General features: G+C 55.9%; 57 protein-coding genes. 27 read left to right on the forward strand and 30 right to left on the reverse strand.

Annotated elements, in window-relative coordinates:
* The 3 genes from ACRDD5_RS17245 to ACRDD5_RS17255 form a co-directional block, all read right to left on the reverse strand.
* Positions 1-503, reverse strand: a 503-nt coding sequence (locus ACRDD5_RS17245) for a carbohydrate porin (protein ID WP_438677467.1), incomplete at its 3' end; no start/stop codon positions are given.
* 171 nt (positions 504-674) lie between these two features.
* Positions 675-1,571 carry an aminoimidazole riboside kinase gene (locus ACRDD5_RS17250; RefSeq protein WP_438677468.1) on the reverse strand — a complete coding sequence of 299 codons (897 nt, stop codon included), beginning with the start codon at positions 1,569-1,571 and terminating at the stop codon, positions 675-677.
* Between the two features lie 133 nt (positions 1,572-1,704).
* Positions 1,705-2,766, reverse strand: coding sequence for a LacI family DNA-binding transcriptional regulator (locus ACRDD5_RS17255; RefSeq protein ID WP_438677469.1), 1,062 nt, complete (start codon positions 2,764-2,766; stop codon positions 1,705-1,707).
* 201 nt (positions 2,767-2,967) lie between these two features.
* Here ACRDD5_RS17255 and ACRDD5_RS17260 point away from each other — a divergent pair, with 201 nt between their 5' ends.
* From ACRDD5_RS17260 to ACRDD5_RS17280, 5 genes are all read left to right on the forward strand, one after another.
* A complete protein-coding gene (locus ACRDD5_RS17260; protein WP_438677470.1) occupies positions 2,968-4,122 on the forward strand; it encodes a Gfo/Idh/MocA family protein in 1,155 nt (384 codons plus the stop codon).
* A gap of 17 nt (positions 4,123-4,139) precedes the next feature.
* Positions 4,140-5,318, forward strand: a complete 1,179-nt coding sequence (locus ACRDD5_RS17265) for a Gfo/Idh/MocA family protein (protein WP_438677471.1) — start codon at positions 4,140-4,142, stop codon at positions 5,316-5,318.
* A gap of 2 nt (positions 5,319-5,320) precedes the next feature.
* Complete coding sequence (locus tag ACRDD5_RS17270) at positions 5,321-6,388, forward strand: Gfo/Idh/MocA family protein (RefSeq protein ID WP_438677472.1); 1,068 nt, start codon at positions 5,321-5,323, stop codon at positions 6,386-6,388.
* Between the two features lie 11 nt (positions 6,389-6,399).
* Positions 6,400-7,416 (forward strand): Gfo/Idh/MocA family protein, encoded by a 1,017-nt coding sequence (locus ACRDD5_RS17275; protein ID WP_438677473.1) that lies wholly within the window; start codon positions 6,400-6,402, stop codon positions 7,414-7,416.
* Positions 7,417-7,484: 68 nt separating this feature from the next.
* Positions 7,485-9,026: an MFS transporter gene (locus tag ACRDD5_RS17280; protein ID WP_438677474.1), complete on the forward strand. Its 1,542-nt coding sequence runs from the start codon at positions 7,485-7,487 to the stop codon at positions 9,024-9,026.
* A gap of 53 nt (positions 9,027-9,079) precedes the next feature.
* Here ACRDD5_RS17280 and ACRDD5_RS17285 read toward each other — a convergent pair whose 3' ends face one another.
* The gene (locus ACRDD5_RS17285) at positions 9,080-9,820 is read right to left on the reverse strand and encodes a nitroreductase family protein (RefSeq protein ID WP_271281113.1); all 741 of its coding nucleotides are present in this window, start codon (positions 9,818-9,820) and stop codon (positions 9,080-9,082) included.
* A 182-nt stretch (positions 9,821-10,002) separates the two neighbouring features.
* Here ACRDD5_RS17285 and ACRDD5_RS17290 point away from each other — a divergent pair, with 182 nt between their 5' ends.
* Positions 10,003-11,055, forward strand: coding sequence for an FUSC family protein (locus tag ACRDD5_RS17290; protein ID WP_438677475.1), 1,053 nt, complete (start codon positions 10,003-10,005; stop codon positions 11,053-11,055).
* Here ACRDD5_RS17290 and ACRDD5_RS17295 read toward each other — a convergent pair.
* Positions 11,038-11,991 (reverse strand): LysR substrate-binding domain-containing protein, encoded by a 954-nt coding sequence (locus ACRDD5_RS17295; RefSeq protein ID WP_438677476.1) that lies wholly within the window; start codon positions 11,989-11,991, stop codon positions 11,038-11,040. The genes ACRDD5_RS17290 and ACRDD5_RS17295 overlap by 18 nt on opposite strands.
* A gap of 99 nt (positions 11,992-12,090) precedes the next feature.
* Here ACRDD5_RS17295 and ACRDD5_RS17300 point away from each other — a divergent pair, with 99 nt between their 5' ends.
* From ACRDD5_RS17300 to ACRDD5_RS17320, 5 genes are all read left to right on the forward strand, one after another.
* Positions 12,091-12,525, forward strand: coding sequence for a DMT family transporter (locus ACRDD5_RS17300; protein ID WP_271281116.1), 435 nt, complete (start codon positions 12,091-12,093; stop codon positions 12,523-12,525).
* A gap of 9 nt (positions 12,526-12,534) precedes the next feature.
* Entirely contained in the window at positions 12,535-13,008 is a 474-nt protein-coding gene (locus tag ACRDD5_RS17305; RefSeq protein WP_438677477.1) for a DMT family transporter, read from the forward strand.
* A 159-nt stretch (positions 13,009-13,167) separates the two neighbouring features.
* A complete protein-coding gene (locus ACRDD5_RS17310; protein ID WP_438677478.1) occupies positions 13,168-14,223 on the forward strand; it encodes a YncE family protein in 1,056 nt (351 codons plus the stop codon).
* An 11-nt stretch (positions 14,224-14,234) separates the two neighbouring features.
* Positions 14,235-16,229: a TonB-dependent receptor domain-containing protein gene (locus tag ACRDD5_RS17315; RefSeq protein ID WP_271281119.1), complete on the forward strand. Its 1,995-nt coding sequence runs from the start codon at positions 14,235-14,237 to the stop codon at positions 16,227-16,229.
* Positions 16,230-16,305: 76 nt separating this feature from the next.
* Complete coding sequence (locus ACRDD5_RS17320; RefSeq protein ID WP_438677479.1) at positions 16,306-16,899, forward strand: hypothetical protein; 594 nt, start codon at positions 16,306-16,308, stop codon at positions 16,897-16,899.
* On the opposite strand, the gene ACRDD5_RS17325 is transcribed toward ACRDD5_RS17320, so the two are convergent.
* Positions 16,889-17,227, reverse strand: a complete 339-nt coding sequence (locus ACRDD5_RS17325) for a hypothetical protein (protein ID WP_438677480.1) — start codon at positions 17,225-17,227, stop codon at positions 16,889-16,891. The two genes, ACRDD5_RS17320 and ACRDD5_RS17325, sit on opposite strands and share 11 nt — an antisense overlap.
* Before the next feature lie 162 nt (positions 17,228-17,389).
* Here ACRDD5_RS17325 and tam point away from each other — a divergent pair, with 162 nt between their 5' ends.
* Entirely contained in the window at positions 17,390-18,148 is a 759-nt protein-coding gene (gene tam / locus ACRDD5_RS17330; RefSeq protein WP_271281124.1) for a trans-aconitate 2-methyltransferase, read from the forward strand.
* A gap of 3 nt (positions 18,149-18,151) precedes the next feature.
* Here the strand turns inward: tam and ACRDD5_RS17335 are convergent, their stop codons facing one another.
* The 10 genes from ACRDD5_RS17335 to sad all read right to left on the reverse strand — a co-directional run bounded on the left by ACRDD5_RS17335 (position 18,152) and on the right by sad (position 29,977).
* Positions 18,152-18,619 (reverse strand): GNAT family N-acetyltransferase, encoded by a 468-nt coding sequence (locus tag ACRDD5_RS17335; RefSeq protein WP_438677481.1) that lies wholly within the window; start codon positions 18,617-18,619, stop codon positions 18,152-18,154.
* Positions 18,620-18,750: 131 nt separating this feature from the next.
* A complete protein-coding gene (locus ACRDD5_RS17340) occupies positions 18,751-19,665 on the reverse strand; it encodes a bestrophin family protein (protein WP_271281126.1) in 915 nt (304 codons plus the stop codon).
* A 243-nt stretch (positions 19,666-19,908) separates the two neighbouring features.
* The gene (locus ACRDD5_RS17345) at positions 19,909-21,360 is read right to left on the reverse strand and encodes a tagaturonate reductase (RefSeq protein WP_438677482.1); all 1,452 of its coding nucleotides are present in this window, start codon (positions 21,358-21,360) and stop codon (positions 19,909-19,911) included.
* 117 nt (positions 21,361-21,477) lie between these two features.
* Positions 21,478-22,005 carry a GNAT family N-acetyltransferase gene (locus tag ACRDD5_RS17350; protein ID WP_271281128.1) on the reverse strand — a complete coding sequence of 176 codons (528 nt, stop codon included), beginning with the start codon at positions 22,003-22,005 and terminating at the stop codon, positions 21,478-21,480.
* 82 nt (positions 22,006-22,087) lie between these two features.
* Entirely contained in the window at positions 22,088-23,065 is a 978-nt protein-coding gene (locus ACRDD5_RS17355) for a sensor domain-containing diguanylate cyclase (RefSeq protein ID WP_271281129.1), read from the reverse strand.
* A gap of 53 nt (positions 23,066-23,118) precedes the next feature.
* Positions 23,119-24,111 (reverse strand): diguanylate cyclase, encoded by a 993-nt coding sequence (locus ACRDD5_RS17360; protein ID WP_438677518.1) that lies wholly within the window; start codon positions 24,109-24,111, stop codon positions 23,119-23,121.
* Positions 24,112-24,292: 181 nt separating this feature from the next.
* A complete protein-coding gene (locus tag ACRDD5_RS17365; protein ID WP_438677483.1) occupies positions 24,293-25,744 on the reverse strand; it encodes a diguanylate cyclase domain-containing protein in 1,452 nt (483 codons plus the stop codon).
* Positions 25,745-25,891: 147 nt separating this feature from the next.
* Entirely contained in the window at positions 25,892-26,818 is a 927-nt protein-coding gene (gene glsB, locus ACRDD5_RS17370; RefSeq protein WP_271281131.1) for a glutaminase B, read from the reverse strand.
* A gap of 63 nt (positions 26,819-26,881) precedes the next feature.
* Positions 26,882-28,459: a methyl-accepting chemotaxis protein gene (locus ACRDD5_RS17375; protein WP_438677484.1), complete on the reverse strand. Its 1,578-nt coding sequence runs from the start codon at positions 28,457-28,459 to the stop codon at positions 26,882-26,884.
* Positions 28,460-28,594: 135 nt separating this feature from the next.
* Positions 28,595-29,977 carry a succinate-semialdehyde dehydrogenase gene (gene sad / locus ACRDD5_RS17380; protein ID WP_438677485.1) on the reverse strand — a complete coding sequence of 461 codons (1,383 nt, stop codon included), beginning with the start codon at positions 29,975-29,977 and terminating at the stop codon, positions 28,595-28,597.
* Positions 29,978-30,076: 99 nt separating this feature from the next.
* Here sad and ptrR point away from each other — a divergent pair, with 99 nt between their 5' ends.
* Positions 30,077-30,955, forward strand: coding sequence for a putrescine utilization regulator PtrR (gene ptrR, locus ACRDD5_RS17385; RefSeq protein WP_271281133.1), 879 nt, complete (start codon positions 30,077-30,079; stop codon positions 30,953-30,955).
* On the opposite strand, the gene ACRDD5_RS17390 is transcribed toward ptrR, so the two are convergent.
* Positions 30,909-31,391: a GNAT family N-acetyltransferase gene (locus ACRDD5_RS17390; protein ID WP_438677486.1), complete on the reverse strand. Its 483-nt coding sequence runs from the start codon at positions 31,389-31,391 to the stop codon at positions 30,909-30,911. The genes ptrR and ACRDD5_RS17390 overlap by 47 nt on opposite strands.
* A gap of 149 nt (positions 31,392-31,540) precedes the next feature.
* On the opposite strand from ACRDD5_RS17390, the gene ACRDD5_RS17395 reads away from it, so the two are divergent.
* Positions 31,541-32,485 carry an L-lactate dehydrogenase gene (locus ACRDD5_RS17395; RefSeq protein WP_438677487.1) on the forward strand — a complete coding sequence of 315 codons (945 nt, stop codon included), beginning with the start codon at positions 31,541-31,543 and terminating at the stop codon, positions 32,483-32,485.
* A 4-nt stretch (positions 32,486-32,489) separates the two neighbouring features.
* Here the strand turns inward: ACRDD5_RS17395 and ACRDD5_RS17400 are convergent, their stop codons facing one another.
* The 3 genes from ACRDD5_RS17400 to dtnK are packed head-to-tail and all read right to left on the reverse strand — an operon-like array spanning position 32,490 to position 35,452.
* Positions 32,490-33,251: a DeoR/GlpR family DNA-binding transcription regulator gene (locus ACRDD5_RS17400; protein WP_271281136.1), complete on the reverse strand. Its 762-nt coding sequence runs from the start codon at positions 33,249-33,251 to the stop codon at positions 32,490-32,492.
* A gap of 1 nt (position 33,252) precedes the next feature.
* Complete coding sequence (locus ACRDD5_RS17405) at positions 33,253-34,239, reverse strand: D-threonate 4-phosphate dehydrogenase (protein ID WP_438677488.1); 987 nt, start codon at positions 34,237-34,239, stop codon at positions 33,253-33,255.
* Positions 34,232-35,452 (reverse strand): D-threonate kinase, encoded by a 1,221-nt coding sequence (dtnK, locus tag ACRDD5_RS17410; RefSeq protein ID WP_438677489.1) that lies wholly within the window; start codon positions 35,450-35,452, stop codon positions 34,232-34,234. The genes ACRDD5_RS17405 and dtnK overlap by 8 nt, the downstream gene beginning before the upstream one ends.
* 172 nt (positions 35,453-35,624) lie before the next feature.
* On the opposite strand from dtnK, the gene ACRDD5_RS17415 reads away from it, so the two are divergent.
* The 6 genes from ACRDD5_RS17415 (at position 35,625) to ACRDD5_RS17440 (ending at position 41,477) form a co-directional block, all read left to right on the forward strand.
* On the forward strand, positions 35,625-36,770 hold the full coding sequence (locus ACRDD5_RS17415) for an iron-containing alcohol dehydrogenase (protein WP_438677490.1): 1,146 nt from the start codon (positions 35,625-35,627) through the stop codon (positions 36,768-36,770).
* Between the two features lie 17 nt (positions 36,771-36,787).
* Positions 36,788-37,672 (forward strand): dihydrodipicolinate synthase family protein, encoded by an 885-nt coding sequence (locus ACRDD5_RS17420; RefSeq protein ID WP_438677491.1) that lies wholly within the window; start codon positions 36,788-36,790, stop codon positions 37,670-37,672.
* Between the two features lie 75 nt (positions 37,673-37,747).
* Positions 37,748-39,160 carry a sodium:solute symporter family protein gene (locus ACRDD5_RS17425; protein ID WP_271281141.1) on the forward strand — a complete coding sequence of 471 codons (1,413 nt, stop codon included), beginning with the start codon at positions 37,748-37,750 and terminating at the stop codon, positions 39,158-39,160.
* 1 nt (position 39,161) lies between these two features.
* Complete coding sequence (locus ACRDD5_RS17430) at positions 39,162-40,331, forward strand: sialidase family protein (protein ID WP_438677492.1); 1,170 nt, start codon at positions 39,162-39,164, stop codon at positions 40,329-40,331.
* On the forward strand, positions 40,328-40,798 hold the full coding sequence (locus ACRDD5_RS17435) for a YhcH/YjgK/YiaL family protein (protein ID WP_438677493.1): 471 nt from the start codon (positions 40,328-40,330) through the stop codon (positions 40,796-40,798). Before ACRDD5_RS17430 ends, ACRDD5_RS17435 begins: the two co-directional genes overlap by 4 nt.
* Position 40,799: 1 nt before the next feature.
* The gene (locus tag ACRDD5_RS17440; protein WP_438677494.1) at positions 40,800-41,477 is read left to right on the forward strand and encodes an SDR family NAD(P)-dependent oxidoreductase; all 678 of its coding nucleotides are present in this window, start codon (positions 40,800-40,802) and stop codon (positions 41,475-41,477) included.
* 160 nt (positions 41,478-41,637) lie between these two features.
* Here the strand turns inward: ACRDD5_RS17440 and ACRDD5_RS17445 are convergent, their stop codons facing one another.
* Positions 41,638-42,432 carry a PhzF family phenazine biosynthesis protein gene (locus tag ACRDD5_RS17445; RefSeq protein WP_438677495.1) on the reverse strand — a complete coding sequence of 265 codons (795 nt, stop codon included), beginning with the start codon at positions 42,430-42,432 and terminating at the stop codon, positions 41,638-41,640.
* A gap of 14 nt (positions 42,433-42,446) precedes the next feature.
* Positions 42,447-43,235: a PhzF family phenazine biosynthesis protein gene (locus ACRDD5_RS17450; RefSeq protein WP_438677496.1), complete on the reverse strand. Its 789-nt coding sequence runs from the start codon at positions 43,233-43,235 to the stop codon at positions 42,447-42,449.
* Positions 43,236-43,411: 176 nt separating this feature from the next.
* Here ACRDD5_RS17450 and ACRDD5_RS17455 point away from each other — a divergent pair, with 176 nt between their 5' ends.
* Positions 43,412-44,608, forward strand: coding sequence for a sugar transporter (locus ACRDD5_RS17455; RefSeq protein WP_438677497.1), 1,197 nt, complete (start codon positions 43,412-43,414; stop codon positions 44,606-44,608).
* A 39-nt stretch (positions 44,609-44,647) separates the two neighbouring features.
* On the opposite strand, the gene ACRDD5_RS17460 is transcribed toward ACRDD5_RS17455, so the two are convergent.
* Positions 44,648-45,310, reverse strand: a complete 663-nt coding sequence (locus ACRDD5_RS17460; RefSeq protein ID WP_438677498.1) for a MarC family NAAT transporter — start codon at positions 45,308-45,310, stop codon at positions 44,648-44,650.
* A 258-nt stretch (positions 45,311-45,568) separates the two neighbouring features.
* Between ACRDD5_RS17460 and marR the strand changes: the two genes are divergently transcribed.
* Genes marR through marB form a run of 3 tightly spaced genes read left to right on the forward strand, consistent with a single transcriptional unit; the run spans position 45,569 to position 46,651 of the window.
* On the forward strand, positions 45,569-46,003 hold the full coding sequence (gene marR, locus ACRDD5_RS17465; protein WP_271283588.1) for a multiple antibiotic resistance transcriptional regulator MarR: 435 nt from the start codon (positions 45,569-45,571) through the stop codon (positions 46,001-46,003).
* An 18-nt stretch (positions 46,004-46,021) separates the two neighbouring features.
* Positions 46,022-46,405 (forward strand): MDR efflux pump AcrAB transcriptional activator MarA, encoded by a 384-nt coding sequence (gene marA / locus ACRDD5_RS17470; protein WP_072250842.1) that lies wholly within the window; start codon positions 46,022-46,024, stop codon positions 46,403-46,405.
* A gap of 30 nt (positions 46,406-46,435) precedes the next feature.
* Positions 46,436-46,651: a multiple antibiotic resistance protein MarB gene (gene marB, locus ACRDD5_RS17475; protein WP_438677499.1), complete on the forward strand. Its 216-nt coding sequence runs from the start codon at positions 46,436-46,438 to the stop codon at positions 46,649-46,651.
* A gap of 31 nt (positions 46,652-46,682) precedes the next feature.
* Here marB and eamA read toward each other — a convergent pair whose 3' ends face one another.
* Entirely contained in the window at positions 46,683-47,582 is a 900-nt protein-coding gene (eamA, locus tag ACRDD5_RS17480) for an O-acetylserine/cysteine exporter (RefSeq protein WP_438677500.1), read from the reverse strand.
* Positions 47,583-47,772: 190 nt separating this feature from the next.
* On the opposite strand from eamA, the gene ydeE reads away from it, so the two are divergent.
* Positions 47,773-48,966, forward strand: coding sequence for an efflux MFS transporter YdeE (ydeE, locus tag ACRDD5_RS17485; RefSeq protein ID WP_438677501.1), 1,194 nt, complete (start codon positions 47,773-47,775; stop codon positions 48,964-48,966).
* A 63-nt stretch (positions 48,967-49,029) separates the two neighbouring features.
* Here the strand turns inward: ydeE and zinT are convergent, their stop codons facing one another.
* Together zinT and ACRDD5_RS17495 are read right to left on the reverse strand one after the other, a co-directional pair.
* The gene (gene zinT / locus ACRDD5_RS17490) at positions 49,030-49,671 is read right to left on the reverse strand and encodes a metal-binding protein ZinT (protein WP_438677502.1); all 642 of its coding nucleotides are present in this window, start codon (positions 49,669-49,671) and stop codon (positions 49,030-49,032) included.
* A 67-nt stretch (positions 49,672-49,738) separates the two neighbouring features.
* Complete coding sequence (locus ACRDD5_RS17495) at positions 49,739-50,842, reverse strand: cobalamin-independent methionine synthase II family protein (RefSeq protein ID WP_438677503.1); 1,104 nt, start codon at positions 50,840-50,842, stop codon at positions 49,739-49,741.
* Positions 50,843-51,531: 689 nt separating this feature from the next.
* Here ACRDD5_RS17495 and ACRDD5_RS17500 point away from each other — a divergent pair.
* The gene (locus tag ACRDD5_RS17500) at positions 51,532-51,852 is read left to right on the forward strand and encodes a PTS sugar transporter subunit IIB (RefSeq protein WP_438677504.1); all 321 of its coding nucleotides are present in this window, start codon (positions 51,532-51,534) and stop codon (positions 51,850-51,852) included.
* Positions 51,853-52,026: 174 nt separating this feature from the next.
* Here the strand turns inward: ACRDD5_RS17500 and ACRDD5_RS17505 are convergent, their stop codons facing one another.
* From ACRDD5_RS17505 to ACRDD5_RS17520, 4 genes are all read right to left on the reverse strand, one after another.
* The gene (locus ACRDD5_RS17505) at positions 52,027-52,365 is read right to left on the reverse strand and encodes a hypothetical protein (RefSeq protein ID WP_438677505.1); all 339 of its coding nucleotides are present in this window, start codon (positions 52,363-52,365) and stop codon (positions 52,027-52,029) included.
* Positions 52,366-52,483: 118 nt separating this feature from the next.
* Entirely contained in the window at positions 52,484-52,894 is a 411-nt protein-coding gene (locus ACRDD5_RS17510) for a DNA breaking-rejoining protein (protein ID WP_438677506.1), read from the reverse strand.
* A 380-nt stretch (positions 52,895-53,274) separates the two neighbouring features.
* Positions 53,275-53,475: a hypothetical protein gene (locus ACRDD5_RS17515; RefSeq protein WP_438677507.1), complete on the reverse strand. Its 201-nt coding sequence runs from the start codon at positions 53,473-53,475 to the stop codon at positions 53,275-53,277.
* Between the two features lie 338 nt (positions 53,476-53,813).
* The gene (locus ACRDD5_RS17520; protein ID WP_438677508.1) at positions 53,814-55,334 is read right to left on the reverse strand and encodes a sensor domain-containing diguanylate cyclase; all 1,521 of its coding nucleotides are present in this window, start codon (positions 55,332-55,334) and stop codon (positions 53,814-53,816) included.
* Between the two features lie 534 nt (positions 55,335-55,868).
* Between ACRDD5_RS17520 and ACRDD5_RS17525 the strand changes: the two genes are divergently transcribed.
* The gene (locus tag ACRDD5_RS17525; protein WP_271283595.1) at positions 55,869-56,069 is read left to right on the forward strand and encodes a glycogen synthesis protein GlgS; all 201 of its coding nucleotides are present in this window, start codon (positions 55,869-55,871) and stop codon (positions 56,067-56,069) included.
* The last annotated feature ends 303 nt before the right edge of the window (positions 56,070-56,372 follow it).

Genomic DNA, 56,372 nt, shown 5'->3' on the forward strand with positions numbered 1-56,372 from the left:
TTTTGACCATCGGCGAGCATCGCCTTAAAGCGTGTTGTCGCCCCATTTTCCAGCGTCTGTTTATGTTCCACGTTCAGCTCAACGTAGGTGTCTGCCTCATTGCCGAGACGCCCTACCGCGCCGCCCGTTTCACCTGCGGGTGTCAAATACGGGCCGCTTTTACTGCTGGATGCCGCGTCGTTCATTAACAGTCCTGAGCGAGCATAACCGTGAAATTCGAATCCGCTGGCCTGGTCTGATTTTTTCTCTAACGCTGCGGTGCGCTGTGCAACGTCCTGCGTGCGGGTTTGTGTTTGCAGCTGTTCGGCGACCAGCTGCTGCGTTTTTTGTTCTGCAGCGGTGGCGCGTTTTTCAGCAGCCGTTGCACGCCCTTCGGCCTCCTGCAGGCGTTGTTCAAGCGCGGCAAGACGCTGCTCGATACTGTTCATATCTGTCTGCGCATAGACAGAGGCACTTCCGGCCAGCATGCCAATCATTACGGCAAGTCTGCGTTTCTTATACATTTTGTCGCATCCCTAAAAGAGGTTATTGAAAGTTGCTAAATTGCTAAACCGGTTTAGTTCGCAGATACTAAACCGCTCAATTTTGCCAGGGCAACCTATTTTGCTAAACCGTTTTAGTAAATGTGACCCGGACGACAAATCAGACCCCGAGGCAGCGTCCGGAGTACCTGGTTAATCAAGATCGCGCCGATAAGGTAGTGCAGTCATCGCCCCTTTGGCGGTCGTCGCGAGTGCACCACAACGCTGCGCCATTGCGATGATGGCCGCAAAATCTGAGGCGCCACTCGCCAGGCCATACAGCATCCCGGCAACAAAGGCATCGCCCGCGCCGGTGGTATCCACACTCTTTACCACCGGTGCGCCGTAGGCAGTTAACTGCCCGTTTTGCCAGACAACAACGCCCTCTTTGCCTAATGTCACCAGCACCATTGGCAGCGCATAGTGATCCACTAAGTGCCTCAGACCTTGTTCGACAGCGTGGTGACCGGTGAGAAACGCTAGCTCCTCTCGCGACAGCTTGACCATGTCAGCTTTGCGTAGCCCCTGAGAGAGGCAATCCCGTAAAACAACGGCATCCTGCCAGAGATCGGCGCGGATATTGGGGTCGAAACTGACGGAACCACCCGCCTCTTTAACGGCATCCATTGCCTGAAAAGTGGTGGTTCGACTCGGTTCGGCGCTTAGCGCAATGGAGCAGGTGTGCAGCCACTCCCCCTGATGGAAAGCCGGTAAATCCTGCGGCTGCAGGAACAGGTCGGCACTGGGGCGGACCATAAAGGTGAACGCGCGTTCGCCGTCGGGTTGCAGCTCGACAACCACCGTCGAGGTGCGTTGCTGCGCATCGAAAGACAGAGACTGCACATCCACCTTCTCGTCGAGCAGCGTCTGGCGCATAAAGCGGCCAAAGGGATCGTCTCCTACCCGACCTATAAAGCCGCTCTCGCCGCCTAAACGCGCAACGCCGACCGCCACGTTGGCAGGTGCTCCGCCCGGGCATTGCAGTAAACGCCCTTTGCCATCAGGCAACAAATCGACAACGGCATCGCCCAGGACCCATATTTTGTTCATTTTTACCTCTAGCTAAATTAGTTAAACCGGTTTAGCTATTTAAGCACAACATCTGAAATCGGGGAATAGTGGCTGGACAGCGATGAGGACGCGTTATGGGGACGCGCCAGAAATGGCAGAGAAGTCTGTATCGTTACATGATCCCATGCTCGCTGCGCGCAGCGTGGCGTGTCGCGTGGCTCACCGTTCCCCGGTCAATAACCTTCCCCTGCAGCAGCACGTTATAAACCGGAGCCTGCGGGCGACTCAGTCGCATCTGCAGTAAATGCACCGCTTCAAAGCCCAGCTCCCGGCAGGGAACCGTGACGCCCGTTATCGGCTGCGTAGACTGATTCTGTAAATTCCACGCCACATCGGTGGTAATCATCGAGATGTCGCCCGGAACACTCAGCCCGTAACGCTGCAGGACGTTTATCACCCCCTCTGTCATCCCCACCCGGTTGGTGAAAATCACGTCGGGCCAGGCATCGCGATCGTGGCTGGAAAGCCATTCATCGAGTGACTGCTCGGCCTCTTCTGCCGTGAAGCCTTCGGTTACCAGTAAATCGCGCTGCGGTTCAAAAGGCACATGAAACAGACGATAAGCCTCTTTGATCCCCTCAAGACGCGTAACCAGCGTTTGCCGGCGTAGACAGGTGATCGTCAAAACACGGCGATGCCCGGTTTCAAAAATATGCCGCAGCGCGGTAAAACCAATCGCGTGGTGATCGGGCGAAACCGTGTCCAGCGCCATCTCGCGATCGACAGAATTGATTAACACGCAGGGTTTATTCAGCGTACTGGCGAGTTTCAGGATGGTAACGTCGTCAATGCCAATCAGAATCACCGCATCCGTCTCTTTATGTCCGGCTTTGCTCAGAAACAATTGCAGATCGGCACGTTGTTCTTCCAGTCCATGATAGCTAATACGGACGCTATGGGAGGCACAGGCTTCAGAAATACCCTTGGTCACTTCGAGGTAAAAAATATCTCCCCGTCCTTGAAAGGTTCTTTCCGGCGCAAACACCGCAATGCGGTTAATTAATAGCCGCCCGCTGACGATTGAATCGAGTACACCCAATTCCAGCGCCTGACGAACAATGGCCTCGCGGGCCTGATCGCTGACGTAAGATTTCCCACTTAACACCCGAGAAACGGTACTAATGGAATAACCGGTCAGGGACGCAATTTCCTTCATTTTAAGCCTGTCTGACATAATGTGACCTCATTCACATTCATTTTTTGCAAAAATTTGCAACGTAACCAGCTGATTTACAACTGTAAAAACAAACATCTCTGATTTTACGCGGAGTGCTGGGATTCTAATCATAAAATAATCTTGCCGCCGCGATGCACCCTCCATATTTTCAAGTCACCCCCTCTTTTATGGGCTTGAAATTTGAAAGTAAGGTGTGAGATGAAAAATGTACGCTTTGGCATTATTGGTGTAGGTAATATTGGAACCGTCCATGCGCGTTATCTTCTGTCGGGCATCGTAAAGGAAGCCACGCTGACGGCCGTTTGCGATAACGCGCCCGAAAAGCACCCGGCCATACGCCACCTGGTGGGTGAATCCATTCCCCTGTTTAGTGATGCGCAGGAGATGCTCCAGAGCGGGCTAATTGATGCGGTAATTGTCGCCACTCCCCATTACGATCACCCTCGCCTGTCTGTGCTGGCGATGCGTCATGGCATCCATACCCTGTGTGAAAAACCGGCGGGCGTATATACCGCTCAGGTCCGGGAGATGAACGTCTGCGCGCAGGAGTGCGAGGTGGTGTTCGGGATAATGTATAACCAGCGCCCCAACCCGCTGTACCGCAAGGTGAAAGATCTTATTGATAGCGGCGAACTGGGGGCCATTCGTCGCTCCAGCTGGATAATCACCAACTGGTATCGCTCCCAGAGCTACTACAACTCGGGCGGCTGGCGCGCCACCTGGAAAGGTGAAGGTGGCGGAGTGCTGCTCAATCAGGATCCGCATCAGCTCGATCTGTGGCAGTGGCTGGTCGGGATGCCGGTACGCCTGCGCGCGTTCTGCCAGTTTGGTAAGCATCGCGACATTGAAGTGGAAGACGAGGTCACCGCCTATGCGGAGTACGCCAACGGTGCCACCGGCGTGTTTATCACGACCGTAGCCGAAACGCCGGGCACCAACCGGCTGGAGATCATCGGCGATCGGGGCAAAGTGGTCGTCGAAGAGGGGAAACTGCGCTACTGGCGGCTGCGTGAGTCCGAAACGGCGTTTAATGCCCGCTGGCAGGATGGTTTTGGCGAGCCCGAATGCTGGGAGGTCACCCTCCCCGTAGCGCCGGAATGCAGCGAGCATCACGTCATTACCGCCAACTTCTGCGCCGCTATCCTGCGCGGTGAACCGCTGATTGCGCCAGGACAGGACGGTATTCACGGGCTGACGCTCTCCAATGCGATGCACCTTTCCAGCTGGACGGACGACTGGGTCGACTTGCCGCTCGATGAATCACTGTATTTATCCCTGCTGCAGCAACGTATTGCGACGTCAGCGGATAAAGCCGCTACCAGTCGTACCTTAGATGCGTCAGGCACCTGGTGACTCCCGGAGATCCAACGATGTTAACTATCGCGATTGTGGGAACAGGCAATATCTCGCATAACCATATTCAGGCTTACTTACAGTTTGGTCAGCGCTGCCGGATTGTTGCCCTGGTGGATATCTACCCGGAAAAGGCCCACGAGAAAAAAGCGCGCTACGGCCTGACCGATGCCCGCGTTTACGCCAGTCACCAGCAGATGCTGGCGAATGAACACGACATTGATATTGTCGATGTTTGTACTCCTCCATACGTGCACGCGGAGATCAGCATTGATGCCCTGCATGCCGGTTGTCATGTGTTATGCGAAAAGCCAATGTCAGCCTCGCTGGAAGAGTGCGATGCGATGATCGCCGCCCAGCAGGCGAGCGGAAAAACGCTGTCGATTATTGCGCAAAACCGCTTCACCGATGCCTTCTGGCGCTTGAAAGCGGCGCTGGACTCAGGGCTGGCGGGCAAGGTTTGCCATGCGCAGGTGGATTCCTTTTGGTGGCGGGGTCATAGCTACTACGACCTGTGGTGGCGCGGCACCTGGGAAAAAGAGGGCGGCGGCTGCACGCTTAACCACGCGGTACATCACATCGACGCTATCCAGTGGCTACTCGGATTCCCGAGTGAAGTGGTGGCGATGGTAAGCAACGTCGCGCACGACAACGCAGAAGTCGAAGATCTCAGCGCCGCTATTTTCAAATACGCCGACGGTGCCCTTACGCAACTCACCGCCTCAGTGGTGCATCATGGCGAAGATCAGAAAATCATTATTCAGGGCGACAAAGCGCGCATCTCCGCGCCGTGGCAGGCCTTTGCCAGCGTCAGCGCGGATAACGGCTTCCCACAGTCAACGAACGATACCCGGCGTGAAGCCGAGCTTAACGCCGTCTTTCAGCAGACGCCGACGCTCGAGTGGACGCTGCACGCCGGGCAAATCCACGACCTGCTGCAGAGCATTGACAACGCCCGCGCCCCGCTGGTCGACGGTGTGCAGGGCAAACGCGCCCTGGAGCTGATTACCGCCATTTATAAATCAGCCATAACCGGTGCTGTTGTTGCGCTGCCGATCCATCCTGACGATCCGTTTTACCGTACGGGCGGGACAAGCGCCCTCGCCCCCCGTTTTTATGAAAAATCCGCCAGCGTGGCGAACTTCAGCGAAGTGGGTGCCATCTCGCTGGGCAAAAATCTGGACCAGGGAATCTGAACATGAACAAACAAGACGGAATGAATTACGCCCCGGTGGGCAAACCCGAGCCGGTCGTTCAGGAGGGAGAATTCGTTTTTGCCGCCGTCGCGCTCGATCACGGCCATATCTACGGGATGTGTAACGGGCTGATTGAAGCGGGCGCAACGTTGAAATGGGTCTACGACCCGGATCCGGCAAAAGTTGATAACTTTAAGCGGCACTATCCGCAGGCCAGAATTGCCGATTCGCTGGAGACGATCCTCGCCGACGATACGGTGCGTCTGGTGGCAGGTGCGGCTATCCCATCCGAGCGCTGCGCGCTGGGGCTCAAATCGATGGCCGCCGGTAAGGACTATTTCACCGATAAAGCGCCACTCACCAGCCTTGAACAGCTGGCGGATGCCAAAGCGATGGTGGAAAAAACCGGTAAGAAATACGCAGTCTACTACAGCGAGCGCCTGCACGTTGAGAGCGCGGTCTTCGCCGGACAGCTGGTGCAGCAAGGGGCCATTGGCCAGGTGGTGCAGACGCTGGGCACCGGCCCGCACCGGGAGGGACAAGGCCGCCCGGCGTGGTTCTACGATCGTCGCTACTTTGGCGGGATCCTGTGCGATATCGGCAGCCATCAGATCGAGCAGTTCCTGTTTTATACCGGCAACAGCGAGGCCACCGTGGTAGCCAGCCAGGTACGCAACGTTAATCACCCACAATATCCGGCGTTTGAAGATTTTGGCGATGCGATGCTAAAAGGCGCAAACGGTGCCAGCGGCTATTTCCGCTGCGACTGGTTCACCCCTGACGGGCTGAGCAGCTGGGGAGATGGCCGTCTGACGCTGCTGGGCACCGAGGGCTACATTGAGATCCGCAAATACGTCGATATCACCCGTGGCGAACAGGATGTGGTCTATCTGGTTAATAAAGAGGGTGAATTCCGCTATCCGGTGGCCGGTCAGGTTGGGTTCCCCTACTTTGGTGCCCTGATCCTCGACTGCCTGCATCGTAGCGAAAACGCGATGACCCAGGCGCACGCCTTCAAAGCGGCAGAACTGTGCATCAAAGCGCAGATGCTGGCGAATGCGGCTGGCTAACGGGGGCCCATATGACAATCAATACCGCAATTATCGGGGCCGGAGCCATTCACGGCTGTCATGTGAACGCCCTGCGCCTGCTGCCCAATGTGACCCTGCGCGCCCTGGTGGACATCGACATTGCCAAAGGCCAGGCGCTGGCAGATAACTACCGGTGCCACCTTTATCAGGACTACCGGGAGATGCTGCGGGATGAGGCCATCGACGTAGTCCACATCTGCACTCCCCATTTTGAGCACAAGAACATGATCCTGGCAGCGCTGGCCGCCGGAAAGCACGTGTTCTGCGAAAAGCCGGTGGGCCTGAATGCCAGTGAACTTACCGATATTTGCCAGGCCGTCGAGCGGGCGCCGGGGATGCTGGGCGTGTGCTATCAAAACCGCTACAACCCCACCAGCCTGCGTATTCGTCAGGAGGTGGCCGACAGCGGGCTGGGCAAGATGCTCAGCATCCGGGCGGTACTGACCTGGTCCCGTTCTGGCGCGTACTACACGCAAAGCCCGTGGCGCGGGCGGCTGGCGACCGAGGGTGGCAGTCTGCTGATCAACCAGGCGATCCACACCCTCGATCTGATGCAGTGGTTTGCAGGAGGCGTCACGCGCCTGAAAGGCGTGGTGGATAGCGGCGAGCTGGCCGACGTGACCGAAGGCGAAGACAGTGCCATGGCCACCCTGCACTTCGCCAACGGCGCCCGCGGTCTGTTTTATGCCAGCAACTGCCACACCACGGACTCCCCGCTGTTGCTGGAGATCCACTGCGAACGTGGCACATTGCGGCTGAACGACAACCGGCTCTGGCGCATCACGGCGGACCAGCAAACCGAACTGGTCAGCGATGCCTCGCCCAACGGCAGCAGCAAAAGCTACTGGGGTCTGGGCCACCAGCAGGCAATCCACCATTTTTATCAGGCAGTGAGTACAGGCGCTAAATATGCCATCGATATTAATGAAGCCAGTAAGTCATTATCTATCATTGACGCTATTTATCATTCTTCCCAGACCAGACAATGGCTGAATATTATTCATTAAAGCACGTCTCTGTTACGACAACCGTTAAATAATCTATTTGACTATGGAATAGTCATTTTGGGGGTATTATGGTCAAGCCGACTGAGCGCCGGGTAAACTACGGCGTCGCACTGGGTTATGGTATTACCGATCTGTTTGGTGGCGGTGCCTTTGCCATTATTGGCACCTGGTTATTATTCTTTTACACCACCTATTGTGGTCTGACAATTCTGGAGGCCGGATCGATATTTGCTATTGCCCGCGTAATAGATGCATTACTCAGCCCTGTTATGGGTTATATTACCGATAATTTTGGCAATACCTGGTTAGGGAGAAAATTTGGTCGCCGTCGCTTCTTCTTATTACTCAGTTCGCCCTTAATGTTCCTGTATGCCCTGCTGTGGATAACAGATATGGGGTACTGGTATTATCTCGGCACGTACCTGTCTATCGAACTGCTGTCAGCAATGGTGCTGGTGCCGTGGGAGACGCTGGCGGCAGAGATGACTAATCGCTACGAAGAGCGCAGCCGCCTTTCGGGCGTGCGGATGATCTGCTCCCAGTTGGGTGGTTTCCTCGCCGTGTCGGTTCCCGGCGTTATTATGCAATTCACCGGCAAGGATAATTCCTTTACCTATACTCTGACGGGAATAATATTTTCCTGCGTGTTTTGCCTGGCCGTATTTATCACCTGGTACTGCACCTGGGAGGCCAAAGATGTTCCTCAGGAATCGGATTTCAAAGTCGACAGCCAACGCAGCGGCGGAATATTTAATCACCTGAAATACCTTATTCTGGATCTGTTATCTTCATTTCGCATCAGGGCATTTCGTTTACATATTATTATCTATATTTTCTCGTTTACCGCGATGGACGTATTTGGTTCTGTTTTTACCTATTACGTTGTTTATTGCCTGCAGGGCAACCCCGCGATGGTATCAGGTTGGTTAAGTATTGCCGCCTTTGCCTCGGTCCCAGGAACGTACGGTTTTATGTTGCTATTAAACCGTTTAAATATCACCCCTTCCGCGGCATTACGCCTCTCGTACGGCTGTATATTTTGCGTACTGGCGTTTCTGTTCACGGTCTACGTCACGCATATTCAGGTTCCCACCCTGCTGTTTTCTGCCGTGTTTATCCTGCTGGGTGCTGCGCGGTCTGGTCTGTATTACATCCCGTGGAATATCTACAGCTTTATTCCCGATATCGACGAGATGGTCACTCAGCAGCGCCGCGAGGGGATCTTTGCTGGGGTGATGGTGCTCACGCGTAAGAGCACGGTGGCGATTGCCATCATGATAATCGGGCTGGTGCTCGAAGAGGCTGGCTTTGTGAAAGGGAGCAGCGCGCAACCTGAACAGGCGATGCAGGCCATTATTGGGCTGATGATCTTTGCCACCGCTGTTCTGCTGGCCGTCAGTTTCTTTGCCACCTACAAATTCACCCTGACCCGGGAAACACACAAACTGCTGCTGAAAGAGATCGCCCGCCGCAAGCTCGGGGGTGACTATCGTGACTGCGATGACAACACCCGGGTGGTGATCAAGCAGCTGACCGGTTATGAATACGATCAGGTCTGGGGAGGTAACGCCACGGTCGAACGTGACATTGATCTCTCACCGATCAAATAGGCTGTCCACCCCATAAGGAATGCGGCGACATCATCGTCGCCGCATTGACGGCCTTACTTATCGATGCCAAAACCTTGTTTGACGATCGCCGGTAACACATCCGGGAAGTAAATGTGCTGGTAGTAACCGCTAACGCTGGCACTCCAGGTTTCCCCGTCGTTGCGACCGATAGCCTGCCAGTGATCGGTCATTTGCTGGTTATAGCGCGCAATCTTCGTTTCCAGCCCGGCAGTCTTGTAGGTCTCATCGTGACGGAACGTCTCCAGCGGCAGACGCGGTTTCGGATGGGACGGCACATCCACATGGCCAATCACCACTCCGGCAACCGGGAAGGTATGTTCCGGCAACTCGAGCAGATCAATCAGCGCCTCGGGATGCAGGCGGATCCCGCCAATCGGCACAATCCCCAGCCCTTCAGATCGCGCGGCGGCCATCACCGAGCCCAGCGCAATCCCCACATCCGTAGAGCCTGCAACGATGCTCTCAATGCTCTTGTGCGCCTGCTGCTCATTACCGGCAAGCGTCATCCCGAGCCGGGTTTTATGCATATCCAGCACGAAGGTGATAAAGACCGGTGCTTTGGCGATCCACGGCTGGCCGCCGGCAATCTGCGAAATCTTCGCCCGCATCTGCGCATCGCGCGTGACCACAACAGAAACCTGCTGGGAATGTACCGACGTCGGAGCCCGATACGCAGTGCTGATAATCCGTTCCAGCGTGGCGTCATCAACAGGTTGTTCGGTAAAGCTGCGCTCGCTTTTATGCTCGTTAAACAAATCAATAATGGTGTTCATATACTCTCCAGGGTCGAACGCAAAAGCCTAACAGCCTGCCGTACATTGTTATTTATCACTCTATGCGATCAGCGAAGGCGACCCCCCCCTTCGGAGCTGTCCGGGTTCTGGCCGGTGATCCGCCCAGGCAGAGACAGCAACCTGAGATAGAATTAAAGCACCCATAAAAAAGGTGTCGTCTTGTGAACACAATCACCGCTCAACTCCAGCAATGGCTCCGTCGCGGGCTTGCGACGACGCGCAAGGACATGTTCGCGATTCAGGTGATCGTTGCACTGCTGCTGTCGGTGCTGTGCTCCGATCTCCTGGGCCTGGATTACCCCGGCTGGGCAGCATTGAGCAGCTTTGCGGTCATGAACACCGCCATTAAGGCATCGGCGCTGCGGGCTTGTCACCGGATTGCCGGGACGTTGGTCGGCGGCGGTCTGGCTCTGCTGGCCGCTCCGTACCTCAGCCAGAACCCGGCTTTTCTGGTGGTGTTTTGTGCCGTTATCGGTGGGATCGCCGTCTGGCGGGCCGGGGTTTCCTCCTGGTCCTACTCCTGGGTGCTGGGCGGAGTAACGGCGATGATGGTGATGGCGGAGGCGCAGAAGACAAGCGATATTCGGCCGCTTTTCAGCTTCACATTTAGCCGTATCGAAGAAGTGGTGCTGGGTTGCGCGATCTGCGTGTTGGTCACGATCCTGTTTTATCCTTTGAACCGTGGCTCGCTGCATCCGCATCAAGCGGAAAACCAGCCTAAGCCGACCTCACGATTGCTGCTGCCCCTGCAGGCCGCTGTCGCCCTGCTGGTGGTGACCCCGATACTGCTTGTTTTCCAGATGACCGGTTTCTGGCAGGCGATGGTGTCAGTGCTGGCGCTGTTTGTACTGCCGCCCTCTGCACAGCCGGTCCAGGTACAGATTAATCAGCGCATGCAGCAGCGCTTTGCGGGCTGCCTGGCCGCGACGCTGCTAAGTTTGCTGCTGTTGCCGTTGCTGCACCACTCCGCTGTTTTTTACATCATCACGCTGATTGCTGGCGTGTGGCTGGGGTGTCACCTGCAACAGGGCAAACCGTCATTCAGCTATTTTGGCCGTCAGTTTACCGTGGCGTGGATTATTGTTTTTATCCAGGACACCTTATGGCTTACCGAACCGGTTCAGGCGGTGATGCGCTGCGCCAGCATCCTGATGGCGATTGCGATCATCGCCCTGGTGATGCTGGTGTTTCGATCGCTAAACATCCCGGCCTGAGGTTGCTGACTGCCAGTAAAGCGGCGAGCCAAACGCCTCGACATAATAATCAATCAGCGCCCTGACGTTCAGCGGCGGGTGCCGCGCGTGGGGATAAATCGCCGCAATATTCTGTGGTTCCGTCTTAATGCCGGTCTCCATCTCCGGCAGCAACGCCACCAGCTCGCCGCGCTGAAGCCTGTCACCGATCAGCCAGTCCGGGAACAGCACAATGCCCATCCCACCGAGGGCGGCTATCAGCAGCGTTTCCGCATTGTTCGACGTCATCAGCGGCGTGATGGGATAATGGACCCACTCCCCGCCCGGCGGGCGCAGCAGCCAGCGGTTCGGCCCGGACGATCCGCGATAGACCAGGCATTTGTGGCGACTGAGATCGTCCGGGCTATCAAGCCGACCCTGTTTACGCAGATACGCCGGTGAAGCCGCAAGATGGTAATACTGCTGACCAAAAATGCGCGCGTGGAAGGAGGAATCGGTCAGCGCACCAATGCGAAAAATTACGTCAGCGGCATCACGATGGGGATCGATGTAATCGTCGGTCAGCGTCAGCTCGATGTTAAGCCGGGGGTAACGATCCGTCAGTCCCGGCAGGCCTGGGGCAACGTGTCGCTGGCCGAAAAACACCGGGGCATTGATGCGGATCAGGCCAGACGGTTCCTGCGACCGCTCATCCAGCTCCCGGCGGGCATCCTCAAGCTGACCGGCCATCGCCCGGGCATAGGGGATAAAAAGATGCCCGCTTTCGGTCGGGATAACGGCCCGGGTATTGCGGTAGAAAAGCTGCTGTCCGAGCGCATCCTCTAGCTGGAGAATAACGCGAGACACCTGCGAGGCGGAGATCCCCTCCCGACGCGCCACCATGGAAAAATTCTGCGTTTCATACACGTTAATAAAGATGCGCAGCGCGCGAATGCTGATGTTTCCGGCGTCGTACATTGATGCAAATCCTGCACAGGTGTTTATCGCATTATGGCATTTTTCTCAACGCTGAACAGGGGTAGTCTTCTGCGCCTGAATAACGAGAGACGGTGTGCTATGCATTTTATATTGATTTTATTGGTTATCGCCGGGGGCATGGGACTGTCCGTCGAGGCTGGCCTGCTCGGTCCATTGGGCGGGCAAGTGGGTGACCTCTGGGCGACGTTCAGCGTGTTTGGCGTCGGTGCCGCGCTGACGTTTCTGCTGATGCTGTTTTTCAGCCCCCGCAACAGCCCGTCCTTTTTCTCACAGCCCTCATGGCAGCTGCTGGGCGGCGTGCTCGGCCCGATTTACGTCATTATTTTGACTGTCGCCACCCCTGCCATCGGCATCGCCATGACCATGATTGGCATCCTTGCGGGTCAGGTGAGTAAAAGTCTGATCATCGATCACTTTGGCCTGCTCGGGACGCCCCAGCGGAAAATTGACCACAAACGCATCATTGCCCTGATTTTCATCATTGCGGCGCTGGTGCTGGTTGCACAGGGGTAAGGTAACACGATGATAATTATTATGATTATGCTGGCGGTGATTGGCGGCGCAATGCTGAGCATTCAGGCCGCCATCAACGGACAGCTTGGCAGCAAAGTCGGCGTGTTTAAGAGTGCGTTTCTGACGTTTTCGGTCGGGGCACTGATTACCGCTCTGCTCATCGTCTTCTTTGAGCCACCCCACGCGGTCAGCCTGATGGATGTCCCTAAATGGCAGTTGCTGGGGGCGATGTTTGGCGTGCCCTATATCGTTATTATGGTGCTTGCCGTGCAGCGCATAGGGGCGGCCGTTGCCACGGTGGCGGTGATCTTCGGCCAGCTGACAATGAGCATGTTGATCGATAACTTTGGCTGGCTCGGTAATCCGGCCATCCCGTTTTCGCTGAGCCGGCTGGGCGCCGTCGTCTGCCTGGGGATTGCGCTGTGTTTTATCTACTTAAGCAGTAAACCCAGCGCGGCACCTCAAGCTGCGGTAAACAACTAACAGTGACAGGCCGGGGACTGATGCTCCGGCCTGTTTGGTTTAAGGCAACGGGTCTACTCTAAAAATTGGTAGGTAAATGAGAGTTGCAATCATTTGCAAATGAAACTACTTATCATTATCATTTTCTTTACGTAAGCAACTGTAAAGAAAATTATACTTATGACCTCTACGTTAAAAAATAAAACCCTCTGTGCGCTGGCCATTTCGCTGGCCTTCCACGCTGGCACCGTGCTGGCTAAAGACTTCTCCGAGACGGATTTCCACTCCCAGCCGCTGGGGCATAACGTGTATGAGCTGGCCTATGATAACGCCCAGAAATCACTGTATGCCGCCTCTGCGCCCTCTTTTGATAAAGACAAAACGGCCGGATTAGTCTTCCTGCTGGGGGCTGATTCGCTGCAGATTGATAAGAAAATCGCCACTCAGCGCCGCACGTTTGCCGTCGCGCTGGATGAAGCAAACCATATTCTCTATCTGGGCAATGCGCTGGAAGGCTCCGTTACCCTGCTCGATACCCGCACCAACAAAGAGATCAAAACCATTCAGCTGAGTGACGATTCGGATCCGAATAAAAAAGCCCACGTCCGCGAAGTGGTGCTGGATAAAAAACATCAGCGTCTGTATGTGTCCGGGATTGGCCGCAAGGATAAAGGCCTGCTGTGGGTGGTTGATACCCAGAAGCAGCAGCTTGCTGAAACCCTCGAAAAGCTCGAACCGGTTGGCTTTGCGGTCGATACCGCGGGCGATAAAGTCTACGTCGTCAACGGGAATGGCGAGCTGATCACCCTTGATGGCAAAAACGCAAAATTGCTGGCGCGCGTGAAGGTTGACCCTGCCGAGCCGAAGCATTACTTCCTGAATATTGCCCTGAACACCGCCAAAGGCGTGGGCTATATCGCTGACACCAACACCCGCGATGTGCTGGTGGTGCAGCTGGACTCCGGCAAACTCCTTCAGCGCATCCCGAGCCCGAATTCCGTGGCGGTGCTGTATAACGCCGCGCGTGAAGAGGTGTATGTCACGCACCGCAACGATCGTCAGATAAGCGTGATCGACGCGAACAGCAATACCCTGAAGCACACCATCAAAACCGCTGCAATGCCAAACAGCCTGGCGCTCTCCGCTGATGCCCGCACGCTTTATGCCAGCGTCAAGCAGGACGAAAAAGACAACAAGGCTGACTACGTTCTCAAGATTGATTTAACCAAACTTTAAGGGATTTTTTTGTGATAACTCAGACACGCATGGCCGTGGCGATTTCGCTCGCCCTGGCTAACCTCCCTGCGGCCGTTTTTGCTGCCGATACCGCACCGGTCAACGAAGATGAACTGGTGGTGACCGCCACCGGTTTTAGCCAGGAACGCCGCGAAGCGCCCGCGACCATCTCCGTGGTCAGCGAAAAGGAGCTCAATACTCGTTCCAATCAGAACGTGACCGAAGCGCTGCGCGAAATACCCGGCGTGCTGGTCGGCAACGGTCACGGCAGCCTGGCATCCGGTGATGTGCAGATGCGCGGTATGGACTCGTCTTATACCTCTTATATGGTCAACGGTATCAAGCAGGCGACCCGTGAATCTCGCCCATACGGACACCATATCGGCACCGAAGCGGCCTTTATGCCGCCCATGGCCGCGATTGAACGCGTCGAAGTGATCCGCGGGCCGATGTCCTCGCTGTACGGCTCGGACTCCATCGGGGGCGTGGTTAACGTCATCACCAAAAAAGCCTATAACCTGGAGAAATGGACCGGGGTACTGGAAGATAACTACTTCCTGCAGGAAAAAAGCGAATTCGGTAACACCAACCAGACCAATGCCTTCCTGATGGGCCCGATTATTCCGGGCAAGCTCGGGGTGAGCGTGGCTGCCGACTATCTGGATCGCCGTGATGATGACAGCGAGAAAGACGAACGTTTTGTTAAGCATCAGTCCGGCAACCTGGACGCGACCATCTCCATGTCCCCGACCGATACCCAGCTCTGGGATCTGAATGCCTCGAAGGGCAATCAGGAGAAAACGCACAACGATAAGCAGTGGTACTGGGGCTTCGATCGTGATGCAGCGTCACTGTCGCAGCACGCCTGGTATGGCGATGTGCTGGAAGTGAAAAACTTCATCAGCTACGAAAAAGCCAAAACTGAATATCGCGTACCCGGGATGGACTCGCAGTTTATTACCCAGAAGAACTACGAAGCCAACAGCGCAAACACCTTCACCCTCGGCGATCATAAGCTGACGCTGGGCGTGAACTTTACGCGTAACGAACTGGATGATGAATTCGGTATCAAGGACAAAGAAGCGCCGGGTGTAACGCCGGTCAGTGAAATCTCGCGTAACGGCTGGGCGGTATTTGCCGAAGATGCGTGGATGATTGTGCCTGACTTCACCCTGACCACCTCCGCGCGTCTGGATCACGACAGCTACTTTGGTTACCACGTCACGCCGAAGCTCTACGGCAACTGGACAATCGATGAAAGCTGGGCGCTGAAAGGCGGCGTCTCAGCCGGGTATAAAAAACCGGACTTGCGTCAGAACAACGCAGGCTTTACCAGCGTGTATGGCGCCTATCCGTATTCCGAAATCGGCATCGGTAATGACGACCTCAAACCGGAGCAAAGCGTCAACACCGAGGTGGGCGTGTACTGGCAGCAGGACGCGCTGGCGCTGGATGCCACGGTCTTCTACACCAAATTCAAAGACAAAATCAGCGATCACACCATCTGTACTGCCACAGATACCCAACAGTGTACGTACAACGGCTATGTTGCTGACACCGTCTCCCAGTACTACAACGTCAGCGATGCGGAAATCTACGGTCTGGAGCTGAACGGTGACTGGCAGGTGACTCCTTCCCTGAAGGCTAATGCCAACTACACCTACACCCACAGCGAACAGAAGAGCGGTCCGTATAAAGGCGATGCCCTGACCGACTTCCCGACCAGCATGGCGAACGTTTCTCTGACCTGGAACGCGATGAACGACCTGGAGCTGTGGACCAAATCCAGCTGGCGCAGCACCTCTCCGGACATCGGCAAATCCAGCGAAACCGATGCCTATGCACTGGTTGACGTGGGTGCGCGTTATCATCTGAACAAGAACACCACCCTGATGGGCGGCGTATACAACCTGTTCGATGCTAACCCGATCTACACCACTTCCTATAACCAGTCGTCGATGCTGGAAGGCCGCCGCTACAACTTCGGTGCCCGTATCGAGTTCTGATCCCTTTACCGGAGCCTACTGGCTCCGGTATCTTCGATCCCCAGGCTGGAATTACGGCAACCATGGAGGACCGAATATGACCGTTCGCACTACCCCCCCCTACACGCTTCATGAACTGCTGTGCATGCACGTTTTCCTTCAGGACGCGCTGATTCCGCGCGACGAAACATCCCGACAGATTGTCTGCTGGGCGGAACACCGCGTGATGGCCGGTGATGACTCTGAGCCGCTACTGATCCTCGCCTCGCTGGGCCTGCAGGCCAATCCCGAGTGCCATGAAGTGACCCACTGGCTGGAGCGCTATCTAGCCGAACAGCAGCAAGCCTGGCCCGATACGCGAATGGCCGCCCTGGTGTGGCTCAGGATCACCCTTGGCGATTTTCTGCAATGCACCGACAGTCCCGCAGCCGAACGCCGCATGGAGACGCTGGCCCTGCACGCATACTCATCCCCGGTTCCGTTTGTAGACGCCTGCGTCAGTCAACTGAGATCCTGTTACTGGGATCTGTTTGATGACTGGGGTGGCGAGCGAAACTGCCCGGCGACGGAGATGGGTACGGCGTCGTTTCTGGCGCTGTTGAGTGAAATTGTGATGCCCTGGCATCACAAATTATCCTGCCCGGACTGGCTGGCATGGCTGTCGGGTACCCCCGAGCGCATCACAATTTAAGTTCAGGGACGAGTGCATGTTTATTCTTCATACAGGCTTGCCATGCGCTGCCCGGCTGGCCATTGTCTACCGCGCTTGAGGTCCGATACTCCACCGTTCGGGTGTGCTGCTCCGGCACGACGTACTCAACGGTCGTCCAACGGGTATTGGCGGACTGTCCTTCAGCGGTCAGTTCAATAGTCTGGTTTTTCACCTCTTCCGCGCACTGGCTGGCGGCAGCCTCGACTTTGCGATATTTCTGCTCCTCGGGCGAGGTACCGTCGGTGGAGGCGCATTCGGCGAGGACCAGACAGGTGAGAGACAGGATACGCAGTTTTGGGATCATCATGCACTCCTTCCACAAGGGTTCTTCTGCTCAAGCGTAGTTCAGGTCCCGGCTTACGGCTTCGCATTTAGCTGAGTCGGCTGATATTTTGGAACAATGTCAGTCGTCAAGCCTACGAGGAAATCATCTACACTTGCAGAAAAGGCACAAACAGGAGTGGCACGCATGTCCGACTGGAACCCTTCGCTGTATCTGCAATACGGTGCTGAGCGCACCCGTCCCGCCGTGGAGTTACTCTCGCGCATTGCGCTGAATGACGTGACGGATGTGGTTGATCTCGGCTGTGGGCCGGGCAACAGCACCGCCTTGTTGCAGCAGCGCTGGCCATCAGCACGGATCACCGGGGTGGATCGTTCCCCCGCGATGCTGGCAGAGGCTAGAGCCGCGCTGCCGGGCTGCCGGTTTATCGAGGCGGATATTCGCCAGTTCCGGCCGGAACATGCCCTGAGCGTTATCTATGCCAACGCCTCGCTGCAGTGGATCGACGATCATTATGAGCTACTGCCGCAGCTGGTATCCCGGCTCAAGATAAATGGCGTGCTGGCGATCCAGATGCCCGATAATGCACTGGAGCCCACCCATGTGCTGATGCGTGAGGTGGCGTTTGAACAGGATTACCCGGATCGCACGCGCCCCTTGCTTCCTGGGGTGCATGCTTATTACGACATCCTGACCGAAGCCGGCTGCGACGTGGATATCTGGCGCACCACCTACTATCACCCGATGAGTTCGCATCAGGCGATTATCGACTGGGTCAGCGCCACCGGTTTACGTCCCTGGCTGCAGGATCTGAATGAAAGCGAACAGAAGCAGTATCTGCACCGCTACCATCAGCTGCTGCAGGAGCAGTATCCCCTGCAGGAAAATGGGCAGATCCTGCTGGCCTTTCCAAGACTGTTTATCGTAGCCCGACATGAACCCTGACGCTCAGAGCGCGATTTCCATATCAACACATTGCAGATCGGCACCGGCCAGCGGCGACGGGTACAGGCTTTCTCCCAGCGACACAAAACCCTGCCGGAGATAGAACGTTTCTGCATTGGGCGTGGCGGAGAGCGTCAGGCGCGTCATGCCGCGAGCGCGGGCCTCCTGCTTGATGGCGTGGATTATTTGCGTCGCCAGCCCTTTGCCGCCAAATGCGGGCAGGGTAAACACCGCCTCCACGCTGGCGTTCTGCAGGTCGAGAAAACCACTTGCCGCCAGTATCCCTTCGTCTTCGATCACAAAAAAAGGATTTCCGGCAATCATCTCCCGGGCCTTTTCCGGCATCACGTCCGGCGTCCAGCGCGCGATCACCTCCGGGGCATAGCACGTGTGACAGCCGTGACGGATCGCCTGGTTACGCAGATGCCATAACGCTTCTGCTTCATGCGGTTGTGCTTTTCTCAGGTGCATCGACGTTCTCCTCATTGCGCAATGTTGATGTCGACATTTAGCAATAAACAGGAGGATTATCAATCAATTCTGTCCCACTAGTGGGCAGCATCATCCGCAACAGAATGCCGTTCCGGCAGCATTTGCGTGCGTTACGTCAACTGATAATACTTGTCCGGCAGCTTGCGCGTCGGGATCACCGACTCATCATTCATCTGCAGCAGGTCGATTTCCATGGCATTGCAGATGGCATCCAGCGGCAGGTCATTGTTTTCGGTACCGAACGGCTCTTCCAGCTCTTCTGCCAGCGTATCCAGCGAGATAAAGGTGTAGGAGATCAGCACCGACACGAACGGTGTCATGTAATGCAAATCGCTGACCAGCGCAAACGGCAGCATAATGCAGAACAGATAGACGGTGCGATGCAGGATCAGCGTGTAGGCAAACGGCACCGGGGTGTTAGCAATCCGCTCGCACCCGGCCAGCACAATCGACATATCATTCAGACGAATATTCAGGCTGTGGAACAGAATATCCGACAGCTGACCTTCCCGACGTCTTACCGCCAACCATTCGCCCATGATAAGCAGGATGCGGTTGGCGGGCGAGCTGGAATCCATTGCCACGCGCAGGTGCTCCGCCGAGAGATACGCCGCAAGCTGGTCGGCCTGCGGCTGTCGGCGCAGGGTCATGCGCAGACAATGGGCGAACGCGATTTGCAAACGGACAAATTCGCCGAGAGCGGGATCGTCTGGCAGGGTATTTTTCACTTCCCGGAACAGAGATCGGGAGGCAATCATCAACTGCCCCCACAGCTGCCGGGCTTCGACATAGCGTGAGTAACAGGCGTTATTGCGAAAACCAAGGAAGATCGCGATGGCGACCCCAAGAATACTGAACGGCGCGACCGTCAGCCGAATGCCCAGCGAGGTATACCAGGGCAGCATGATGATCACGGCAATGGAGAGCAAAAAGTTAAGAAACAGCCGGGAAAAAATTTTGGACAACACAGAACCGTGCCAGACAAAAATCAGACGCAGCCAGTGCTGTTGAGGACGAACAATCATAGTCAGCTTCATCGGGAAAAAAGAGCGGTGACTATTAAACGTGATCGTCGTCACGGTTGCAAGTATGTTAAAAAGTTATGGCATTATTGCCAGACAGATACAGATCGCAGGGTGTTGCAGCAGCGGGTTTGAAGGAGAAGAACAAAGTATGTTGTAACTAACTACCTGTGTAAAAAACCGGGCAGTCGCCCGGCTACGCAGTTATCCGCCTCTCCCCTTACGAGAGAGGCGGACATCAAAGGCTTAGCACAGTGGTTTAACCGCTTCACGCATCCCTTTCTGCACGATAGCATCCAGATCCTGCGCCACCTGTTCAACCAGTCCACTGACCTGGGTCAGGTCCTGCTCCCAGTGTTCACTGACGCTCAGCACCGCCGTCACCAGCTCGCGGGTGGTGATTTGCTGGTCATGATGTTGGGTCCACAGCTGCTGGAAGCGCGTCAGCCAGTGCGCGTCGTCCTGCACCGGGTAGCTTTCGCCGTTACGCTCAGCACGATAGAAGGCAATCAGTGCCGCCAGAGCAAATGTCAGGCGCGCCGGAAGCTGTCCGGTTGCCTGCTGCCCTGCCAGAAGTTGCGGCAGAATGCGGGTGCGGTATTTGGTCATGCCGTTAAGCGCAATCGACAGCAGCTGGTGCTTGATGTACGGGTTGCGGAAACGACCGGTTACTGCGCTGGCAAACGATGCCAGCTCATCGCGCGGCAGGTCGAGCACCGGGATGATTTCCTGATGAATGGCTTTTTCGACAAACGCGCACACCTCTTCGTCGTTCATCGCTTCGCCCACGGTATCCAGCCCGGCCTGGAAGGCCACCGGCACCAGCGCGGTATGCGCGCCGTTGAGGATCGCGACTTTGCGCTCTTTGTACGGTTTGATGTCATCAACAATCAGTACGTTGAGCGACAGCTTGTCGAGACGCAGCTCGGCCGCCAGCGATTTTGGCCCCTGGATCACAAACAGATAGAAGTGTTCGGCAGTATCGAGGAATGCATCGTGATAGCCAAGCGAGGCTTCGAGTTCGGCCACTTCATCACGCGGATACCCGGTCACAATGCGGTCGACCAGCGTCGAGCAGAAGCTGTTAGCCTCGTTCAACCACTGGATAAAGGCCGCCGGCAGCGCCCACTCCCGGGCATAACGCAGGACCAGTTCGCGCAGAGCGTCGCCGTTGTAGTCGATTAACTCGCACGGCACGATCACCCAACCTTTATCGGCTGCGCCGTTGAAATGGGTGAAGCGCTCGAACAGCAGACGGGTCAGTTTGGCCGGATAGCTTACCGCTGGCGCATCCTCAAACGTATCCCCGGCGTGGTAACTGATGCCCGCCTCGGTGGTGTTCGAGAAGACAAAACGCATCTCCGGGTTGTGCGCCAGCTTCAGGAATTCATCGTACTGGTCGTAAACGCTGATTTCGCGGTTTACCGAACGGATCAAACGCGCATCGCTCACCGCTTCGCCCTGCTCGTTCAGGCCGCGAATGATGGTGGTATAGAGGCCGTCCTGAGTGCTGAGTGAAGGCGGGAAATCGCTTTTGATCGGGCGCACAATCGCGATACCGGCATTCAGGTCGGTATGTTCGTTTAGCAGGTCGATCTGCCAGTCGATGAATGCACGCAGGAAGTTGCCCTCACCAAACTGGATGATACGTTCAGGATAGAGAGCACCGGGGAAATCACGACGGTTCAGTGTGTTCACAATGGGGTCCTTGTAATGATTAGTCATACAGCCTGATAAGATTGGTACGATAACTTATCAAACTTTACGACCACAAAACCCTGTTTTGATCAAACCCAACCGCAATTGTGAATCATTTTAGAGAAATTTGTAGAACACTGAGGTTGCGGTCATCTCACCGTCTGGCATCAGGGCGTAGCGCGGGATCTCACCCACTTTTTGCCAGCCAGCCCGATGGTAGAAGGTCTCAGCGCCGCTGCCGGTGGCAGTGTCCAGCACCAGCACGCTTTTGCCCTGCTCGCGAGCGACCGTTTCCAGCGCCTGCATCAGCCGTCCGGCGGCCCCGCAGCGGCGGGCATTTTGGTGAACCAGTAACTTGGCGACGTCGGCCCGGTGGGGTTGGTTGGCGGGCTGGTCGGTGATCAGCTGGACGGTGCCGACGAGTTGCCCCCCGGCATCAAGGCACACCAGCACGGAACGCTCTTCGCGCCCGACGCTTTCTGCGACGCCGCGCCAAAAATCGCAAGCTTGCTCAAGGCTGTACGGCAGCATAAAGCTCACCGATGCGCCACCCAGCACACAGCTGTGCAGGATCTCGGCTAATTGCGGGAGATGCGCGAGAATGGCCTCACGCGAGAAAATCTGGATGGAGGGTGATGACGTCATTTTTTATCCTTTTAATCAATAACATCACCATGCACGTAACGCATTTTTAACGCAACAGCCTCTGACAGAGCTTTTTCTTATCTCACTCTTCGCTGATAACGCCCGTACCCCGCTGCTGCTTCATGGAGTACATCATCTCATCGGCCTTTTTCAGCCAGCTGTTCAGATCGTCGCGTTCATGATTAAACTCGCTGACGCCCCAGGCAAACGAGAGAGACCACGGGTATTCGGAATGCTCATTCCAGACTGCAGCCTGCTCGGTCAGAAATTGCATGGCGATCCACGCCCCTTTCTCGTCGCTATTGGCGAACAGGATTGCAAACTCGTCCCCGCCGTAGCGCGCCAGTACATCGGCTTCGCGGAAGGTGGATCGCAGCAGGCCAGCAACCGCCTTCAGCGCGGTATCACCATCCGCGCGACCATAACGCGCGTTAATCTGTTTAAAGCGGTCAAGATCCAGCCAGGCCAGGGTCAGGGGTTCAGCACGGCGACGGGCCGCGTTGATGCCGTAGGTCGCCAGATGATGAAAGCCGCGTCGGTTATACAAGCCGGTCAGCTCATCGGTTATGGTGGTACAGGTAGCCGCGAACTCAACCTCTGCCAGCGCGGCCAGGTCGGCCAGCGCGGCAAGGTCATCAGAAGAAAACTGACGCGGCAGATGATCGATAATGCACAACGTGCCCACCGCCGTGCCGTCGGGCAGATGCAGCGGATAGCCCGCATAAAAACGCACCGGGTAGATATCCGTGACCAGCGGGTTATCCGCAAAGCGGGTGTCGTCTAAGGAGTCTGCCACCACCAGCGGCGCATTGGCCAGCAGCGTATGGGCGCAAAATGAGAGGTTTCGCGGCAGGTTGTCGGCGCTCACCCCATCGGCCGATTTCACCACCACCACATGGTCATCAATCAGGTTGACCATCGCCACCGGGACGTTAAACAGGCGCTTTGCCAGTCGGGTCAGGCGATCGTAAGTTACGTGCTTATTCGCCTCCAGAAGACCGGATTCGCGCAACGCAGCGAGACGCACTGTTTCGTTAGTGGGCAGTGAGGGTGATTTCATACAAACTCCAGGGCCGACTTTTTTTTTAAAAGTTTAGTGCATACTGACGTCAGTTAGTGGGCAAATATGCGGTTTTTCCCTTCGCGTTTTGCCTGATAAAGAGCATTATCCGCAGCCTGTAACCAGTCGGTAACATCGTCCATCTCCCGGGTGGCACTGGCAATGCCGATACTCATCGTACATTGCACGGCTTCTTCGGCCACATCCTCAATCACCGCGGCGGCATCCATAATCCGGGTGGCCACCACTCGCGCCTCTTCAAGCGAGGTATCAGGCAGCAATATCACAAATTCATCCCCGCCTAACCGCGCCGGGGTATCCGTCTGGCGGGTGGCGATATGCAAGATTTGTGACACTGTCACCAAGAGCATATCCCCGACCTTATGGCCGAAACGGTCGTTAACCTCTTTGAAATTGTCGATATCAATGAACATCAGCGCCGATTCACGATGGCTCTGGCGCAGGTTGTGCAGTTCATTATCAATGCGCTTCTCCAGTAGCCGTCGGTTGGCGATATCCAGCAGCGGATCCATCATCGCAATGCGCTCCAGCTCGCGCGACTTAAAGCGCAGCCGCATGGCAATACTGTTTGTCAGCACGCTCAGCGCCACCGTATAGATACCGATCAGCGGCAGCGTGGCGTACAGGGTGCGTTGGGAGACCCACGGCACCAGCGCCATCCCCTGCGTCAGCCAGCTCGCCAGAAAGACAACCAGCATCACGGCGGCCGCTTTTTTCATCAACGGATACCCCCCGGCCGCCAGTCGGTCGGCCAGCAGGATGGTGGCAATGGTGATGGAAGGCAGTGGATTGGCCGCCATCATGGCGATCCAGAACCCACCCGCACCGGCATCCAGCACCAGATTCTGATGCTCAGTGGTCAAGGGAGTGGCAGAGCGACGCGACCGCAGCAGGGCCACGGTGGGCCAGACAAAGGCGTTCAGGCCCAGCAGACCAATAAGCCACGCTGAACGTTGCTGCTCAAGCAGCACAGAAAGAATAGGTAAAAAGCAGAGGAATGTTCCGAGGATCCGCATCAGATACATGCGTTTGACAAACCGACTACCTGGTACGCGAGGGGCTTTACTGAGTCTGTCAGTTCCGTTCATCACACGATTATTCCGATACATTCAGACTATTATATTATTGACGTTGAAAATGCGTATCAAGCCATTTATTAGATTTGTGAATATATCCCAGAGTGCATTCTACCAGCGATGCAAACGATTACAGTTGTTCTGTCGGGGAGGACGCGCGCGCTTTAGTGGGAACCTCTGTAATTTGCGCACTGGTGCGATTTCGACCTGCTTTTTTCGAACGATAAAGATAATCGTCTGCTTCGGTCATCAGCCGATTAAAAACGTCAATTAAGGTCGACGTGCCGTATTGCCCACTGCCCAGACCGATACTGACGGTCAAAAACAGCGTCTTACCGCGCCAGTTGAACGGATATTGTTCAACTGAGGTGCGAATACGCTCCGCCAGGGCATAGCCCTGCTGGGTTGAGACGCTGTTGACCACGACTGCAAACTCCTCTCCACCCATGCGCGCCACCAGCCCGTCGGCACCAACCGTCTCCTGCACTTTTTGCGCAAAAGCAGCCAGCATGTTATCTCCGCACTCGTGACCGTAGTTGTCGTTGATGCTCTTGAAATAGTCGATGTCCAGCAGCATCACCGTCAGGTGACGATTCTTACGCAGGCCCTCTTCGCGCTTCAGCGCTTCATACAGCCCGGAACGGGAGTACACGTGGGTCAGAAAATCGAAGTCGGCGCGCAGGGAAACCTGGCGAATTAGCGAGTTGATCGCCGCCACGCTGACCGAGACCATCACCGGACAGATCGCCATGGTGGCGATCCCCAGACGCGCAGAGAACATCATTGGCGTGGTCAGGGCCGTTGTCGCCGCAATATCAATAATCGAATTGGCGACCAGGGTGATCTCCAGCGCCCCGGTCACAAAGGTCAGCAGGCAGGTCGCGGGCAGCGAATAGCGCACCGCACACCAGATCAGCGCCGGTAACGGGAACGCCAGCGCACCGGCGCCGCCAATCACCACCGATGCCGCCACCGAGACCATCAGCGCCACCACCGGCATCAGGTGCTCAATGCGCAGGCTGCGTTCAAAGCGGGGATAGTTGATGGTCAGCAGACACGGCACGATCAGCACGCCGGTCGAGAACTGCTCGCTAAACCAGTCGGCAAACAGCGGCCAGAAGGTCTGACGGTTGATGCCCACCGAACCCAGCGCGCCAACCAGGGCGCACAGCAGCGCCGCCAGCAGGCAGTAGTTGAACAGTCGCAGGGCATTGACCGGATCCGGGGTCTCTTTTTTAAGGCGATTGTCACGCGTCACCAGCAGGGCAACGGTGATGATAAAGACCATATTAGAGAGGTTAATCACCAGCGAGACGGCACCCCAGTTGGTGGTGATCGCGTCATACACCAGCATCGCAATATAGGAAATCGCATAGTAGTGCAGGCGGTTAAGGTACGCGTAGCGCGCAAACACCCCCGCCATCACCCCGTTCAGCGGCCAGAACAGAGAGAGCTCCTCGACCAGGCGTAACTCCGCGCCGATGAAATAGAACAGCGTAGTCAGCACAACGATCCCAACCACATTGCGCAATGGGTTGTGCTCGCTGAAAAGCGTGAACGTCCTGGCCTGAGAAGGAGACATGCAATATCAATCCATACAAGTTTAAAGCGATTAATTAACAACCGGCGGGAGAAAGGTTAAGCGCTTACATCCCTATATACCATAGACCGGACAACGCAATAGCCCAAACGGACTACCTGAATAAGGGGGTTGCATTGTCATTATTTATTAATACACCGAGCGTCCCAGCCGTTGGGAAAGTTGTTCCAGCACCGCGATCCCCGCCAGCGAATTGCCGGTGGCGTCCAGCTCCGGGCTCCAGACGGCAATCGCCATCTCGTGCGGCACAATGGCGACGATCCCGCCGCCCACCCCCGATTTCGCCGGCAGCCCTACCCGCCAGGCGAACTCACCCGCGTTCTGATACATCCCGCTGGTGGCCATCAGGGCATTAATCTGGCGGGCCTGCAGCGGTGTCACCACCGCCGTTGACAGATGCGGGGCTCTGCCCTGATCGGCCAAAAACAGGAACGTCGACGCCAGTTCAACGCAGTTCATCCTGAGGGCACAGTAGTGAAAGTAGTTTTGCAGAACCGTGGAGACATCGTTATGAAAATTGCCGAAGGATTTCATCAGCCAGGCGATGGCCGCATTGCGCGCTGAGTGTTCAAACTCAGACCGGGCGACGGTGGCATCGTAGGCAATATCCGCGACGCCACACAGCTGACGAACAATTTCCAGCATCCGCTGACGAGGCGCGCTGAGGCGGCTTTGCAGCATATCGCACACCACCAGCGCCCCGGCGTTGATAAACGGGTTGCGCGGCTTGCCCTGCTCGATCTCCAGCTGCAGCAGGGAGTTAAACGGCTGGCCGGAGGGATCTTTACCCACCCGCTGCCAGATTTCGTCTTCATCATACTGCCGCATGGCGGCCACCAGGCTCAGTACCTTGGAGATTGACTGAATGGAAAAACGCTCGGTGGCATCCCCGGCCTGAAAGCGCTGTCCATCCACCGTACAGATAGCAATACCGAGTTTATTGCCGTCGACCGAGGCCAGCGCCGGGATGTAATCGGCCACCTTTCCCTGCCCCAGTAGCGGGCGCACCTGCTCCAGGATTGATTCCAGCATGTGGTTGTTGATGTTCGCAGCCATACATTGCTCCTTGCTCACCGGCCAAAAACGGCCTGCGAGTATAACAGAGGCGAATGGATGACGTCAGGTCGGGAGCTGGAAACGCGCCACCGCCCGTAACAGCAGACCGGATTGGTTATGCAGCCGCTGAGAGGCCTCTGACGCAGTATTGACCAGCGTATCCGTCTGGCGGGCGACCTGATTCAGGGCCTGCAGCTGGCAGGTCATCTGGTGAATACTCTCGCCCTGGCTGAGGGTGGCGATGGAGATATCGTTCAGTAAACTGCACAGATTGCCCACCAGCGCGATCACCTGCTGGAGGTTATCCTCCAGCCGGGTCACCGCTTTCGAGCCATCCTCGACGCCCTGCAACGAATGGTTTATCAGCTGCTGAATGGTTTGCGTCGAATGGCTGCTCTTGCGCGCCAGCAGGCCGACCTCCTTCGCCACTACCGCAAAGCCGCGTCCCTGGTTGCCCGCATGCGCAGCTTCTATCGCCGCATTCAGCGCCAGGATGTTGGTTTGAAACGCCACGTTATCGATAATCGCCACAATGCCCTGCATCTCTGCAGAACGCTCAACAATAGCCGCCATCGAGGCGTTGACCGTCTCCATCATCCGGTCGCCCCCTGCCGCCATGACCCGCGCCTCATCCGCCCGGGAGCTCGCCAGTTTTGCATAGCCGGTATTGCCCTCCACATGGGTCTCCAGCGCCGCGATGTGTGCGGTGACCGCTTTAAGCTCCTGCGCCTGGCGGGCGGACTGGTGATACAGATCCTGATTGCCCTGCGCCAGCGAACCGATATTGGTCACCATCGAGGTGGTGGCCTCACTGACCTGCATCACCAGCTGTGCCAGCCCCGCCTGCAGGGTATCAACGCTGTCGCCGAGCTGAGCCATCTCGCGGTTAAAGCGCTTCACCGTCGGCGGCGGCGCCGATAAATCCCCCGCCGCCAGCAGGTTGATATGGGCAATCAACCGACGCAGAGGAACGATCACCCAGCGCGACATGCCAAACCACACTGCAATGGCGATCGCCAGCAGCAGCACTGGCGCCAGCAGGAACAGCGACTGCAGGTTCGACAAGCTGGCGGTCAGAAGCTGCCGTCCCTGCGCCGCGCGTTGTTCGCTGGCCTGCTGATGGCGGGCATAGTTGTCGTTAAAATCCGCCTGAAAAGCCTGAGCAGGCACCGCAAAAAAGGCGTCGATGGACTGGCTCTTCACCAGCCCGTCGGCCTGCTCCTGGATGGCCCCGAAGAACAACTGGTAGCTATTGACCAGCGCCTCGTCCTGGATTGGCTTCATCGCCAGCCACGCCTGCCAGGCCTGCTGCGAATCACGCAATGCCTGCTGGGCTTCATCCATCAGACTATGCCAGCTCCCGTCCGAACCGGTCTCTTTATCCTGCATAAAATAGACTCCCGCCCGGTTCAGCAGGTCGCTCGCCGCCAGCAGCGAAATCCGCGCCTGATCGACCTTTGCCTGCTGCAGATGGGTTAGCTGATTACGTTGTTCATTGCGCTGAGCATCACTCAGCGAGACGGAAAGCAGGACCGAAGAGGAAATTTGCAGAGCCGAAAAAAGCCCGATGATGCAGAAAATCCCCACCAGCAAACCAAACTGCCGGGGAGCAAGACGCCGAATAATTTGCGTTAGGTTCATAATTGTTTTCATTAACAAAGCCTTAGACGCGAGCGAGTCTACGCAGTGAAAATGACAGAACTATTTCAGGGAGATGACAGTGCCCGGGAATTGCCGTGCGGCGCTGCGCCGCACGGCAGAAATGCGAGCACCCAATCAGATCCGATCTTTCCACACCGTCTGCACATTGCAGAACTCACGCAGGCCAAAGTGGGATAGCTCCCGGCCAAAGCCGCTTTTCTTCACCCCGCCAAACGCCACGCGGGCATCGCTGGCGCTGTAGCCGTTGATAAACACCCCGCCGCACTCCAGATTTCGTGCAAAATGCTCAGCCGTGGCGTCGCAGGCGGTAAAGACGGTAGCCGACAAGCCAAAATCGCTGTCGTTAGCCAGCGCCAGCGCATGATCGGCATCAGTGGCAAGGGTAATCGCCGCCACTGGGCCAAACAGCTCCTGGCGAAACGCGGTCATCGCAGGCGTCACGTTACTCAATACCGTGGCCGGATAGTAGTTCCCTGCCCCGGCTACCTTCTCGCCGCCCAACAGCAGGGTTGCACCTTCGGCAAGGGTGGCTTGTACCTGCTGATGCAGCTCGTCACGCAGATCGTAGCGCGCCATCGGCCCAAGGTTGTTTTCTTCATTGTCAGGCGCACCCATTTTCAGGGCAGCGGTCGCGGCCACAAAGCGACGGCTGAATTCCTCGGCAATTCCCGCTTCGACGATAAAGCGCTTCGCCGCCGCGCAGACCTGCCCGGTGTTTTGATAGCGTCCGGTCACGGCCGCTTTCACCGCCAGATCCAGATCGGCATCGTTCAGCACGATAAAGGGATCGGAGCCGCCCAGCTCGAGAACGCATTTTTTCAGCGCCGCCCCCGCCTGGGCCCCAATCGCCGCCCCGGCACGCAGGCTGCCGGTGACGGTCACTGCCGCAATGCGCGGATCGGCAATCATCTGGCTGACCCCGTCATTGGTGGCGTTCAGCTGACCAAACACTCCCTGCGGGAAACCGGCCTCGGCAAAAATCTGCTCAATCAGCGCGGCTGCACCCAGCACGTTCGGGGCGTGCTTCAGCAGATAGCTGTTACCGGCCAGAACGATCGGCACAGCGCCGCGCAGCACCTGCCACAGCGGGAAGTTCCACGGCATCACCGCCAACACCGGGCCAAGCGGACGATACGCAATCACCGCGTCCGCCACCTGGGTCGCCTCGGTCTGTAGCATTAATGGGCCATGAACGGCATACCAGTCGCACAGGCTGGCCGATTTCGCCACCTCACCACGCGCCTGGGCAATGGGCTTGCCCATCTCGCGGGTGATGGTCTGCGCCATCTCTTCACCACGGTTGCGCAGTGCAGCGCCCAGATCGCGAAGCTTTTGCGCGCGAGCCTCTACCGGCTGGGTGCGCCACTGGCGAAAACCGGCGTCGGCCTGCGCCAGCGCCCGATCAACGTCGTTTTCAGTGGCCCACGGCCATGCGGTCAGGGTTTCGCCCGTCGCCGGATTAACAGACAAGGCATGAGTCGCAGAGGAAATAGTCATAATGTGCTCCGTGTAATAACAGTTGATTCAGTGTGGCCTACTCTGCTATTTCTTAAAAATGAATAATAATAACCACCTTATTCACGAAACGAGAATGATATGGATCTGACCCAGCTGGAGATGTTTAACGCTGTCGCCCAGACCGGCAGCATCACCCAGGCCGCGCAGAAGGTGCATCGCGTACCATCCAACCTGACCACCCGCATCAAACAGCTGGAGGCCGATCTCGGCGTGGAACTGTTCATCCGCGAGAATCAGCGACTGCGCCTCTCTCCGGCGGGGCATAATTTTTTGCGCTACAGCCGGCAAATTCTGGCCCTGGTGGATGAAGCACGGATGGTGGTCGCAGGCGATGAGCCGCAGGGGTTGTTTGCTCTGGGCGCGCTGGAAAGCACCGCGGCGGTGCGCATTCCGGCCTCGCTGGCGGCGTTTAATCAGCGCTACCCGCGCATTCAGTTTGCCCTCTCTACCGGGCCGTCCGGGACGATGATCGACGGCGTGCTGGAGGGAACACTGAGCGCGGCCTTTGTCGACGGGCCGTTAACCCATCCGGAGCTGGAAGGGATGCCGGTGTATCGGGAAGAGATGATGCTGGTCGCTGCCGCTGGTCACCCGCCGGTGCAGCGGCCGACCGAGGTCAGCGGGCGTGATATTTATGCCTTTCGCGCCAACTGCTCCTATCGCCGCCATTTCGAAAGCTGGTTTCATGCGGATCGCGCCACGCCGGGGCGCATCCACGAGATGGAGTCCTATCACGGGATGCTGGCCTGCGTGATTGCGGGGGCCGGGATTGCGCTGATGCCGCGCTCAATGCTGGAAAGCATGCCCGGTCATCATCAGGTGGAGGCCTGGCCGCTGGCCGAAAACTGGCGCTGGCTCACCACCTGGCTGGTGTGGCGTCGCGGAGCGATGACCCGGCAGCTGGAGGCGTTTATAGCCCTGCTAAACGAAGATCAGCCACCAGCAGTTTCTCCATAAACAGGCTGAGAGGATCTTCCACGTAGGGGGCAAACGCCGCGCGCAGCTGATACCCGCAGCGCTCATACAGCCGCACCGCCGCATGCTGCTCGATCCCGGTTTCCAGCCTCAGGGTATGGCAGCTGCGGCTCAGGGCTTCGTCCTCCAGCGCTGCCAATAGTTTTTCGCCTAACTGCTGACCGCGGTGCGCCGGATCGATATAGACCCGCTTCATCTCGCCGCTGCCATCACTATTCAGGACCACCGCCCCGCAGCCCACGGCGTTGAGCTGCCTGTCGCGGATCACCATCATGATGAGCGTTTGGGCAGGCAGTTGGGTGAAATCCAGCAGATGATTACTTTCGGCCGGGTAGAGAGCGCTCTGGTAGCTGTCGAGTGCTGCAATCAGGGCAACGATATCCGGATGCGCGGGCGATACAGAGGAAATGGAATACATGGCAAGCTCCTTCGTCGTTTTTCTCCACCATAGCGCCAGCCGATTCACCGACAGGCATATTTTTAACTTATAGCTGCCGCCAGCCATTGCGCCGCCTTCTCCTGCGGCGTAAGTTTGGCGCAGATACGGTTAAAACCTCAGGAAAAACAATGAACACCAAAGCCCGCAAAGTGATGATTATCGGTGCCGGAAACGTCGGCGCTTCAGCCGCCTATGCCCTGCTGAACCAGAATATCTGCGAGGAGCTGCTGCTGGTGGATATTAACCAGGCGCGCAGCGAAGGCCACGCCCGGGATCTGTCGGATGCCGCAGCCTATATGCCCGGTATGATGACCATCACCACCCGCGAAGCGAGCGACTGCGCGGATGTGGATATCGCAGTGATCACCGTCTCCGGCGGCGCGCTCAAACCCGGCCAGACCCGGCTGGATGAGCTGGCCTCCACGGCAAAAATCGTCAAAAACATTGTGCCGCAGATGATGGCAGGCGGGTTTAACGGCATTTTCCTGATCGCCACCAACCCCTGCGACATCATCACCTGGCAGGTGTGGCAGCTCTCCGGCCTGCCGCGCAGCCAGGTTATTGGTACTGGCGTCTGGCTCGATACCACCCGCCTGCGGCGTACCCTCGCGCAGGCGCTGGATATCGGTGCCCAGAGCATCGACGCCTTTATTCTTGGCGAGCACGGCGATACCCAGTTCCCGGTGTGGTCCCATTCGGCGGTGTACGGTTCACCCATTGCCGACGTGTATCAACGCCATACCGGAAAAACGCTGGATGTTGACGCCCTCGCCGAGAGCGTGCGCAAGCAGGGCTTCGAAATTTACGCCCGCAAAGGCTGCACGGAATACGGGATCGCCGGGACCATCGCCGAGATCTGCCGCAATATCTTCACCGGCAGCCACCGGGCGCTGGCGATCTCCTGCATTCTGGAGGGAGAGTACGGGGTTGATGGGATTGCGATCGGGGTGCCTGCGGTGCTGGCCCAGGGCGGGGTCCAGCAGATTATTGAGCTAAAACTGGCGGAGGATGAACAGCAAAAATTCCGCCAGTCGGCAGAGGTGATCAGAAATAATATCGCCCTGCTGCCCTGAGTCGTTACGGGGCCAGCGTCAGGCTGGCGTCGAGCTGGCTTAAGGTCTGCTGGACACTTTCGTCCAGACGGCGGTCGGTGACAATATCGGTCAGGGTGTTGAGATGGGCCACGTTAAACAGCGACCAGGCGCCGTATTTTGAGCTGTCGGCCAGCAGTACGCGGCGTCGGGCGTTGGCAATCAGATCGCGCTTCAAGGCTGCTTTTTCTTCCGTTGGCGATGTTATGCCGCGTTCCAGATCCCAGCCGTTACAGCTGACAAAGGCGATATCCGGCCAGACGTTCTGCAGCAGACGGCGACCATGGTCGCCAATGCAGGACTGGCTTGAGTCGTCGATGCGCCCGCCAATAATCGTCACTTCAATTTGCTTAAACTCGGACAAAAACAGGGCGATATGCAGATCGCTGGTGATCACGCGCAGCGGCAGATGGGTGAGCTGGCGCGCGAGTTCAATCATCGTCGTTCCCGCATCCAGCACCACCGAATCCCCGGCTTTGACAAAACGGGCTGCCGCGCAGGCGATGTCGTGTTTTTCCATCAGGCTGCGCTGCATCTTTTCACTGGTGGTGGGCTGGGAAGGGATAAACCGGTTCAGGGTCACACCGCCGTGGGTGCGGCTGATGACGCCTTCCTGATCGAGCTTAATCAGATCCCGGCGAATGGTCGCCGGGGAGGCATCGGTAGCCGCGACCAGCTGATCTACCGTCACCAGATTGTGCCCTTTCAGGTAGTCCATGATCTGTTCTAACCGGCTATATCCCTTCATATTATTCCCGTGTGATTTGCATCGCTAACTGGATAGAGACCGTCATGCTCTCAGACTTCGCTTTACCTGTCCACGCAATGTCGAATGCGGTGCCGTGGTCAGCAGAGGTGCGGATAAACGGCAGCCCGGCGGTGATGTTCACCCCGTCGTAAAAACCAAGTAATTTTAACGGGATATGCCCCTGATCGTGATACATCGCCACCACCATATCGTACATCCCTTCGTGGCACTGCATAAACACCGTATCCGGCGGGCACGGCCCTGTTACATTCAATCCCTCGGCTTTCATCGCCTGTACCGCCGGGCCAACAATCTTAATCTCTTCATCACCAAACAGACCGTTCTCCCCGGCGTGCGGGTTGACCCCGGCCACCGCGATACGCGGATTTTTGTACCCGACGCGTCGCAGGAAGGTATCCGCAATACCAATCACGGTTTTGACCCGATCCTGGTTCAGGGTGTCGAGGAATTTGCGCAGCGCAATATGGGTGGTGATGTGAATAACCTTCAGCTGATCGGTATACAGCACCATCGCGTAATCTTTGCTGTCAGTGAGGTGTGCGAGCAGCTCGGTGTGCCCCGGATAGTGATGCCCCGCCAGATGCAGCGCCTCTTTGTTCAGCGGCGCGGTGGCAATGGCTTTGACGTCACCTGCCATGGCCAGCTCGGTGGCGCGACGCACGCAACGATAGGCCAGATCCCCGGCCTGCGCCTGCACCACGCCCGGCTGTAACGCCTCGGGCTCGACCAGCGGTTCATCGAGTACGTTGACGATCGCCGGGCCAAATTGCGCCTCGCTGACGCAAGACACCACCCGCAGTTCGGCCGGAGCAGTGATGCCCTTCTCAAGCACCCGTTGCAGGGTTCTCGCGCAACCGACCACCACCACCGGTGCGCCGGACAGCTCACCCTCGGTCAGGGATTTGATAATGATCTCCGGGCCAATGCCTGCCGGGTCGCCCATCGTTACAGCAATGATATTAGTCACTCATCTTCTCCTCGATAAAATGCAAAACCTCAAGCAGCGTGGTCTCTGTACCAAAACCGCCCGCTTTGGTCATGACTGGCCCCTGCCAGCGACAACCCAAAAAACGACCGAACGGCACGCATTGCGCCACCTGTCCGCGTATTGCAAAACCTTGTGCGTTGAGCGCGCTGGCCACCGCCATCGCCACATCACCCCCAGAGACATACAGCGCTGCCGGGGTGTTGGCCTCCAGCGCGGTGCGCGTCAGCGTGCCCAAAAACGCGCTGATGGTCTCCCCCAGCGCGGCCCGGCTTAACCCGCGCTGCTGGCACAACATTTCTATCTGATGACGAGCCTGCACATCGGCGCAGGTGTGCACCAGGCAGTGATGGCCTGCCGCTAACGCCGCGCTGATCTGCTGCAGATACCCCGCCATGTTGTTGCGAAAGACATCATCGATATCTATTAATACCCTGCTGACGGTTGCCACCTCGCCTGCACGCTGGATCTGCTGTTGGGCGATTTCACTCATCGAGCCGATCACCGCCAGCAGCTGGCGCGGGCGGGCCAGACGGCGGGCCAGAGCATCGCAGAGCCCTGCTGAACCCACCAGCAGCGGTCGTTCGTTGCAGGCACAGGCCGCCACAATAATCTGGTCCAGATCGTCGTCACTCTGGGCATCCACAATCAGCAGTCGGGCGTCGCCCTGCAGCGCGTCCGCAAGCCTGTCGGGGGTGATGACCACGCTGTGCAGCGCGGTTTGATCTGCCAGCACCTTTGCTACCTGCGCGTGGCGCACCGGGGTCTTCGGGTCGCTGGCAAATTCGGTTTCCGTAACCGGCACGCCGGACACCCGGCAGATGCCGCCCTGAGTGGTGCGCCCGGCCGCCGGGAACGCCGGGGCGATAATCGCCTGACGCTTGCCGCTGAGCGTAAGCAGCGCCTCAACCTCGGCCCCCGGATTGCCGCGCAGGGTGGAGTCGATTTTCTTCACCAGCCATGTTGCGGCGGTAACATCCGCGGCGTAGTGCGCCAGTTTTTCAGCAGCCTCTGATGCCACCATCGCCCGACTGTCGCTATTAATAACCAGGGCATCGGTGTCGCCGGTAAAGGGAGTCTGAAACGCCACGCTGACTTTTTTACCGCGTACCGCCAGGCTGACGCCCGCATCGTTGGCCCCGGTAAAGTCATCGGCTATCACCACCACTTCTCTGTTCAGGTTGTTCTCTTTCATCCCCACTCCGGGTTCTCATTTCCTGTTAATGATTATATTCAATCATGATTGATTATATGTGAGCAAGATCAAGTTATTCAGTTTGCGAATAAATTATAAATTTAGCCACACGATGACTGTGATTGCCTGTTTTGAGCGAAATCAATCACAGACACAGCAACAGGAGAGCAATGTGTTAACCATTAACAGTACGATTATCAGCGGCGCGGGGGCTATCCCGGCCCTCGCACCACTGCTGGCAGGCAAGTCGCGCCTTTTACTGGTCACCGACGGCAATATCGCCCGCCTGGACGCCGCCCGCGCCATCCGCACCCTGCTGGAAGCCGACAACCGCCGCGTCAGCATCATTGACCGCGTACCGCCGGAGCCGACCAGCCACGACGTGCGTACCCTGCTGGCAGAGATGCACGACAGCGACTTTGATCTGGTGGTCGGCGTCGGCGGCGGCAGTGTACTGGATGTGGCGAAGCTGCTCTCCGTACTGTGCCACCCGGCCTCGCCGGGTTTAGACGCCCTGCTGGCGGGTGAAAAACCGACTGAACGGCTGGCGTCGCTGTTAATTCCGGCCAGCGCCGGGACCGGGTCCGAGGCCACGCCAAATGCAATCCTTGCCATTCCTGAGCAGAGCACCAAAATCGGCATTATCTCCCCGGTAATACTGCCGGATTACGTCGCGCTGCTGCCGGAGCTGACCACCAGCATGCCGCCGCACATCGCCTCTTCAACCGGGATCGATGCCCTCTGTCATCTGATCGAGTGCTACACCGCCACCGTGGCGAATCCGGTGAGCGATAACGCAGCGCTGATTGGCCTGCGCAAGCTGCTGAACAACATCGAAACCGCCTGCGCCGAACCGCACAACCTGGCGGCGAAGCTCGAAATGCTGTGGGCCTCTTACTACGGCGGCGTGGCCATTGCCCACGCGGGTACCCATCTGGTGCATGCCTTGTCGTATCCGTTGGGCGGCAAATATCACCTGCCGCACGGCGTGGCGAACGCCATTCTGCTGGCCCCCTGCATGCGCGTGGTGCGCCCGGATGCCGTCGAAAAATTTGCCCGGGTGTGGGATTTGGTGCCGGGTGCGGATACCTCCCTGTCGGAGGAAGAGAAATCCCACGCGCTGGTGGCGTACTTTGCCGCCCTGGTGCGCCGCCTCAACTTACCGGACAACCTTGAAGCGCTGGGCGTACCGCGGGATGACATTGCATCTCTTGCCGACGCGGCGCTGAACGTCAAACGCCTGATGAACAATGCCCCGCGTCAGGTCAGCCATGCCGAGGTACAGGGTATTTACCAGACCCTGTTCCCCGATATTTAACATCGAAGGAGTGAGACATGCGTAACAAGATTGAAGGCGTGCTGACGGCGATCGTCACCCCCTTTACTGAGGATGGCGGTCTGCATCTGCCGGGCCTGAAGCGCCAGATCCAACGCCAGCTGGCGGCGGGAAACGGTATTTTTTGCGGCGGCACCAACGGCGAGTTTTTTGTGCTGAACGAAGAGGAAAAAGTGGCCGTTACCCGCACCTGCGTGGAAGAGGTTGCCGGACGTGCGCCGGTGGTGGCGCATATCGGGGAGATCTCCACCCGGGCCACTATCCGTCTGGGTAAACAGGTTGAGACGCTGGGTGTCGATGCGGTATCGGTGATCACCCCGTGGTTTGTGCCGTTGAGCCAGTCGGAATTGATCACCCACTACACCGCCATCGCCGATGCCCTGACGGTGCCAGTCTTTCTGTACAACATCCCGGCGCGCACCGGCAATACTATCGAGCCGCAGACCGCTCGCGTGCTGGCCGCGCACCCGAACATTGTCGGCATCAAAGACAGCGCGGGCAGCTATGAGAGCCTGAGCGGGTTCCTGAAAGCGGCGCAGGGTATCGACGGTTTTGAGGTGCTGAACGGCCCGGACTCGCTGATCCATCGGGGCTTTGTCGAGGGCTGTTCAGCCTGTATTTCAGGGCTGGCCAACGTTGCCCCGGAGGCAATCAATGCCATCTGGACGCGCTTCCAGGCGGGGGATATCGAGGGTTCACGCCAGGCGCAGGAGAGCGTCACTGACCTGCGAACAAACTTATATAAAATTGCCTTCTCCCCGGCCGCCGTGAAAAAGGCGCTCCAGGTAATGGGCGAAGAGGTGGGTGAAAGCCGCTATGCGGTGGCTTTCGATGTGCAACAGACAGAACAGATCCGCCAGATAGTGACGAAGTCACTGCAGTAAACGGCGCTTGATTTCGTCCATAAGAGTTCGGGTGCCTCAGGCGCCCAGGATTCATACGCCCTGAGAGAGGCAAAGATGAACAACTTTACCGCTGAAGATACCCTCATCATCGTAGGCATTGTGATTGTCTACATCCTGTTTACCACCTGGCTGACCTTCCGGTTGCGCAGTAAAAACTCCGGCGACTTTATGGAGGGCTCCCGGGCGATGCCGGCGTTTATCGTCGGGATCCTGCTGATGTCCGAATACATCGGGGCCAAATCCACCATCGGCACCGCCCAGGCCGCTTTCGAAGATGGCTTTGCGGCATCGTGGTCGGTGATCGGCGCAGCCATTGGCTTCCCGCTGTTCGGCCTGCTGCTGGTGAAACGCATCTACAGCACCGGAAAAATCACCATCTCTGGGGCGATCGCCGAGAAGTACGGCACCAGCACCAAAAACATCATCTCGATCATCATGATTTACGCCCTGCTGCTGGTGAACGTCGGTAACTATGTGTCAGGCGCGGCGGCGATCTCTACCGTGCTGAAGGTTAACCTGCCGGTGGCGGCGTTTATCACCGCCATTGTCAGTACCTTCTACTTCGCCTTTGGCGGCATGAAAGGGGTGGCCTGGGTGACGCTGCTGCACAGCGCCCTGAAGTACTTCGGTATTCTGGTGATCATGGGCTTCGCCCTGTCGAAAACCGGCGGCTTTGCTCCGATGATTGAGCAGATGCCGTCGTACTACTGGACCTGGGATGGCAATATCGGTGCCACCACCATCGTTGCCTGGCTGATCGGCACAATTGGCTCCATCTTCTGTACCCAGTTTGTGATTCAGGCTATCTCCTCGACCAAGGACGTGAAGTCAGCCAAACGTTCGACCTGGGTGGCGTTCTTCTTCTGTCTGCCGATTGCGCTGGCGATTGCGGTGATTGGCGTGGCAGCGAAGTATCTGCACCCGGAGATCGACAGCCTGTATGCGATGCCGATCTTCCTGCAGGACATGAACCCGTGGCTGGCCGGTTTAGTGACAACGTCACTTGTAGCCTCCATTTTTGTGAGCGTCAGTACCGTGGCGCTGGCCATCGCCTCGCTGGTGGTGAAAGATTTCTACGTCCCGTACCGCAACCCGACCCCGGAGCAGGAGTTTAAAGCCACCCGCTGGATCTCACTGCTGATTGGCTTCCTGCCGCTGATTTTCGTACTGCTGGTGCCAGAGGTACTGAAACTGTCGTTCTTCACCCGCGCCATTCGTCTGTCGATTACGGTGGTGGCGGTGATTGCCTTCTACGCCCCGTTCTTCAAGAGCACCCGCGGTGCGAATGCCGGTCTGATTGGCGCCTGCGTCGTGACCTCGGTCTGGTATCTGCTGGGCGATCCGTTTGGCATTAACAATATGTATATCGCGCTGATCACCCCTGCGGTGATTATGGTCCTCGACCGTCTGATCCCGAATAAAGCGGATCGCACAGCGCCTGCCCCTGTTCAACATAATGGAGTCTAATATGTCTGTAACCGTAGCCCGTGACGGGATTGTTCGCCCGCAGCCGCAGGATGCCCGCGTGGAAACGGCGATGCTGCCCTCCTCCTGTCCGCAGAATCACGCTGCGAACCTGCTCCCGCTGCCGGATGGCGCCCTGATGTGCGTCTGGTTTGGCGGCACTCAGGAAGGGATTGCCGATATCTCTGTATGGGGCTCACGCCTGGCCCCTGGCAGCCACCAGTGGAGTGAAGCGGTTAAGCTGTCGGACGACGCCAGCCGCTCTGAGCAGAACCCGGTGCTGTTCCTCGCCCCGGATAACGTGCTGTGGCTGCTGTGGACCGCCCAGCTCTCCGGCAACCAGGATACTGCTATCGTGCGCTACCGTAAGTCTGCGGATCTGGGGAAAACCTGGGGCGAGATCGCCACCCTGCTGGATAAACCCGGTACCTTTATTCGCCAGCCGATCGTGGTGCTGGATAACGGTAACTGGCTGCTGCCGGTGTTCTATTGCCGCACCCAGCCGGGTGAAAAATGGGTGGGCAATGACGACATCAGCGCAGTCAAAATCTCTGAAGATCAGGGTAAAAGCTGGCGCGACGTCGAGGTGCCGGAGAGCCTGGGCTGCGTGCACATGAACATCACTGCGCTGAATAACGGCCAGCTGGTGGCGCTGTATCGCAGCCGCTGGGCGGACAATATCTATATCAGCCAGTCGCTGGACAACGGCGAAAGCTGGTCAGTACCGGAGCCGACGATACTGCCCAACAACAACTCGTCGATTCAGGTGACCACGCTCGTCAGCGGTGAACTGGCGCTGGTGTTTAACCACATGAGTGCAGCGGGAGCACTGGAGCGCCGCGCCTCGCTGTATGACGAGATCGACGACGGGGATGGTCGCAAAGAGCCCGAGCCAGGCAACGGGCGAGCTGCATTCTGGGGCGCGCCCCGCGCGCCGATGACGGTGGCGATCTCCGCCGATGGCGGCAAAAGCTGGCAATGGCAGCGCAATCTTGACGAGGGCGACGGCTACTGCATGACCAACAATTCGCTGGAAAAACTCAACCGCGAGTTCTCCTACCCGAGCATCAAACAGGGTCCCGACGGGTCGCTGCATATCGCCTATACGTACTTCCGTCAGGCAATCAAGTACGTGCGCGTGTCGCCAGAGTGGGTGAAGGAGGCGCAACGGTGATTATCGGTCATCTTAACGCCCTGTCGCTGGCAGGGTTACCCCCGGCGCTACGTCAGATCCTCGATCGCGCCGACTGTTCTCTGGCGGCGCTGACCGCACGGGATGACGGACGCTGGCAGCCGCAAGGCTGCCCGTGGTTCTGCCATATCGGCCCGGCGCAAACTCAGCCACTGGCGCAGCGCCATACGGAATATCATCACCAGTGGGCTGATATTCAGGTGGTGCTGTCGGGTGTGGAGACGATCCGTGCGGGGATGCAGTCGCTGGCACAGGTGAGCGATGAGGAGCGGAAACCCGATCTCTACATTGCGCCTGATGCGGTGCATCCGGTGAGCATCAGCCTGGGCTACGGGGATTTTGCCGTGTTCCTTCCTGGCGAGCCGCATCAGGCGCTGTGCGCGGTTAATGAACCGATGACGGTGCGCAAGGCAGTGTTTAAGGTACCGCGCACCCTGCTGGAGGAGTGATATGCGCCATGCAATTGTGACCGGTGCCAGCTCGGGGATCGGCGAAGCTATCGTCAACCGCCTGCTCGCCGAAGGCTGGCAGGTAACGGGCTTAAGCCGCCGCGGCGTGGACTGCGCCCACCCGAACTTTAGCAGCCTGCGCGTAGATTTGAGTGACAGTGTCACGTTGACTGCAGCGCTCGCCAACCTCCCGGTGCCGCAGGCGATTGTGCACGCCGCCGGAATGATGGCCGCCGCCCCGCTCGGCGAGCTGGATCCGACCGTCAGCGCCCGCCTGTGGGGGCTACACATTCATGCCGCCGAGCTGCTGTTTAACCTTTTTGCGCCACGGATGAGCGCCGGTGGCCGGCTGGTTGCCATCGGGAGCCGTACCTCACGCGGGGCTGCAGGGCGTTCGCAGTATGTGGCGACCAAAGCGGCGCTGGTGGGGATGGTGCGCAGTTGGGCCGCCGAACTGGCTCCGCGCGGGATCACCGCCAACGTGGTGGCGCCGGGCGCAACGCAAACCCCGATGCTGAGTGCCCCTGGTCGGGAAACCTCGCCGCCGAAAGTGCCGCCGATGGGGAGGCTAATCGCCCCTGAGGAGGTGGCAGCGATGGTCAACTACCTGCTGGGTGCAGAGGCCGCGCCGATCACCGGGCAGGAGCTTGTGCTGTGCGGCGGGGCGTCGTTGGGGTGAGCCGTGCGGTGTTGTGTGTTGCCCCAACCCCAACCCTCTCCCACAGGGTTGAGGGATCCCCACAAAAAAATTGGCACGGTCGGCCCCCTCTCCATCAGGGAGAGGGTTGGGGTGAGGGGGCAAACATTAAAAACAACAACCTTGGGTTGTTGTTTTGCTTTTACCTGCGCAGGAACACGGTGCCTTTCAGATACAGCGCAGCCTGGCCACCTATCAGTACCCGATCGCCCTTCAGCTCACAGCGCAGATCTCCGCCGCGGGCGGAGATCTGCCGCGCCTGCAGCCGGGTTTTACCCAGCTTTTCGCTCCAGTACGGGATCAGCATGCTGTGGGCGGAGCCGGTAACCGGATCTTCCGCTACTCCTTCACCCGGACAGAAAAAGCGGCTGACGAAATCATCGTTATCTCCCGGGGCGGTCACGCAAACCATCTTACCCAGCGGCATCATCCCGTCGATGTCCGGCGTCAGGGCCTCAACCTGCTGCTGGTTTTCCAGCACCACCATGTAATCGCGCCCTGCCCGCACCTCTTTCGCCTCGCTGATGCCCAGGGTGCTGAACAATAGCTCAGGCGGGTTATCGACCGCCTCGCAGCCCCAGGCCGGGAAGTTAAGCGTCAGCCAGTCGCCTTTGCGGGTGACCGTCAGGTCGCCGACAAAACGGGTGGAGAAGACAATCTCGGTCTGCGGATAGTCGAGATACTCAAAAATCACGTGCGCACTGGCAAGCGTAGCGTGACCGCAAAGGTTGATTTCGTGCTGGGTAGTAAACCAGCGCAGCTCGAAGCCCGCGTCGGTCCGCACGAAAAAAGCGGTTTCGGACTGGTTATGCTGCTGTGCCATTTTTAACAGGGTATCGTCCGGCAGCCAGTCTTCCAGGGGACAAACGGCTGCCGGGTTACCACCAAACGCGCGATCGCTGAACGCATCGACAAGATAAAATGCAATTTCTTTCATTGTGTTAACCTTTTTTAGCGCAAAAACAGATGACCTTTCATATACAGCGAGGCTTTGCCACTCATCAATACCCGGTCGCCCTTAAGTTCACAACGAATATCGCCACCCCGGCGCGAAACCTGCCGGGCGAAAAGCGACGTTTTTCCCAGCTTTTCACTCCAGTAAGGAATGAGCATGGTATGCGCAGAGCCGGTGACCGGATCTTCCCACAGCGCCACGCCGGGTGAGAAAAAGCGGCTGACAAAATCGTACTCGCCGTCTGCGCGCGCGGTGATCGACACCTTATGTTCCCCCGGTGTCATGGCGTTGATATTTGGCGTCACCGCCTCGACCTGCTGGCGATTTTCCAGCACCAGCATCCAGGCGCGCCCTTTCCGGGCCTCCACATAGTGCTCGATCCCCAGCGCGCTCAGCATCTCTGCGGGCGGGGTCTGCGCCTCGGTGGGGCAGGCAGGAAAATCAAGCGTTAACCACTCCCCGTCGCGGGTGACCATCAGTCTGCCGGATGCCGTATCAAAATGGATCCGGGCATCGGGGTAATCCAGTTCGTTAAACAGCACCCAGGCGGTAGCCAGAGTCGCGTGGCCGCAGAGGTTAACTTCACCGTGGGTGGTAAACCAGCGCAGCTCAATGCCCCCTTTGTGGCAAACAAAAAAGGCGGTCTCCGACTGGTTGTGCTGCTGCGTCATCTTTAACAGCGTCTCGTCCGGCAACCATTCCGTCAGCGGGCACACCGCCGCCGGGTTGCCGCCAAATGCGCCGTCGCTGAATGCGTCCACCAGATAAAACTCACTTTCCTGCATCGCCTTACCCACTGTTAACCTAATGTTGCATTCTATATTCATGGAAAATAACGCCTTTCACCAGCCTTTACTTCAGCATTGAATTGAGATCTGCATCACAAAATGATTGTATTTTCAGCAGGGATGGTTTTAAGATCGCCCTCACCTCATTTATGTAACGATTCCCGGACATTTTTATGACAACCAATACCGTTTCCCGCCGGGTCGCGTGGCTACGGGTGGTGACGCTCGCGATTGCGGCGTTTATCTTCAATACCACTGAATTTGTTCCCGTTGGCCTGCTCTCCGACATTGCGGCCAGCTTCCAGATGGAAACCGCGCAGGTGGGGATCATGCTGACCATCTACGCCTGGGTGGTGGCCTTGCTGTCGCTGCCGTTTATGCTGCTTACCAGCCAGGTTGAGCGCCGCAAGCTGCTGATCGGGCTGTTTGTGCTGTTTATTGCCAGCCACGTGCTGTCATTTCTGGCGTGGAACTTCACGGTACTGGTGATAAGCCGGATCGGGATTGCCTTTGCGCACGCCATCTTCTGGTCGATTACCGCCTCACTGGCGATCCGCCTGGCCCCGGCCGGGAAACGCGCCCAGGCGCTGAGCCTGCTGGCCACCGGGACCGCGCTGGCGATGGTGCTCGGGCTGCCGCTGGGTCGTATTGTCGGCCAGTATTTCGGCTGGCGGACCACCTTTTTCATCATCGGCCTTGGAGCGCTGATCACCCTGCTGTGCCTGATCAAACTCCTGCCAAAATTACCGAGTGAACACTCCGGATCGCTAAAAAGCCTGCCGGTACTGTTCCGCCGTCCGGCGCTGATTAGCCTGTATCTGCTGACGGTCGTCGTGGTCACGGCGCACTACACCGCCTACAGCTACATCGAGCCGTTTGTGCAGACTATCGCCGGTTTTAGCGCCTCATTCGCTACCGTTCTGCTGTTGCTACTGGGCGGCGCGGGTATTATCGGCAGCGTGCTGTTTGGTAAACTGGGCAACCGCCACGCCTCATTGCTGGTGAGCAGCGCCATCGGTCTGCTGCTGGCGTGCCTGCTGTTGCTGCTGCCTGCGTCGGGCAGCGAGACCAACCTGGCCATCCTGAGCATCGTCTGGGGTGTGGCGATCATGATTATCGGCCTCGGCATGCAGGTGAAAGTGCTGGCGCTGGCGCCTGATGCAACCGATGTAGCCATGTCGCTGTTTTCCGGGATATTTAATCTGGGGATTGGCGCAGGTGCGCTGCTGGGGAATCAGATAAGCCTGCATCTGTCGATGGCGTCGATTGGTTATCTGGGGGCGATCCCGGCGCTGGCGGCCTTGATCTGGTCGGTGCTTATCTTCCGCAAATGGCCTGTCACGCTGGAAGAACAGCCGCAAAACGGTTAGCGCTGTGGCCGGGTGGTCGTGCGCCACCCGGCACCGCGATTACGGGTAGGTCTGGATAATTTCCAGCACGCCGTTAATGATAAACTGCACGCCCATACAGACCAGCAGGAAGCCCATCAGACGGGAGATAGCTTCGATACCGTCTTTACCCACCCAGCGCATAATCGCGCCAGAACTGCGCAGACATCCCCACAGGATCAGGCCGATAAGGGCGAAAATGAGCGGCGGAGCCACCATCACGACCCAGTCCGGGAAAGTAGAACCGGTGCGCACCGTGGAGGCGGAGCTGATGATCATCGCTATCGTCCCCGGCCCTGCCGTGCTCGGCATCGCCAGCGGCACAAACGCGATATTCGGCGACTGTTTGTCCTGCTGATCCTCAAGTGCGTTTTTATCCGCAGGTTCATGCGCCTTAGGCGCCGGGAACAGCATCCTGAAACCGATAAAGGCCACGATCAGCCCCCCGGCGATACGCAGACCGGGAATGGAGATCCCGAAGGTATTCATCACCAGCTGTCCGGCGTAATAGGCCACCATCATGATCGCAAAAACGTAAACAGAAGCCATTAAAGACTGCTGGTTACGCTCCTCCCGGTTCATATCACCGGCAAGGCCCAGAAAGAGTGCCACCGTCGTTAACGGGTTAGCCAGCGGCAGTAACACCACCAGTCCAAGGCCAATTGCTTTAAATAAATCCACCATGTTACGTCATCGTCCTTTATCAACATTTAACCCGGCAAGTATACGGTGAAAATGGCCGGCCCGACCACGCGTACATCGTAAGTAATATTTGCGCACCGAAATCAATTATTCCTGGTTATGAATGAATAGTTAAAGACGGCAAAAAATGTGTCTGAATCGTTTTAGCAAAACGTGTCATAAGCTTATGCATTCAGTTGACTTATAGTTGCCTGAGCAATAATATCTGCCGCAACTAAACTACTTGCCAGGGCAACCATTGTGACAAGCGCCAGTGACCTCTTCAACGATATTATTCCGCTGGGGCGCCTGATCTATATGGTTAACCAGAAAAAAGATCGCCTGCTCAATGACTATCTGTCACCGCTGGATATCACCGCAACCCAGTTCAAAGTGCTGTGTTCCGTGCGCTGCGAAGGGTGCATCACGCCGGGTGAGCTAAAGAAAATCTTATCTGTCGACCTGGGTGCGCTGACGCGCATGATGGATCGTCTGGTCTGTAAGGGATGGATTGAACGACGCCCTAATCCGAATGACAAGCGCGGCGTGCTGGTGCAGTTAACCCGCGACGGCGCAGCCGTATGTGAACAATGTCATCAATTAGTCGGGCAAAAGCTGCACCAGGAACTAACAAAAAACTTAGCGGCGGATGAAGTGGCAACGCTTGAGCATTTGCTTAAGAAAATCCTGCCGTAAACAGAAAGAGGTATGACGATGTCCAGACGCAATACTGACGCCATCACTATTCATAGCATTTTGGGCTGGATCGAAGATAACCTGGAATCGCCGCTGTCACTTGAGAAAGTGTCCGAGCGTTCAGGTTACTCAAAATGGCACCTGCAACGGATGTTTAAAAAAGAGACCGGTCATTCATTAGGTCAGTACATCCGCAGCCGTAAATTGACTGAAATCGCACAGAAGTTGAAGGAAAGCAACGAGCCGATCCTGTATCTGGCTGAGCGTTACGGGTTTGAATCGCAACAGACCCTGACCCGCACGTTCAAGAACTATTTCGACGTTCCACCGCATAAATATCGCATCACCAATATGCGCGGTGAATCTCGTTATCTACTCCCTATCAACCACTGTAACTGCTAAACGCCTGTATTAAGACGTATCGAGGAAATTATGAAACTGTTCGCCTCCGCCGCCCTCACCGCTCTGGTGCTGTTCTCCGGCCCGAGTTTTGCGGAGCAAACCCTGAACGCGACGCAGCAGACCAGCCACGACGCGACGTTCCTGCCAACGGCCAACGGCCAGTCGCCTCATGATTTTAATCATATGGGCGCAGGCAGCGACAAATCCGACGAATTAGGCGTGCCCTATTACAACCAGGGCGCTTAGTTTGTATTGCCCCGCCTGTGCGGGGCTTTTTTTAGCTTCTCGCCCGTGTCGACCGACGCAGTCGCAAACCAAAGACATTAATGTACAGCCCGGCCATCACCAGCAGCGCACCAAACAACTGTAGCGCGCCCAGCGTTTCACCAAGCAGCAGCGCCGCACTGGCGATACCCACCACCGGCACCAGCAGCGACAGCGGCGCCACCCGCCAGGTTTCGTAGCGCCCCAGCAGCGAGCCCCAGATGCCGTAGCCAACAATGGTCGCGACAAACGCCAGGTAGACAAGTGAAAGAATGGTGGTCAGATCGATGGCGACCAGGCTTTGCCACATCACCGATGGGCCATCCAGCAGCCACGAGGCGGCCATAAACGGCACAATCGGGATCAGCGCGCTCCACACCACCAGCGACATCACCGGCGGACGCGATTCCAACTGCATGATTTTTTTGTTGAAAATGTTGCCGCACGCCCAGCTGAACGCCGCCGCCAGGGTCAGCATAAAGCCCAGCAGCGCAACGTGCTGCCCGTTGAGGCTGGCCTGCACCAGCACCAGCACGCCAAATACCGCAAGCGTAATCCCCACCAATTGTTTACCCTGCAGGCGTTCGCCAAACACCACCGCGCCCAGGATGATGGTGAAAAAGGCCTGCGCCTGCAGCACCAGCGAAGCCAGACCGGCAGGCATGCCAAAGTTAATGGCGCTAAACAAAAAGGCAAACTGGCCAAAGCTGATGGTCAGGCCGTAGCCCAGCAGCAGACGAAACGGAATTTTCGGACGGGCAACAAAAAACAGCGCCGGGAAGGCCACCAGCAGAAAGCGTAAACCTGCCAGCATCAGCGGGGGCATATTGTGCAGTCCGATTTTAATCACCACAAAATTCAGCCCCCATACCACCACTACCAGCAACGCCAGTAGCCCGTCTTTGCGCGTCATACCCTGCCCCTGTTTATTCAGTTTTTGTAAAGACTGTTCAAGGTAACGAAAAAAAACGCTCAGGAACAGATCATTAATTCTGGCAGCCAGTGGAAGCACTTACGGATAAATTAGGTGCTATACAAGCCGCTTATGGCGTGATAATCCTGATAAGACATAACAAAAAATTCTCGTAATGTCGGGCAGGAAAATGAACTTATCAATCAGGCGATCAACCTCCGCGCTGTTGGCGTCGTCGTTATTACTCACCATCGGGCGCGGCGCCACGCTGCCATTTATGACCATCTACCTGACGCGCGTCTACAACATGAGCGTGGCGAATATTGGTTATGCCCTGACAATTGCCCTGACTATCGGGGTCATTTTCAGCCTGGGCTTTGGCATTCTGGCCGATAAGTTCGATAAAAATCGCTATATGCTGATCGCCATTACGGCGGTTGCGCTGGGCTTTCTGGCGATCCCGCTGGTGGATAATGTTGTGCTGGTGGTGCTTGCCTTCTCCCTAATCAACTGCGCCTACTCGGTTTTCTCGACGGTACTTAAAGCCTGGTTTGCCGATGTGCTGAATCCGGCGGAAAAAGCGCGGATTTTCTCACTTAACTACAGCTTTTTGAACATTGGCTGGACCATCGGGCCGCCATTAAGCACCCTGCTGATGATGTACAGTTTGCAGCTCCCTTTCTGGATGGCAGCCTTCTGCGCCGCGTTGCCACTGGTGTTAATTCAACGCTATGTGCAGAAAGGTATCGCAGCCGAGAGTGAGCAGGTCGCCGTGGCGTGGCAGCCGTCGGTGCTGCTGCGTGACCGGGCCTTGTTTTGGTATACGCTTTCCGGGCTGCTGGCCTCCTACGTGGGCGGGTCGTTTGCCAGCTGTATTTCTCAGTACGTGCTGGCAGCGGATTACGATAGCGATTTTGCCCAGAACGTGGTGGCGGTGGTGCTGCCGGTGAATGCGGCGATGGTGGTCACGCTGCAATACATTATTGGTCGAAAACTGTCGGCGCGAAATATTCGCCCGCTGATGACGCTGGGTACGGTGTTTTTCGTGCTCGGCCTGGCGGGATTCATGTTCTCCGGGGAGAATCTTCTGTATTGGGGACTGGCAGCGGCGGTGTTTACCGTGGGTGAGATAATTTATGCCCCGGGTGAATATATGCTGATCGACAACATCGCCCCGCCGGGGATGAAAGCGAGCTACTTCTCCGCCCAGGCGCTGGGCTGGCTGGGTGCGGCATTTAACCCGATGATCACCGGGCTTATCCTGACCCATCTTCCCCACTGGTCGCTGTTTGTGATTATGATGGTGGCTATCGTGGTGGCGTGGCTGATGATCCTGCGCGGAATGAGCGTAAAAGCGTGGGGTGAGGCGCCAAAATTAGCCTGACGCCGTGCGGCATTGCAAGACGGCCTGATGCCCTCTCCCCGGGAGGGGGCATCAGGCTCTCTATCAATGATGCAACATCTCGTCAACGACCTGCGCTTTATACATTTCGTTAGGGTAATAGGTCGGCCAGTTATCCATCTCTTTTAACAACGCCTCGTGGGAGGTGTTGCCCATAAAGATATGGAAATGGGCCGAGGCGCGCGGGCCGATGGTGTGGTCGCTGAACTGGACGAATTTCGGCGCTTTGCTGCTGGCGTCTTTACATTCGAACAGGTAGCGGACGCCCTTCTTGCCGGAGGTATAGGTCAGGATTTTGTAGCCGCTGTAGGCATACTGGCAGCTGTTCACGGTTTTACCGACATGGAATTCCATGACGTTATTCTCGATGCCGATGGTCTCGACATCCGTGGCATAGCCCGTGCGGTAATAGGCTTTTACCTCGTCAAAAGATTGACTCTTATCTTTCTCAGCCTTCTTTTTAAATACCGGATCCAGATCGCCGCTCAGTAAAAACGGATACACCGACTGCCAGACGCCATCCCAGTCGGACAACTTACGATCCTTGACGTCTTTATCTTCGAACACGCCGTTCGCCGCTTTTTGTTCCGCCTCGGTCATCTGATGGCCGTGGGAATGGGCGAACGCCTGGGCGCTGACCAGCAGCGCCCCCAGAGTCATTGCAAATTTACCAATATGTCCAGCCAAAATAAGATCCTCACTCCGTTTTAGAGAGCGAGGATGTTATATTATAACATATCGCAAAACAAGCCTGTTACCACACTTCGCTGGCGATTTGCGTTACCAGACGAACTTTGTCCCACTGCTGGGCTTCCGTCAGGCTGTTGCCCTCTTCGGTAGAGGCAAAACCGCACTGCGGGCTCAGGCAGATCTGCGCTTTAGCCACGTACTTCGCCGCCTCTTCCAGACGGGCTTTTACCCCTTCCGGGTTCTCCAGCTCACCGCTTTTGGTGGTGATCAGCCCCAGCACCACCTGCTGCTTGCCCGGACGCACAAAGCGTAACGGCGCGAAATCCCCGCTGCGATCGTTGTCGTATTCCAGGAAGAACGCATCGACGTTAACGGTGCCAAACAGGATCTCAGCGACCGGCTCGTAACCCCCTTCGGAAATCCACGTCGAACGGAAGTTACCGCGACAGACGTGCAGCCCGACCGTCAGATCGTCCGGCTTGCCTTCCAGCGCCTTATTCAGCACCTGGGCATAGGTGCGCGCCAGCTGGTCCGGGTCATCGCCACGCTCGCGGATCTGGCGGCGCTGATCGTCTGAGCACAGGTACGCCCAGACGGTGTCGTCCAGCTGCAGATTGCGGCAACCCGCCGCATAGAACGCGTGGATCGCATCGCGCCAGGTTTGCGCCAGGTCATCGAAGTAGGTATCCAGCTCAGGATAGACCGTCGCATCGATATCTTTGCGCCCACCGCGAAAATGCAGCACGCTCGGGCTCGGAATGGTCATCTTCGCCTGGGCACTGCCGCTGATGCTTTGCAGGTAGCGGAAGTCATCCAGCATCGGATGGCTGCCGAACCCGAGCTTGCTGGTCACCCGCACACCGTGAGCTTTGGTCTGGACCCCGTTAAACTGGATACCCTGACTGGCGTCGTAGCGCTCCACACCCTGAAGCCCGTCGAAGAAATCAAAGTGCCACCAGGCGCGACGGAACTCCCCGTCGGTCACCACCTGCAGACCGCAGGCGCACTGTTGTTCAACCACATGGCGAATCGCCTCGTCTTCTACTGCACGCAGCTGGCGCGCGTCGATCTCGCCGCTGGCAAACTTCACTCGTGCCTGCTTGATGGCGTCGGGACGTAAGAAACTGCCTACCACATCGGCGCGGTTCGGGGCGTGTTGTCGCTGCATGCTTATCTCCTTTAACTGCCGGAAGATAATTGCCGACAGTGATAATTCATTATGTGAATTTTTAGACATCTGGATGGCTAAATGTCTAAAAAAGATGTCACAGCGCTACGCCGACGGCAAACGAGAAAAATTCATCTGTGTTGAAAAAAATTCATGATGCTGCGGAGGGGCAAAAAAAAACCGCCAGAAACTGGCGGTAAATGCTTGCATGGATAGATTTGTATTTTGATATCTACGAACCGGGCATTCCATACCTGGTTGCGGATCATTACCAAGCTAGCACGCTCAGGATAAATGAAAGCTAAACGAGTCGCTCCTGTCTACATGTGGGGCAGGTATGAGGTTTAAGGTGAATTCCGAATGTAGAACAGCCGCGCAATGAGTAACCTGTTCATACGCTATTCTTTTGTAAAGGACACCATAAGGAGAGCGAATGATTATTACACTGCTGATCCTTGGCATTCTTGCCGTGATCGTCATGGGTTTTACGCTGCTTTCTGCTATGCAGGATTTGAAAGATGATTACTAGTGGTCACCGACTCAAGCTGGTCGATACACCTGTGCCCTGAAGTTGCTTAATATCAACTTATCTGTCGTTTGACCAATTCACCGTATGAATATTGAGCAAGCTCTCATTTCCTTGTCATTCGCAGGCATAGTGTAGGCGCAGTTTCCACGAGGATACCTCCATGAAAAAACTGCTTATATGTTGCCTGTTCGGTAATACCGCTAATTCGCTGGCGAAAAAGATGCAAACCGTCGCGAATGAACACGGCTATAAGATGATCATCAGCGCCGTAGGGGTAGATAATTTTGCAAGCGTGGCACCCGCCTTTGACTGCTTCCTTGTCACCCCCCATATCCAGTACAAGCTTGATGAACTCAAAAAGGAAATTGGCCCGGACCACCCTGTCGCGGTGATTGAAAGCTACCCTTTTGCTTCACTGGATGGTGAAAAGGTTCTGGCGTTTGCAATAGAACATATGCCGCAATTAACCGAACAAGAGTAAGGCCTGACGTTGCGCCCGGCATATTTCACGCAATTCCCTGGTTCGTTTCGCATGGTTCCTGGAGAAAAAACCGGGCATCTCGCCCGGTTCTTTGCATTCCCTTTCTGAAACGGCACAGCATGATTTTCATCCGCCTTGTAATAAAAACCGCACAAAAGCGACTGGAATTTAAATTTACCCAAACACAGCAAATCCCTGTCCTGTACGAGACATCACAGCATAAATAATCATTACTCCGAAGAACAGGGTAATTGTAAAGAGAATATTTAAAACAATGCAGTGTCTGGCGTAAAAGGATTCATGGCCAGGTTTTATGCTTTGTCCAAGCTTTGTGGCACTTCTTCCTAACACCAGCATAAACAGCCCTGCGGCGACAAAAATAAAACTCACGATCGCACTGACTATGGGGGCGGATGATTTAATACCTATAACAAGATCATTCCCCGCAATAATAAACCCGATAATGACAAATAAAAGCGTCGATAAAGTACTAAGCAACTCAAGAACACGCATAATTACACCGCTTTGGGTATCACTGGATGTGGATTTTATCAGTTTGACTTGCTAAAGCTCACCCGCAGGTGAGCTCTGGAATGACTGGTCCGGGGGCGGTTAAGAGGATGACGTTCAATCAATTAGTGATTTTGACTTTCAACGTAAAGTGACTGGTCTTCCCTTCACTTTTCGCAGCCCCCATCTGGTACGGGCGAATAATGTACCGGCCACTTTCGGGTAATTTAGCCTCGAAAGGCTCCCCGCTTGTATCTGCGAAGATATTCTTACCTGAAGGTGTGATAACGTTAAAATATGGATGAGGGAATTTACTTACCATCTCCACATGCATTAACTGGCCTTCCCTGGCGACCAGGGTGTAATCATCGCCATCTCTACCCGTAACCGAGCCATTAACTATCGCGCTACTGGTCCCCTTTTTAAACTGAATAGCATGGCTGGTTTGGGTGTCTGCAGCCATTAAAGGAAATGAAGCAGACACGCTACCAATAAGCAACAATCCACCAACAACCAACTTTATATTTTTCATAACATTAACTCATGAGTTGATAACGTGTTTTGTTGTATCACAAACAGCCTTAAGTGGAATTTTCTTTTATTCCTAAAAATAGTTAGCGGGCAAATAGAACCATTATCAAGCCCACCCGCAGATGAGCTTTGGAATGGCTTATTCATCTGGATGAATATCGATGCATTACTCTTTCCCCTGCTCAAATTGGTCACGTGCTGCGGGGTATTAGTGAATTTTCCCATACGATGCATATCTCACCTCAGGACATTGCCGGGGTGCTGTACATGAAGGGATTCAGGCTCTCCGGTTGCTGAACGACAAAGCAGATGATGGGAATTCAGGGAGCCTGAAATAGAAAAGGCCCACCGAAGCGAGCCCTATAATGTGTGCGGGTGCTATTACTGAGCGGTACTGGGGTCCTTCAGGAGTATCTCAACAATTCGTGCCTGTTCATCAACGATGATAAGCACTGACTCATTCCCCACAAAAGCCATCAAATTATCTTCTTCAGAGATGATCCGGCAGGGCATTCCCAGCAGCTCTTCAACAGATGTTGTGGCTTTCCAGGGCCAAGGAATTGGACGATTATCTTTTGTCATAAGTTCTCCGTTTAGCAGGTGCAAATGTCATGACTTCCCTTTGAGCCTACTAGACTTTTCGCATAACGGAGCCTCTGAAACGATAAAACCCGCTTAAGGGCGGGTTTCTCAACGTTAAACATACCGTGTGCAACATCAGAATGAAAAAACACAGACTCGGGAAACGTAAATGACTCACAACTGAAACATAAGCCATCTGGGTGGGTGTTATCTGTTTCAGCCGCACCTCTGCCACCGCTCGCGGGGAGTCGCCTGCTAACCCTTCACGTAGGGGGCTATTTTATCTGCTTTGCCAGAATTAGTTTATGAGCGATTATCTTCAAACAGAACATTGCTTTCTATAAATCATTTGCAAGCATATAACAATTACGTCCTTTTCGTTTCGCATCATATAACGCTTTATCTGCTCTGGCTAAAGTCATCTGCATTCCATTTTCCATATCCAACTCAGCCTGTGTCATTTGGGTGATGCCAATACTAACCGTGAATTTTATAGCCTGACCATTAAATAACACTTTCTCGCTTTCAAATCTGGTACGAATTCGCTCTGCAATTTCACATGCCGACTCCTGAATTGCATCAGGCATAGCAACAATGAATTCCTCTCCACCAAAGCGTACTGCAAGATCACTCGAACGAATCATCACAGGTATAATATCACCGACAACTTTCAGAACTGCATCTCCACCATCATGGCCATAAACATCATTGATTTTTTTAAAAAAATCCAGATCCATACTTAATAGCCATAGGGGACGTCGATGTCGTTTCGCAATGTTGCATGTATCTCTGGCCCATTCGAAAAAATAACGACGATTTGCCAGCCCAGTGAGTAAATCATACCGTGCTTCTCTATCAAGCCTCTGCCTTTGCAATGCGTTAGTATGTATATAATGCAGTAGTAACCACTGTGTTATGCTAATCACTATTATTGCTATTACAGTCCATAACGCCTGAAAATACCAACCATGAAAAATATCACTTTCCGACAATCCAACGGCCAATACCCACTTCCTGTCATTCAGATTAATAAAAACGCCGATCCGGGGGATGCCATCCACTGGGGATGTATAATGATGGACCAGGGCTGAGTCATTAGCAAACTCTAACAGGTATGTTAATTGTGGGTTGGAGTGAGGGGCCTCTTTAACAGTGTTGGCCCCCATGCGAGCGAGTTGAACTGCATTGTCGCGGTCGAAAACAGCCATTGCTCCTTCAGGGCCAAGTTCAAAACCTTCTCTTTCCATTGTTCGAAACATCTCATCCAAAGAATGAGAGTTTAAAATACCCACTATCCCTCCAAGATATCGTCCTTGAGGGTCGCGTACAGCACGGTAAAGCACGAATCCAGTTAAATTTGGATCGGCCCCTTTGCTTTGCCAGTAAAACAAATGCTCGGTTGTCTCATTGCGTCGGAGATTTTTAAATAAAATACTTTGGCGGAAACTCGCCAGGGAGTGAGTGGTTGCATCGAGGGCATTTTCAAGAGGAAAGAGCGCCTGCGTAGATACAAAATCCCCATGCTCATTAAAAACAATTACACCATCCAACCAAGGTCGTTTAAGTTCTTCAATCAAAAATGCATCTGCATCATCAATTGTAACAGTGTGATTTAATAAAATAGCATTGCCAATAACTCGCATCTGGTAGCGCATGGCATCCAAACTAGTTTCAAAAGATTCCGTTTTTAATAAAGATGTATTACGAAGAATTTTCTCAGCATTATTTTCAATGTATGATCTCTGATACATTAGATGACCAATAAGAATGCCTGCCTGAAGAACAATCAGCAAACAAAGAAACATCCTCTTCACATTTAAATTAGAAGAAGTAAAAAAATCATTAATTCGCATTCGCATGTTTCATCCAGCTTCACTTCATACGCAGAACATCCTCCCTGATAATTCCTTACCTTCCTGCCCGTGTCAAGAAGGCAATTAACCACAACTATTATCGCATAATCAACAATGACAACACCAATACTTCAACCATTAAAAAACACCAATCTATTTACATCCATATGAATAATTACCACATCGAAGCATTATGAAGATTAAAACAATTAAACGCCTGTCATTATTTGAATTAACCAACGGGGATGTCATTCACTTTTCAACTTACCTTTAACCTTCTATTATTACTCCGAAAATAGAGTTGAAAGGCAATGGGTGTATCAAGATTGTTTATGCATTAATACTTGCGCCCCTGTCATTTACTACGCGCTAATGAGCAGTTCGCATGCCACGATTTGTTATGCGCTTATAAGCCTGTAGTTGTCTGGTGACGATTTCTGACCTACTTGTGCTGCCGGAATGCTCACGCCTACGCTTTTTTGAGCCATACTTACAATAGCCGCATTTTTCTTTTTGGTTCGTCTGGCAGAGGAGGAATGTATGCAGTTAGTTAGTGAGAAGGGTGTTGTGTCTTCCCGGGATTTAGATTTTCTTGCATCTAGCTTCGCCCGGATGCGCTTGCAAGGCCGACATCTATGCACGGATGCAATAACCGGCAACATGGATGAAGACTGCCGGCTGTGGTTCCTTAACCGTTACGACTTTTACATTGAACAGCTAAAAGATAAGGAACTGCAGTAGTAACCACAGGCCGGGTGGTGATAGCTGCCCGGCAATCACTTTAAAGTAAGACAGAGCTGTAGAGGGCCGCCATCGCAGACAGTCCACACTCCGGCAACGACTTTATAAACCTCATACTTCCGCCCTTCGAAGCCATCCTGTCCACCGAAAACAGCGAGGCGATCAGCATTGCGCCCCCACCAGCAGCGGCGATGAGTTTGTTACGCAGGCTACTAATGGCAGACACCTATAGCAAGTAGATCGCCCACTAAAAACGGGGATTGAAAGACCCCATTACTTTTGTAAAAGTAAAAACTACGTCTA

The organism is Silvania sp., assembly GCF_051656365.1.
GTDB lineage: Bacteria > Pseudomonadota > Gammaproteobacteria > Enterobacterales > Enterobacteriaceae > Enterobacter > Enterobacter hatchlandensis.

Coding starts and splice junctions, on each gene's coding strand:
- ACRDD5_RS17250 (WP_438677468.1), bottom strand. CDS start 1,571: ATGAACAAAATATGGGTCCTGGGCGATGCCGTTGTCGATTTGTTGCCT.
- ACRDD5_RS17255 (WP_438677469.1), bottom strand. CDS start 2,766: ATGTCAGACAGGCTTAAAATGAAGGAAATTGCGTCCCTGACCGGTTAT.
- ACRDD5_RS17260 (WP_438677470.1), top strand. CDS start 2,968: ATGAAAAATGTACGCTTTGGCATTATTGGTGTAGGTAATATTGGAACC.
- ACRDD5_RS17265 (WP_438677471.1), top strand. CDS start 4,140: ATGTTAACTATCGCGATTGTGGGAACAGGCAATATCTCGCATAACCAT.
- ACRDD5_RS17270 (WP_438677472.1), top strand. CDS start 5,321: ATGAACAAACAAGACGGAATGAATTACGCCCCGGTGGGCAAACCCGAG.
- ACRDD5_RS17275 (WP_438677473.1), top strand. CDS start 6,400: ATGACAATCAATACCGCAATTATCGGGGCCGGAGCCATTCACGGCTGT.
- ACRDD5_RS17280 (WP_438677474.1), top strand. CDS start 7,485: ATGGTCAAGCCGACTGAGCGCCGGGTAAACTACGGCGTCGCACTGGGT.
- ACRDD5_RS17285 (WP_271281113.1), bottom strand. CDS start 9,820: ATGAACACCATTATTGATTTGTTTAACGAGCATAAAAGCGAGCGCAGC.
- ACRDD5_RS17295 (WP_438677476.1), bottom strand. CDS start 11,991: ATGTACGACGCCGGAAACATCAGCATTCGCGCGCTGCGCATCTTTATT.
- ACRDD5_RS17300 (WP_271281116.1), top strand. CDS start 12,091: ATGCATTTTATATTGATTTTATTGGTTATCGCCGGGGGCATGGGACTG.
- ACRDD5_RS17305 (WP_438677477.1), top strand. CDS start 12,535: ATGATAATTATTATGATTATGCTGGCGGTGATTGGCGGCGCAATGCTG.
- ACRDD5_RS17310 (WP_438677478.1), top strand. CDS start 13,168: ATGACCTCTACGTTAAAAAATAAAACCCTCTGTGCGCTGGCCATTTCG.
- ACRDD5_RS17320 (WP_438677479.1), top strand. CDS start 16,306: ATGACCGTTCGCACTACCCCCCCCTACACGCTTCATGAACTGCTGTGC.
- ACRDD5_RS17325 (WP_438677480.1), bottom strand. CDS start 17,227: ATGATGATCCCAAAACTGCGTATCCTGTCTCTCACCTGTCTGGTCCTC.
- tam (WP_271281124.1), top strand. CDS start 17,390: ATGTCCGACTGGAACCCTTCGCTGTATCTGCAATACGGTGCTGAGCGC.
- ACRDD5_RS17335 (WP_438677481.1), bottom strand. CDS start 18,619: ATGCACCTGAGAAAAGCACAACCGCATGAAGCAGAAGCGTTATGGCAT.
- ACRDD5_RS17340 (WP_271281126.1), bottom strand. CDS start 19,665: ATGATTGTTCGTCCTCAACAGCACTGGCTGCGTCTGATTTTTGTCTGG.
- ACRDD5_RS17350 (WP_271281128.1), bottom strand. CDS start 22,005: ATGACGTCATCACCCTCCATCCAGATTTTCTCGCGTGAGGCCATTCTC.
- ACRDD5_RS17355 (WP_271281129.1), bottom strand. CDS start 23,065: ATGAAATCACCCTCACTGCCCACTAACGAAACAGTGCGTCTCGCTGCG.
- ACRDD5_RS17360 (WP_438677518.1), bottom strand. CDS start 24,111: ATGTATCTGATGCGGATCCTCGGAACATTCCTCTGCTTTTTACCTATT.
- ACRDD5_RS17365 (WP_438677483.1), bottom strand. CDS start 25,744: ATGTCTCCTTCTCAGGCCAGGACGTTCACGCTTTTCAGCGAGCACAAC.
- glsB (WP_271281131.1), bottom strand. CDS start 26,818: ATGGCTGCGAACATCAACAACCACATGCTGGAATCAATCCTGGAGCAG.
- ACRDD5_RS17375 (WP_438677484.1), bottom strand. CDS start 28,459: ATGAACCTAACGCAAATTATTCGGCGTCTTGCTCCCCGGCAGTTTGGT.
- sad (WP_438677485.1), bottom strand. CDS start 29,977: ATGACTATTTCCTCTGCGACTCATGCCTTGTCTGTTAATCCGGCGACG.
- ptrR (WP_271281133.1), top strand. CDS start 30,077: ATGGATCTGACCCAGCTGGAGATGTTTAACGCTGTCGCCCAGACCGGC.
- ACRDD5_RS17390 (WP_438677486.1), bottom strand. CDS start 31,391: ATGTATTCCATTTCCTCTGTATCGCCCGCGCATCCGGATATCGTTGCC.
- ACRDD5_RS17395 (WP_438677487.1), top strand. CDS start 31,541: ATGAACACCAAAGCCCGCAAAGTGATGATTATCGGTGCCGGAAACGTC.
- ACRDD5_RS17400 (WP_271281136.1), bottom strand. CDS start 33,251: ATGAAGGGATATAGCCGGTTAGAACAGATCATGGACTACCTGAAAGGG.
- dtnK (WP_438677489.1), bottom strand. CDS start 35,452: ATGAAAGAGAACAACCTGAACAGAGAAGTGGTGGTGATAGCCGATGAC.
- ACRDD5_RS17420 (WP_438677491.1), top strand. CDS start 36,788: ATGCGTAACAAGATTGAAGGCGTGCTGACGGCGATCGTCACCCCCTTT.
- ACRDD5_RS17425 (WP_271281141.1), top strand. CDS start 37,748: ATGAACAACTTTACCGCTGAAGATACCCTCATCATCGTAGGCATTGTG.
- ACRDD5_RS17430 (WP_438677492.1), top strand. CDS start 39,162: ATGTCTGTAACCGTAGCCCGTGACGGGATTGTTCGCCCGCAGCCGCAG.
- ACRDD5_RS17440 (WP_438677494.1), top strand. CDS start 40,800: ATGCGCCATGCAATTGTGACCGGTGCCAGCTCGGGGATCGGCGAAGCT.
- ACRDD5_RS17445 (WP_438677495.1), bottom strand. CDS start 42,432: ATGAAAGAAATTGCATTTTATCTTGTCGATGCGTTCAGCGATCGCGCG.
- ACRDD5_RS17450 (WP_438677496.1), bottom strand. CDS start 43,235: ATGCAGGAAAGTGAGTTTTATCTGGTGGACGCATTCAGCGACGGCGCA.
- ACRDD5_RS17455 (WP_438677497.1), top strand. CDS start 43,412: ATGACAACCAATACCGTTTCCCGCCGGGTCGCGTGGCTACGGGTGGTG.
- ACRDD5_RS17460 (WP_438677498.1), bottom strand. CDS start 45,310: ATGGTGGATTTATTTAAAGCAATTGGCCTTGGACTGGTGGTGTTACTG.
- marA (WP_072250842.1), top strand. CDS start 46,022: ATGTCCAGACGCAATACTGACGCCATCACTATTCATAGCATTTTGGGC.
- marB (WP_438677499.1), top strand. CDS start 46,436: ATGAAACTGTTCGCCTCCGCCGCCCTCACCGCTCTGGTGCTGTTCTCC.
- eamA (WP_438677500.1), bottom strand. CDS start 47,582: ATGACGCGCAAAGACGGGCTACTGGCGTTGCTGGTAGTGGTGGTATGG.
- ydeE (WP_438677501.1), top strand. CDS start 47,773: ATGAACTTATCAATCAGGCGATCAACCTCCGCGCTGTTGGCGTCGTCG.
- ACRDD5_RS17495 (WP_438677503.1), bottom strand. CDS start 50,842: ATGCAGCGACAACACGCCCCGAACCGCGCCGATGTGGTAGGCAGTTTC.
- ACRDD5_RS17500 (WP_438677504.1), top strand. CDS start 51,532: ATGAAAAAACTGCTTATATGTTGCCTGTTCGGTAATACCGCTAATTCG.
- ACRDD5_RS17505 (WP_438677505.1), bottom strand. CDS start 52,365: ATGCGTGTTCTTGAGTTGCTTAGTACTTTATCGACGCTTTTATTTGTC.
- ACRDD5_RS17510 (WP_438677506.1), bottom strand. CDS start 52,894: ATGAAAAATATAAAGTTGGTTGTTGGTGGATTGTTGCTTATTGGTAGC.
- ACRDD5_RS17515 (WP_438677507.1), bottom strand. CDS start 53,475: ATGACAAAAGATAATCGTCCAATTCCTTGGCCCTGGAAAGCCACAACA.
- ACRDD5_RS17520 (WP_438677508.1), bottom strand. CDS start 55,334: ATGCGAATGCGAATTAATGATTTTTTTACTTCTTCTAATTTAAATGTG.
- ACRDD5_RS17525 (WP_271283595.1), top strand. CDS start 55,869: ATGCAGTTAGTTAGTGAGAAGGGTGTTGTGTCTTCCCGGGATTTAGAT.